The sequence below is a fragment of the Flavobacterium sp. YO12 genome (assembly GCF_004119495.1).
Taxonomy (GTDB): Bacteria; Bacteroidota; Bacteroidia; order Flavobacteriales; family Flavobacteriaceae; genus Flavobacterium.
This window is the reverse complement of the sequence record NZ_NRQU01000037.1, coordinates 1-47,707: the sequence shown is the minus strand read 5'-3', so window position 1 is coordinate 47,707 and position 47,707 is coordinate 1. Positions and strand designations below refer to the sequence as shown.

The 47,707-nt window shown below is 34.1% G+C and carries 45 protein-coding genes and 3 tRNA genes; 21 read left to right on the top strand and 27 right to left on the bottom strand.

Annotated elements, in window-relative coordinates; genetic code table 11:
* Nucleotides 1-73: 73 nt before the first annotated feature.
* The 7 genes from BOW55_RS13145 to BOW55_RS13115 form a co-directional block, all read right to left on the bottom strand.
* Nucleotides 74-949: an ABC transporter ATP-binding protein gene (locus BOW55_RS13145; protein WP_129024486.1), complete on the bottom strand. Its 876-nt coding sequence runs from the start codon at nt 947-949 to the stop codon at nt 74-76.
* Complete coding sequence (gene modB, locus BOW55_RS13140; protein WP_129024485.1) at nt 949-1,623, bottom strand: molybdate ABC transporter permease subunit; 675 nt, start codon at nt 1,621-1,623, stop codon at nt 949-951. Before modB ends, BOW55_RS13145 begins: the two co-directional genes overlap by 1 nt.
* Entirely contained in the window at nt 1,616-2,020 is a 405-nt protein-coding gene (locus BOW55_RS13135; protein ID WP_129024484.1) for a molybdopterin-binding protein, read from the bottom strand. Before BOW55_RS13135 ends, modB begins: the two co-directional genes overlap by 8 nt.
* On the bottom strand, nt 2,017-2,790 hold the full coding sequence (gene modA, locus BOW55_RS13130; protein ID WP_129024483.1) for a molybdate ABC transporter substrate-binding protein: 774 nt from the start codon (nt 2,788-2,790) through the stop codon (nt 2,017-2,019). Before modA ends, BOW55_RS13135 begins: the two co-directional genes overlap by 4 nt.
* Nucleotides 2,791-3,081: 291 nt before the next feature.
* A tRNA-Arg gene (locus tag BOW55_RS13125) sits at nt 3,082-3,155 on the bottom strand.
* A gap of 31 nt (nt 3,156-3,186) precedes the next feature.
* Nucleotides 3,187-3,261: transfer RNA gene (locus tag BOW55_RS13120), tRNA-Pro, on the bottom strand.
* A gap of 15 nt (nt 3,262-3,276) precedes the next feature.
* A tRNA-Ser gene (locus tag BOW55_RS13115) sits at nt 3,277-3,360 on the bottom strand.
* A gap of 238 nt (nt 3,361-3,598) precedes the next feature.
* Here BOW55_RS13115 and BOW55_RS13110 point away from each other — a divergent pair.
* Complete coding sequence (locus tag BOW55_RS13110) at nt 3,599-4,777, top strand: acetyl-CoA C-acyltransferase (protein WP_129024482.1); 1,179 nt, start codon at nt 3,599-3,601, stop codon at nt 4,775-4,777.
* A gap of 75 nt (nt 4,778-4,852) precedes the next feature.
* Nucleotides 4,853-5,614, top strand: coding sequence for a C40 family peptidase (locus BOW55_RS13105; protein ID WP_089052769.1), 762 nt, complete (start codon nt 4,853-4,855; stop codon nt 5,612-5,614).
* Nucleotides 5,615-5,708: 94 nt separating this feature from the next.
* On the opposite strand, the gene BOW55_RS13100 is transcribed toward BOW55_RS13105, so the two are convergent.
* The gene (locus BOW55_RS13100) at nt 5,709-6,554 is read right to left on the bottom strand and encodes an AraC family transcriptional regulator (protein WP_129024481.1); all 846 of its coding nucleotides are present in this window, start codon (nt 6,552-6,554) and stop codon (nt 5,709-5,711) included.
* 119 nt (nt 6,555-6,673) lie between these two features.
* Here BOW55_RS13100 and BOW55_RS13095 point away from each other — a divergent pair, with 119 nt between their 5' ends.
* From BOW55_RS13095 to BOW55_RS13085, 3 genes are all read left to right on the top strand, one after another.
* Nucleotides 6,674-7,660 (top strand): aldo/keto reductase, encoded by a 987-nt coding sequence (locus BOW55_RS13095; protein ID WP_129024480.1) that lies wholly within the window; start codon nt 6,674-6,676, stop codon nt 7,658-7,660.
* Nucleotides 7,661-8,075: 415 nt separating this feature from the next.
* On the top strand, nt 8,076-8,678 hold the full coding sequence (locus BOW55_RS13090) for an NAD(P)H-dependent oxidoreductase (RefSeq protein ID WP_129024479.1): 603 nt from the start codon (nt 8,076-8,078) through the stop codon (nt 8,676-8,678).
* 2 nt (nt 8,679-8,680) lie between these two features.
* A complete protein-coding gene (locus BOW55_RS13085; RefSeq protein WP_089052765.1) occupies nt 8,681-8,959 on the top strand; it encodes a putative quinol monooxygenase in 279 nt (92 codons plus the stop codon).
* A gap of 104 nt (nt 8,960-9,063) precedes the next feature.
* On the opposite strand, the gene BOW55_RS13080 is transcribed toward BOW55_RS13085, so the two are convergent.
* The gene (locus tag BOW55_RS13080; RefSeq protein ID WP_129024478.1) at nt 9,064-9,771 is read right to left on the bottom strand and encodes a class I SAM-dependent methyltransferase; all 708 of its coding nucleotides are present in this window, start codon (nt 9,769-9,771) and stop codon (nt 9,064-9,066) included.
* Nucleotides 9,772-10,031: 260 nt separating this feature from the next.
* Here BOW55_RS13080 and BOW55_RS13075 point away from each other — a divergent pair, with 260 nt between their 5' ends.
* Together BOW55_RS13075 and BOW55_RS13070 are read left to right on the top strand one after the other, a co-directional pair.
* Nucleotides 10,032-10,913, top strand: coding sequence for a LysR family transcriptional regulator (locus tag BOW55_RS13075; protein WP_129024477.1), 882 nt, complete (start codon nt 10,032-10,034; stop codon nt 10,911-10,913).
* Nucleotides 10,914-11,204: 291 nt separating this feature from the next.
* Nucleotides 11,205-12,491: a DUF2130 domain-containing protein gene (locus BOW55_RS13070; RefSeq protein ID WP_129024476.1), complete on the top strand. Its 1,287-nt coding sequence runs from the start codon at nt 11,205-11,207 to the stop codon at nt 12,489-12,491.
* Nucleotides 12,492-12,611: 120 nt separating this feature from the next.
* On the opposite strand, the gene BOW55_RS13065 is transcribed toward BOW55_RS13070, so the two are convergent.
* Entirely contained in the window at nt 12,612-13,397 is a 786-nt protein-coding gene (locus BOW55_RS13065; protein ID WP_129024475.1) for an META domain-containing protein, read from the bottom strand.
* A gap of 266 nt (nt 13,398-13,663) precedes the next feature.
* Between BOW55_RS13065 and nirB the strand changes: the two genes are divergently transcribed.
* From nirB to BOW55_RS13020, 10 genes are all read left to right on the top strand, one after another.
* Nucleotides 13,664-16,177 (top strand): nitrite reductase large subunit NirB, encoded by a 2,514-nt coding sequence (gene nirB, locus BOW55_RS13060; RefSeq protein WP_129024474.1) that lies wholly within the window; start codon nt 13,664-13,666, stop codon nt 16,175-16,177.
* Between the two features lie 365 nt (nt 16,178-16,542).
* Nucleotides 16,543-16,920: a nitrite reductase small subunit NirD gene (gene nirD / locus BOW55_RS13055; protein ID WP_129024473.1), complete on the top strand. Its 378-nt coding sequence runs from the start codon at nt 16,543-16,545 to the stop codon at nt 16,918-16,920.
* Between the two features lie 266 nt (nt 16,921-17,186).
* Complete coding sequence (locus BOW55_RS13050) at nt 17,187-17,771, top strand: DUF4202 domain-containing protein (RefSeq protein ID WP_129024472.1); 585 nt, start codon at nt 17,187-17,189, stop codon at nt 17,769-17,771.
* A 9-nt stretch (nt 17,772-17,780) separates the two neighbouring features.
* Nucleotides 17,781-18,104 (top strand): type IV pili methyl-accepting chemotaxis transducer N-terminal domain-containing protein, encoded by a 324-nt coding sequence (locus BOW55_RS21370; RefSeq protein ID WP_241686557.1) that lies wholly within the window; start codon nt 17,781-17,783, stop codon nt 18,102-18,104.
* Nucleotides 18,059-19,588, top strand: coding sequence for an ATP-binding protein (locus BOW55_RS13045; protein WP_241686556.1), 1,530 nt, complete (start codon nt 18,059-18,061; stop codon nt 19,586-19,588). The genes BOW55_RS21370 and BOW55_RS13045 overlap by 46 nt, the downstream gene beginning before the upstream one ends.
* A 668-nt stretch (nt 19,589-20,256) precedes the next feature.
* Nucleotides 20,257-20,916, top strand: coding sequence for a response regulator transcription factor (locus BOW55_RS13040; RefSeq protein WP_089052755.1), 660 nt, complete (start codon nt 20,257-20,259; stop codon nt 20,914-20,916).
* 97 nt (nt 20,917-21,013) lie between these two features.
* Nucleotides 21,014-22,492, top strand: a complete 1,479-nt coding sequence (locus BOW55_RS13035) for a nitrate/nitrite transporter (RefSeq protein ID WP_129024471.1) — start codon at nt 21,014-21,016, stop codon at nt 22,490-22,492.
* 99 nt (nt 22,493-22,591) lie between these two features.
* Entirely contained in the window at nt 22,592-23,851 is a 1,260-nt protein-coding gene (locus BOW55_RS13030; RefSeq protein ID WP_129024470.1) for an alginate export family protein, read from the top strand.
* Between the two features lie 153 nt (nt 23,852-24,004).
* Nucleotides 24,005-24,604, top strand: coding sequence for a hypothetical protein (locus BOW55_RS13025; protein ID WP_129024469.1), 600 nt, complete (start codon nt 24,005-24,007; stop codon nt 24,602-24,604).
* A gap of 15 nt (nt 24,605-24,619) precedes the next feature.
* Nucleotides 24,620-25,240, top strand: coding sequence for a bifunctional 2-polyprenyl-6-hydroxyphenol methylase/3-demethylubiquinol 3-O-methyltransferase UbiG (locus BOW55_RS13020; protein ID WP_129024468.1), 621 nt, complete (start codon nt 24,620-24,622; stop codon nt 25,238-25,240).
* Between the two features lie 164 nt (nt 25,241-25,404).
* Here BOW55_RS13020 and BOW55_RS13015 read toward each other — a convergent pair whose 3' ends face one another.
* Complete coding sequence (locus BOW55_RS13015) at nt 25,405-26,109, bottom strand: Crp/Fnr family transcriptional regulator (RefSeq protein ID WP_099719268.1); 705 nt, start codon at nt 26,107-26,109, stop codon at nt 25,405-25,407.
* A gap of 175 nt (nt 26,110-26,284) precedes the next feature.
* Here BOW55_RS13015 and BOW55_RS13010 point away from each other — a divergent pair, with 175 nt between their 5' ends.
* The 3 genes from BOW55_RS13010 (at nt 26,285) to BOW55_RS21670 (ending at nt 31,462) form a co-directional block, all read left to right on the top strand.
* Nucleotides 26,285-29,803, top strand: coding sequence for a nitrate reductase (locus tag BOW55_RS13010; protein WP_129024467.1), 3,519 nt, complete (start codon nt 26,285-26,287; stop codon nt 29,801-29,803).
* A gap of 229 nt (nt 29,804-30,032) precedes the next feature.
* On the top strand, nt 30,033-31,319 hold the full coding sequence (locus tag BOW55_RS13005) for a rubredoxin (protein ID WP_371414520.1): 1,287 nt from the start codon (nt 30,033-30,035) through the stop codon (nt 31,317-31,319).
* On the top strand, nt 31,289-31,462 hold the full coding sequence (locus BOW55_RS21670; protein ID WP_371414519.1) for a rubredoxin: 174 nt from the start codon (nt 31,289-31,291) through the stop codon (nt 31,460-31,462). Before BOW55_RS13005 ends, BOW55_RS21670 begins: the two co-directional genes overlap by 31 nt.
* A 360-nt stretch (nt 31,463-31,822) precedes the next feature.
* Here BOW55_RS21670 and BOW55_RS21365 read toward each other — a convergent pair whose 3' ends face one another.
* Entirely contained in the window at nt 31,823-32,356 is a 534-nt protein-coding gene (locus BOW55_RS21365; protein WP_241686555.1) for a hypothetical protein, read from the bottom strand.
* A gap of 4 nt (nt 32,357-32,360) precedes the next feature.
* On the opposite strand from BOW55_RS21365, the gene BOW55_RS21360 reads away from it, so the two are divergent.
* Nucleotides 32,361-32,582, top strand: a complete 222-nt coding sequence (locus BOW55_RS21360) for a hypothetical protein (RefSeq protein WP_233207029.1) — start codon at nt 32,361-32,363, stop codon at nt 32,580-32,582.
* Between the two features lie 266 nt (nt 32,583-32,848).
* On the opposite strand, the gene moaA is transcribed toward BOW55_RS21360, so the two are convergent.
* The 15 genes from moaA to BOW55_RS12925 all read right to left on the bottom strand — a co-directional run bounded on the left by moaA (nt 32,849) and on the right by BOW55_RS12925 (nt 47,552).
* On the bottom strand, nt 32,849-33,856 hold the full coding sequence (moaA, locus tag BOW55_RS12995) for a GTP 3',8-cyclase MoaA (protein ID WP_129024465.1): 1,008 nt from the start codon (nt 33,854-33,856) through the stop codon (nt 32,849-32,851).
* Entirely contained in the window at nt 33,843-34,757 is a 915-nt protein-coding gene (moaCB, locus tag BOW55_RS12990) for a bifunctional molybdenum cofactor biosynthesis protein MoaC/MoaB (RefSeq protein ID WP_129024464.1), read from the bottom strand. The genes moaA and moaCB overlap by 14 nt, the downstream gene beginning before the upstream one ends.
* The gene (locus tag BOW55_RS12985) at nt 34,757-35,188 is read right to left on the bottom strand and encodes a molybdenum cofactor biosynthesis protein MoaE (RefSeq protein ID WP_099719278.1); all 432 of its coding nucleotides are present in this window, start codon (nt 35,186-35,188) and stop codon (nt 34,757-34,759) included. The genes moaCB and BOW55_RS12985 overlap by 1 nt, the downstream gene beginning before the upstream one ends.
* A gap of 211 nt (nt 35,189-35,399) precedes the next feature.
* A complete protein-coding gene (gene moeB / locus BOW55_RS12980; protein WP_129024463.1) occupies nt 35,400-36,470 on the bottom strand; it encodes a HesA/MoeB/ThiF family protein in 1,071 nt (356 codons plus the stop codon).
* A 4-nt stretch (nt 36,471-36,474) separates the two neighbouring features.
* Nucleotides 36,475-36,711: a MoaD/ThiS family protein gene (locus BOW55_RS12975; RefSeq protein WP_129024462.1), complete on the bottom strand. Its 237-nt coding sequence runs from the start codon at nt 36,709-36,711 to the stop codon at nt 36,475-36,477.
* 2 nt (nt 36,712-36,713) lie between these two features.
* The gene (cobA, locus tag BOW55_RS12970; protein WP_129024461.1) at nt 36,714-37,502 is read right to left on the bottom strand and encodes a uroporphyrinogen-III C-methyltransferase; all 789 of its coding nucleotides are present in this window, start codon (nt 37,500-37,502) and stop codon (nt 36,714-36,716) included.
* Nucleotides 37,503-37,507: 5 nt separating this feature from the next.
* Nucleotides 37,508-38,080 carry a molybdenum cofactor guanylyltransferase gene (locus BOW55_RS12965; RefSeq protein WP_129024460.1) on the bottom strand — a complete coding sequence of 191 codons (573 nt, stop codon included), beginning with the start codon at nt 38,078-38,080 and terminating at the stop codon, nt 37,508-37,510.
* A 260-nt stretch (nt 38,081-38,340) separates the two neighbouring features.
* The gene (gene glp, locus BOW55_RS12960; protein WP_129024459.1) at nt 38,341-39,513 is read right to left on the bottom strand and encodes a gephyrin-like molybdotransferase Glp; all 1,173 of its coding nucleotides are present in this window, start codon (nt 39,511-39,513) and stop codon (nt 38,341-38,343) included.
* Between the two features lie 166 nt (nt 39,514-39,679).
* Nucleotides 39,680-39,928 carry a DUF6755 family protein gene (locus BOW55_RS12955; RefSeq protein WP_089059585.1) on the bottom strand — a complete coding sequence of 83 codons (249 nt, stop codon included), beginning with the start codon at nt 39,926-39,928 and terminating at the stop codon, nt 39,680-39,682.
* 24 nt (nt 39,929-39,952) lie between these two features.
* Entirely contained in the window at nt 39,953-40,465 is a 513-nt protein-coding gene (locus BOW55_RS12950; protein WP_089052736.1) for a Rieske (2Fe-2S) protein, read from the bottom strand.
* Nucleotides 40,466-40,474: 9 nt separating this feature from the next.
* Nucleotides 40,475-41,044 (bottom strand): 4Fe-4S dicluster domain-containing protein, encoded by a 570-nt coding sequence (locus BOW55_RS12945; protein WP_099719285.1) that lies wholly within the window; start codon nt 41,042-41,044, stop codon nt 40,475-40,477.
* A 17-nt stretch (nt 41,045-41,061) separates the two neighbouring features.
* Nucleotides 41,062-43,278, bottom strand: a complete 2,217-nt coding sequence (locus tag BOW55_RS12940) for a molybdopterin oxidoreductase family protein (RefSeq protein WP_129024458.1) — start codon at nt 43,276-43,278, stop codon at nt 41,062-41,064.
* Between the two features lie 98 nt (nt 43,279-43,376).
* Nucleotides 43,377-44,429, bottom strand: coding sequence for an MFS transporter (locus BOW55_RS12935; RefSeq protein ID WP_089059582.1), 1,053 nt, complete (start codon nt 44,427-44,429; stop codon nt 43,377-43,379).
* Between the two features lie 28 nt (nt 44,430-44,457).
* Complete coding sequence (locus tag BOW55_RS12930; protein ID WP_129024457.1) at nt 44,458-46,050, bottom strand: magnesium transporter MgtE N-terminal domain-containing protein; 1,593 nt, start codon at nt 46,048-46,050, stop codon at nt 44,458-44,460.
* 26 nt (nt 46,051-46,076) lie between these two features.
* On the bottom strand, nt 46,077-47,552 hold the full coding sequence (locus tag BOW55_RS12925; RefSeq protein ID WP_129024456.1) for a nitrate/nitrite transporter: 1,476 nt from the start codon (nt 47,550-47,552) through the stop codon (nt 46,077-46,079).
* Nucleotides 47,553-47,707 lie beyond the last annotated feature (155 nt).

Here is a 47,707-nt window from a genome sequence, read left to right as displayed (position 1 = left end):
TCAAATTGAGTGGCTTTTGTTATGAATTTAGAAAGAGTATTTTCACTCCAATTATTCAACTGCGCTTTTTGATTTAGGATAAAATCTGAATAATCGGATTAAAGGCTTTTGAAGCCACAAGCACTTTTTGTCCTATTTTATAATTTACAATTTCATCTTCTGTTGCAACGACTTTTATAATGTTATTTCCTGACGACACTTGTACAACATAAATAATATCACTTTTTACAATGCTGATTATTTCTCCCGTTATTTGAAATTTACTGCTTATTTTCTTTTCAGCGAATACCTGATTCGGCGTTCCTTGCTTGGTAATTTTACCTTTGTCGATAACAACTACCTTATCCGAAAGTTTAAAAATTTCGGCTGCCGAATGGCTTATCATCAAAGTAGTTAATTTATATTTTTGATGAATTTTTAAAATATAATCCTGAAGCTTAAATCGCATTTCGTCATCTAAGGCCGAAAGCGGCTCGTCTAACAATAAAATCTCAGGTTTACGCACAATCGCTCTTGCCAAAGCTACACGCTGTTTTTGCCCTCCTGATAAATTTTGCGGTTTACTATTTTGCAAAGACTGCAATTCCATAAGTTCGATTAATTCAGTAACAATTTCGTTTGAATCGTTTTTAGATAACGCAAACTCCAAATTTTCTTTAACCGTCAGATTCGGAAATAAAGCAAAATCCTGAAAAACGAATCCTATAGAACGTTTTTGAACTGGAAGATGAAACTTTTTTTGAGAATCATCCCAAACTTCGTCCCCTACTTTTATCTGTACTTTTTCTGCCTCAGTAAGTCCTGCTAATATTCTAAGAATAGTAGTTTTCCCAGCTCCAGAATTACCATAAATAGCAATAAATTGACCTTTTTCAAAAGTCAAAGAAACATCCAACGGCAGTTCGCCGTCAGCGGTTTGGAGCATTTTATAAGCATTAAACTGTATCATTAATAAAGTGTCGTTTTTCTTGATTTATTATTAATTAAATGAACAGTTAGCAAAATAAGAAAAGAGAACACAAACAAAATCCCTGCATAGACATTGGCGTTATAATAATTCATCGATTCTACTTCTTCGTAAATCGCAATCGAAACTACTTTGGTTTCTTCAGGAATACTTCCACCCACCATTAAAACTACACCAAACTCTCCTATTGTATGCGCAAAAGTCATTATAATTCCGGTAAGTAACGACGCTTGTATATTGGGCAGTAAAATTTTTGTAACCGTTACAAACCTTGATTTCCCAAGAGTAAAAGAAGCTTCCTGAAGTGCAGGCGGCAAATTTTTTAATCCAGACAAAATAGGATTTACCATAAAAGGTAAACTATATAAAACCGAAGCTAAAATTAATCCTTGAAAAGTAAACACCAATCGAAGATCAAAATAATCAGATAAAAATTTTCCAAAGGCATTTTCTGGACTAAAACCAATTAAAAGATAAAAACCTAATACCGAAGGCGGTAAAACCAAAGGCAGACTTATCAAGGCTTCAATAACCGCTTTGAAGCGAAATCTACTGTAAGACAACCAATAACAAAGAGGAATTGCCACAAAAAAAAGTATTATTGTGGTAATCAAAGCCAATTTTGCCGTAAGCCATATGGGTTCTAAATTAATCATGCGGAGACAAGCTTACTTCGTTTGTTTTTATTAAAGCCAATACCGTATCATTTTTCTTTAAATCTAATTCTTCACAAGCATTTCTTGTTATAATAGATTTTATAACCTCCTGCTCATAAACCAAATTAATCTGGCTCAAAATCACTCCTTTTTGAATAGATTCAATGCGGCATAACAGTTTATTCTGAGTACTGATATTTGGATTTAAATCTTTAGAAATCACTACTTCGGTTTCTTTAAAAATAATTTTAACAGTATTCTCTACTTTTAAGTAATCCGAAGTTTCTGGTGTATCGAGAACAATTGTAGAAAAAGTAACATCATTTGATTGTACTCTCACAAGCGAAATACCTTCATGAGATTGAATTTGCGATATGATTCCGTTTAATATGTTCATTGCGCTTTTGTATCATATCCATAATACTTTAAAATAGCAATTGCTTTTTTTGAAGATATGAAATTATAAAACTTGACTGCACCAGCCTTTCCTTTTGCATTTTTCAAAATTACACAGCCCTGCTCGAGCGGTGTATGGCTCTTTTGCGGAATAATATAGTACTTTCCTCCTTCTTTTTTCATGTTTGGAGTCAGCACAAGCGATAAAGCAGTGATTCCAATATCGGCATTTCCAGTCGTGATAAATTGAGTAGCTTGGGTAATATTTTCACCAAAAACCAGTTTGCTTTTTACTTTGTCATAAATTTTATAAAATTTTAAGCTTTCAACTGCTTTTTCTCCATAGGGTGCAGTTGCAGGATTTCCGATGGCTATTTTGCGAATATCTCTGTTTAGAAGACTGCTTATTTTACTTTTATTCGGATCTGTTTTTTTGCTCCAAATCACCAATTTTCCAGTTGCATACATTTTAATTTTAGAGCCGGTCAATTTTTTCTCTTCCAATTTTTTGGGATAATCCATATCTGCCGAGAAAAATAAATCAAACGGAGCACTATTGGAAATCTGCTCAAAGAACTTTCCTGAAGCGCCATAGGTGATCTGCGTATTTATTCCTGGATTCTGAATTTTAAAAACAGTATTTATGGAGTCCAGAGCAATTTTTAAATTGGCTGCCGCTACAATTGTAATTTTTTCCTGTCCTTGTACAGTTCCAAATGTCAATAATAAAAATGCTGTTACAATAAACAAATGTCTTTTTCTAGCTTTCATCCCTGTCTGTTCTGTTAGTATTGTAAAAGTAAGTATTCTAAGGCAGAGTAGAAAAACCTTATTTGTTTTAAAAGTAAAATTATCAGTACAAATAATTGAAATCTTCTTATAATTTTCAATAATCCCACTTTCTCCATTAGAAATGTAGACTATTTTCTTTTCAGACTAGCTAATGCTCATGCCTTAATTACGAAGTCGCAGCTTTTCGTGTTGATCTCTAAAAGAACAATTTTCAAGTTTTGAAAAATGCTGCAAAACAAAAAAGCCACTCAAATTGAGTGGCTTTTGTTGTGATCCCAGAAGGATTCGAACCTTCGACCTACGCATTAGAAGTGCGTTGCTCTATCCAGCTGAGCTATGGAACCATTTTTTTTAAAACTTAATGGTAAAGTTCTGTCGGGGTGGCAGGATTCGAACCTGCGGCCTCCTGCTCCCAAAGCAGGCGCGATAACCGGGCTACGCTACACCCCGAAGGCAAAATTTAAGCGGAGAGACAGGGACTCGAACCCTGGCGACGGTTACCCGTCGACAGATTAGCAATCTGCTCCATTACCGCTCTGGCACCTCTCCAAGCTCAAGAAACGTGTTCTGTTTTGCGGTTGCAAATGTAAGACAACATTCCATATCTCACAACTATTTTTGCGCTTTTTTTAAAGTTTTTTTAATCTTTTTTCTAAAACACTTCACAATCAAACGAATAGAATTAACAAAAATTTCATCTTAAATTTAAAATCCAATCGAATTCACGCAAAATTTGAATTTATTCAAATAAACAGTAAATTTGCTAGATAACTAATATTAACAGAAAATGAACAAAAGAGTTGTGATTGTTTCTGCCGTTAGAACACCTATCGGAAGTTTCATGGGTGGGTTATCTACCGTACCCGCACCAAAATTAGGCGCTGCCGCTATTAAAGGAGCGCTTTCAAAAATTAACCTAGACCCAAAATTAGTTGATGAAGTTTTCATGGGGAACGTAATCCAAGCTGGTGTTGGACAAGCTCCAGCTCGTCAAGCTGCCCTTTTTGCAGGATTATCAGAAGAAGTTGCTGCCACAACAGTTAACAAAGTCTGTGCTTCTGGAATGAAAGCAGTAATGTTTGGTGCCCAGGCTATCGCTTGCGGTGATGCCGAAATCGTAGTTGCTGGAGGAATGGAAAGCATGAGCTTGATTCCACATTATGTTCAAATGCGTGCTGGAAACAAATTTGGTCCCGCAACAATGCTGGACGGAATGCAAAAAGATGGTTTAACAGATGCATACGATAACAACGCAATGGGAGTTTGCGCTGACTTATGCGCATCTGAATACAAAATCAGCCGTGAAGAACAAGACAACTTTACTATTCAGTCTTATGAAAGAAGTGCAAAAGCTTGGGATGCAGGCAAATTTGATAATGAAGTTGTTCCCGTAGAAGTTCCACAAAGACGCGGCGAACCAATTATATTCTCTAAAGATGAAGAATACACTAATGTAAAATTAGATAAAATTCCATCTTTAAGCCCTGTTTTTACAAAAGACGGAACTGTAACTGCTGCAAACGCTTCAACGATAAACGATGGTGCCGCTGCTTTAGTTTTAATGTCTGAAGAAAAAGCAATTGCATTAGGTTTAAAACCTTTAGCTTATATAAAAGGCTATGCAGATGCAGCGCAAGAACCAAAATGGTTTACAACAAGTCCTGCAAAAGCATTACCAAAAGCTTTAGACAAAGCTGGAGTTTCAATTTCAGATGTTGATTATTTCGAATTCAACGAAGCCTTTTCTGTTGTTGGTTTAGCCAATGCAAAAATCTTAAATCTTGATAACGATAAAGTAAACGTAAACGGTGGCGCTGTTTCACTAGGACATCCGCTTGGCTGCTCTGGAGCACGTGTTATTGTAACTTTAATTAATGTTTTAGAACAAAACGATGCTAAAATCGGGGCTGCTGCAATTTGCAACGGCGGCGGCGGCGCATCAGCAATTGTTATCGAAAGAGCTTAAATAATAATACTTTAAATTAGGAGTTATTGACTACTTTTGACTCCTAATTTTTTTTAAACTTATAAATTACCCTAAATGTTCGGAATTTGCAATCTTGCCATAGTACCCGTTCGATCTGAGCCTAGCGACAGAAGTGAAATCGTTACACAACTTTTGTTTGGCGAACATATCGAAATTTTAGAACGCCAAAAGCAATGGGCGCGCATAAAAATTCAGTTCGATGATTATGAAGGCTGGGTAGATTCAAAACAATATCAGGTAATTTCTGAAGAAAACTACAATCAATTAAGCAAAGAAGCTATTATACTAAACGCTGATTTAATTGATTATATCACTTCTCCAAACAATTTATTACTCCCAATTCCGCTTGGTGCTTCGTTAACTTTTTTAAACAATAACGAAATCAACACTTCCAATTTTGATTTTGAAGGAACAAAAACCAGCGGTATAAAACCAAAAAGCGCACTTATAAATACTGCTTTTATGTATCTAAACGCACCTTATTTATGGGGCGGAAAAACACCTTTTGGAGTAGATTGTTCTGGTTTTACCCAAATGGTTTACAAACTAAACGGATACAAAATTCATCGCGACGCTTCTCAACAAGCACTAGAAGGCGAACCTCTAAGCTTTATTGAAGAAAGTGAACCTGGAGATTTAGCTTTTTTTGACAATGATGAAGGAAACATTACTCATGTGGGAATCATTATGGAGAACAACTATATCATTCACGCAAGTGGAAAAGTCCGTATCGATCGTTTAGATCATACCGGAATTTACAATCCCGAAATAAACAAACACACTCATAAACTTAGAGTAATCAAAAAAATCATTTAAAAACACGAATTGCACTAATTATCACAAATTAAAAATCCTTTTAATCAGTGTAATCGGTGGCAAAAAAAATAGTATAAATTCGTAAAATCCGTGTTTATGCACTCAATCGAATCGTCTTTCTAAACTCTGACGCACTATTGCCCTTTTGTTTTTTAAAGAATTTATTAAAGTGACTTTCGTCCGTAAAGCCAAATTCATATGCAATTTCGTTAATGCGCTTATCACTGAATTGCAAACGATGCTCTATCAGTTTTGTTTTATAATTACTAATATATTGCTGCATCGTTTCATCGGCATGTTTCTTAAAATAACGTCCTAAATACGTGTTCGAAATTCCGAAATAATCACTTATAGATTCTGCTTTTATTTTCTCAGGATAATAAATATTCGTTTGAATATATTGTAAAATATCCATTGCTTTAGCTTCAGTTCCCACATTCACCTGTTCCGGTAAATATTTCGCAATATTTCTGGCAACAATAATGATTAAGGTATTTACCAATTGTTGAATCAATTCCTGATTATAAACATCTTTGTCATTATGCTCTCGACAAATCGCTTCGATCATTACCTTAACCAAACACTTATCAGCATCATTCTTTAAAATACAACCCGGCTGATGATTTGCATTTTGCAGAATATATTCTAAACGCTGAATATTTTCATTTTGAAGACTCGAATTCTTCAAATAAATATCATTAAATCTCAAAAAGAAAAATTTCGTTTTCGTTTCAATAGTAAAATTATGACAATCCTCAGGCGTCAATAAAAACATATGTCCAGCATCATATTCAAAGATATTTTTATTGATACACTGCCTTCCCGTTCCGCTCAAGATGTAAACCAATTCAAAGAAATTATGGCGATCCCCAACATCTGGATATTCATCCAATGTTTCAAACGAAACCGTAAACGGTTCATATAAATTTTCTTTTTTCATAATCTTAAAGAATCTATTGAAGTTGCAAATGTACCTAAAAAAGACAAAATTATACAATTTTACACTCATAAAAATGGTATAATTTTGTCAAAAATTTGTAAAACGTAATATTTAATATCATGGAATATAGAAAATTAGGCAGCTCGGAACTAAAATTATCAACTATAACATACGGTGCATTTGCTATTGGCGGAAATATGTGGGGCGGAAACGAAAAGAAAGATTCAATCGACTCTGTTCGCGCTTCTATCGACCACGGCGTAACAACAATTGACACTGCTCCTTTTTACGGATTTGGCTTAAGCGAAGAAATGATTGGCGAAGCTATAAAATCTTACGATCGTTCAAAAGTACAATTGTTAACTAAATTCGGCTTAGTTTGGGACGGAAGCAATAACGGAAAAGGCGATTTCTTTTTTGATGCCGATGATAATGGCAAAAAAATTCCTGTCTACAAATATTCATCAAAAGAAAACGTCATAAAAGAAATTGAAGAAAGCCTAAAACGTCTTCAAACAGATTATATCGACTTATTGCAAATTCACTGGCCAGATTCAACAACACCAATTTCAGAAACAATGGAAGCCGTTGAAACCTTAATTCAGCAAGGAAAAATCAGAGCATTTGGAGTAAGTAATTATAATGTTTCTCAAATTCAGGAAGCACAAAAAACAGTTCAGATCGCATCCAATCAAGTTGCATACAGCATGTTGAACAAAAGCATTGAAACAGATTTACTTCCATTTACAATTACTGAAAATATTGGCATCATAGCATACAGCCCAATGGAAAGAGGTTTGCTTACAGGAAAATATTTTACAGACGGCAAATTAAAAGAAAACGATCATCGTAATGGTTATTTTGGAAAATTTGATCTTCAACAAGTAAAAACTTTAGTAGAAGAATTAAGCTCATTAGCCAATTCAAAACACATTTCGATCTCACAATTAGTTTTACGCTGGACTACTTTACAAAAAGGAATCTCAATTGTTTTGGCTGGCGCAAGAAATGCAGAACAAGCTATTTCAAATGCAAAAGCGATGGATTTTGATTTATCTGCTTCAGAATTAGAATTTATTAATCAGGCAATTGCTAAAATAAAATAATATTTAAACACATAGGAACATAGATTTCAGTGCGTATAAAAGACGTTTCACTTGCATTAACAAACATAGTCAATGTAGTATGTCATTCTGAGGAACGAGGAATCACACTCGTTGCCCGCCAAAGATTGATGACTTAGTTTGCGGAGTTTCTATTGTGATTCCTCGTTCCTCGGAATGACAAACTTTGAGAACTATATTTTAGAAACCAGTTTCTTTCTATTCTCTTTCCCAAAAAAGAAAAATCTATGTTTCTATGTGTTTCAAAATAAATCTCAAAAATTAAATAATAAGAATTTGGGTGTGTTCGCCGCCGCGAATCGGGCGTTCGGCTATATCTTTTATTCCGCTATCGCTTCATAAAAGGATACCGCCTCTATCCCTCACACATCACGAATTCATCAGAACAAAACGTAAAATGAAAAAAATATTTATTATCAACGGAAGTCAAAATTTCGCTCATTCAGGCGGAAAATTCAATGAAACCGTTACAGACTGGACAATTGAGTTTTTAAAAAGTAAAAACTACGAAATAAAAACAACTGACATCAAACAAGAAATCGACCTTGATGAAGAAGTAGAAAAATTTGTTTGGGCAGATGCAATCGTTTATCACACTCCTGTTTGGTGGTTTCAATTACCAAATCTTTTCAAAAAATACATCGACGATGTTTTCACTGCTGGACATAACAAAGGAATTTACAAAAGCGACGGAAGAACTAGAACAAATCCAGACATTAATTACGGAACTGGCGGACTTTTACACGGACGTAAATATATGCTGACTACAAGTTGGAATGCGCCTGCAACAGCTTTTACACTTCCAGGAGAATTTTTCGAAGAAACTTCGGTAGATGATGGTGCTATGTTTGGTTTTCATAAAATGAACAAATTTGTAGGAATGCAAAAACTCGACGGATTTCATTTTCATGATGTCGAAAAAGGTGCTACATCTGAAAATATTAGTATCTTTAAATCTGAATACACGAACCATTTATCACAAATTTTCAAAACCATATAACCATGATATCTATAACTGCCATTATAAAAAGCAAGAAAGAAAACACGCAGCAGCTTCACAGCTTATTGAATGATTTAGTTACCGAAACTAGAAAAGAAGCTGCATGCGTACGCTACGATCTTCATCATGCCGAAAATGTTTTTATTATTTGGGAAGAATGGAAAGATCAAACTGGCTTAGATCTTCATAACAACCAATCTCATTTACAAGATTTCATCACTAAAAGCGAAACTTTTGTTGCCGCTCCAATTCAAGTTTACAAAACAGCACAGGTTTTATAAGATATTTTTTCTGCCTCGAATTGCTTTGTGCATAAATTTTAAAGAATAAAAATTCGTGACTCGAGCGATAGCGAACAGGCGAAGCAATTCGTGGCTATAAAAAACTACTTAATCCCACCAAAAGCACCAAAACACATATTCTTGTGTAAAATTTCAACGCTTTTAAAACCTACTTTTTTCATCAAATCCAATTGATAATTCATTGATCTTGGCGTATCTTCTTTTGCGATATATTCAAATACATTTTTACGATATTCAGCCCCTCCTATTCCTTCCAAATATTCTCCATAGCGCTGCCAGGTATATTCATTCAACAATTCCGTGTCTTGCGTAATCAAATCCGAAATCATAAAACAGCCGCCCGGTTTTAATAATTTAAATATTTTAGTAAAAGTAGTTTCCCAATCCTGATCATCTCTTAAATGATGTAAAACAGCTCCTGCTAAAATAATATCAAAACAGTCTTCTTTTAAATCAACTTCGCGAATATCACCTTGTTTAATTTCGACTTTTCCTTTTGTTTCTAACGAAACTCTTTCAAAAGCTTTATCCAACATTGGCAAACTCAAATCGACCAAAGTGCAATTTAAATCTGATACTTTAGACAACATCATTAAAGTGTAATTTCCCGCACCGCAGCCAATATCCAAAACATGAGTGGCATTTGGAACAATTCTTTTAGAAGCTTCCGTAATTAATTCCAACGAAATTTTAGCATCAATTGTAGACAATTGTCCCGTTTCTAAATTCGAAAATCGTTCGACATCATTATCAAATCGTTCTTTGATTTCTGCAATAGTTGATTTTTTCATAGTCTATGTTTTTTAATCTCTAGCAGTCTCGATAGCTATCGCGAGCAGATTGAGCGAATCTTTTTGCTATTATTGATTGGAATATTGTAGTTAAGATGATTTTTTTCGAAACTAATAATCTGCTCAATCTGCAACCCAAGCGATAGCGAATCAGCAAAGTAAATCTGCGAGAGAGTTCTTTTTTTCTTTTCCAAAACTATCACTTTCATAAATACTTTAAAAATACTATTTTTATCAATTATCAATACTTTAAAAGTATCATGGAATTACGTCACTTAAAATACTTTTTGGCTGTAGCCGAAGAACTGAACTTTACCAAAGCTTCTGAGAAACTTTTTATTTCACAACCGCCATTAAGCCGTCAGATAATTGAACTGGAAGAAGAACTTCAGGCAAAACTTTTTATTCGGAACAATAAAAAAGTAGAACTAACGGAAGCTGGGAAATATTTCGAAAAGGAAGTGAATACAATCTTTCAGAATTTGGAACGCATTTCTGCAAAAACAAAAAAGATTGCCACAAATGTTTCGGGCGAATTCAGAATTGCCTACATCAGCTCGATTTACTCCTCTGTAATTTCAGAATTAATAAAACATTTAAAATTACAATTCCCTTATGTAAATTTCAAACTTTTTGAAGTATCCACAACCAAACAAATCGACGCTTTAGAACAAGGAAAAATCGAAATGGGAATTATTCGTTCACCAATAAAATCTCCAAAAATACAATCACATTTATGGTTTCAAGATGGATTTTCAATTGTCTTTAATAAAAATAACATTCAATTGAAATCTGAAAAAGAGATATTGAATTTAAAAGATGAGACTTTCGTATTCTTCAATAAAGATTATGCGCCACATTATCATGAAGTTTTACTAGAACTTTGCGCTTTTTACGGCTTTACACCAAAAATTATTCACGAAGCCAACAATATAAATTCTATAGTACAATTAGTCAAAAATGGCTTAGGAATTTCGATTGTTCCATCCAACATTGTAAAAAACAATCAAGATCCTGAAATTGGTTTTCTTGAATTAAAAAAAGTGAATCTTTTTACAAATGTTTCAATTATCACTTCAAAAGAAGATGATTCTGAGATCACGAGATCTGCTGTTGAATTTTTATTGGCACAAAATCGCTAAGACTCTAAGTTTTTTTTTAAACAGGAATGAAGCGCATCCAGTTTGTCATTTCGAGGAACGAGAAATGACAAAAATGAGAGGAAATCCACTTAATCTTTTTAATCTGTGGCTAAAAAAACTTTGCGTCTCTGTGACTTTGCGAGATTAATTCAAAAACAATTCGTGAAAATTAGTGCAATTCGTGGCTATAAAAAAAAATCGTTACAATTTAGTACAGAAATCCATATCATAAAAAGGGAACTTTTAAATACCTTAGCAAATTATAATTCTACCAAATAAAATCAATACAAAATGGCTGAGCAATCTTCAATTCAGTGCCCGAACTGCGGAGAAAATATCGACGTAAATGACATCTTAAAACATCAGTTAGAAGATAGTATCCGTAAAGAATTTCAGCAAAAAGCTGCTGCTCAGGCAAAAGAACTGGAATTAAAAAGCGAGCAATTCGAAAAAGCCAAAACCGAATTTGAAGCCAAAAAGAAACAAGAAAATGAACTTTTTGCCGAACGTTTGGAGCGCGAAAAAAAGACTGCTGAAAAAGAAATTTCTGAAAAACTAAAAGCCAAACTCGAAGAAGAAAACAAAGATCGTATGCTTTTGATGGAAAAAGAACTTTCTGAAAAATCTGAGAAACTTCGTGAATTGAATAAAATGACAGGCGAAATTGCAAAACTTCAGCGTGAAAAACTGGAAATGAAAGAAGCAATCGAAGCCGAAGCACAAAAACAATTAAACGCTACTTTAGTTCTGGAACGCGATAAAATTCGCAAACAAGAAGAAGAGAAAAACGAACTGAAGATAAAAGAATACCAAAAACAATCTGACGATCAAAAAAAGCTGATCGAGGAAATGAAACGCAAGCAAGAACAAGGTTCTATGCAATTGCAAGGTGAAGTAATGGAATTAGCGATTGAAGAATGGCTGGCAAATAATTTTCCGCTTGACACTATCGACGAAATTAAAAAAGGTGCAAACGGTGCCGATTGTCTTCAAATTGTCAATACACGTGAATTGCAAAACTGCGGTTCAATTTACTACGAAAGTAAAAGAACAAAAGCCTTTCAGCCTTCTTGGATTGAGAAATTCAAAAATGACATTAGAACCAAAAGAGCCAATATTGGTGTTTTGGTAACCGAAGTAATGCCAAACGGAATGGAAAGAATGGGAATGCGCGACGGAATCTGGATTTGTACTTATGAAGAATTTAAAGGTCTGACTGCTGTTTTACGTCAATCACTAATTCAGGTAAGTCAGGCAGTTCAGGCACAAGAAAACAAAGGAGATAAAATGTCGATGTTGTATGATTTCTTAACCAGCAACGAATTCCGTTTGCAAATTGAAGGCATTGTTGAAGGTTTTACACAAATGCAAAACGACTTAGATTCTGAAAAAAGAGCCATGCAGAGAATCTGGAAACAACGCGAAAAACAAATCGAAAAAGTAGTTCACAATACTTTAGGAATGTACGGTTCTATTCGTGGTATTGCAGGAAATGCAGTTCAAACTGTTAGAGCTTTAGAATTAGATTTTGTCAAAGGAGAAGACGAAGAGGAAGAAACTAAAGAATTGCTTGAGTAATTAAGTATAGTATTGTCATTTCGACCGAAGGGAGAAATCACACAAGAAACTCCACAAAGAATATCTACAATCTTTGTCGATTAGCGTGTGTGATTTCTCCCTTCGGTCGAAATGACAAAATTAATCTACCTTTCTAAAAACCAACAGCTTCGCAGAAGGATTTAACAACGTTAATCTGTTATTTTCAATAGAATAAGTAGTTGTGCTTTGCAATGCTTTAGTAAACTCACTTTCCTTATTTCCTTGAGGACAAGCCATAAGAGTCGAAAGAACTCTTGTAAATCGCAGTACATCCTTTTCATAAAAAATTTGTCCGCTTATAGCATTACAGCCGCCGTATCCCGAAAATCTATTTTCTGTTGAGTTAATTTCGATTCTAGGCATTTCTTTTTGAAAATCGGAAGCAAAAACTTTATAGCCATTCAGTTCTTCCAAAACCCAAATATCATGCAGACGATAATCGGTATTATACTTTCCGCAGCCTCCTAATTTTTCGGTTTGTAATTCCGTATTATTTTTAATTTCTATTGAAACTTTATAAGGAGAAATAACACCCGACATTGAGTCCTGACAATCTAACTGCTGAATTGTAATAGTCGCAGATGAAGTTTCATTACTAACTTTATACATCTTAACATTCGCATCCATAGCTTTTATAGCGTCGACAGGTGTAAAAACAAGTTTTTCTTTTCCTGGAATCAAAGAAGTAAATACAATATTGTCATTTCCTATTTTTAATCCCCAAAACGGCTCATTTCCCGTTGCTGTAAAATAGTACTTCATCTCATCTTCCTGAGATCCATATTCAGAAGTCGTTTGTTTATCAGAAGTTTTGCCAGCTGTAGATTTACAACTTATCATCAAAGAAAATAAAAGCAAGAGTGAAAGTGAAAGTATATTTTTCATAACGTTCTATTTAAAATATCATTTTTAACCAAATACAAGTAAATTTCTTATGAATTTACAATTTTTTTCTGAATTACTTATTTAGAATCTTTTCAAATTTAAAATAATTATAAGTATTCCAATTTACTCACACACCGCATTACGTAAAGGATTACGATAAAATACGTACTCAAAACAAACTTTTTTTACTTAAAAACAAACTACTTTACGTATTTACATAAGTATAAATACTTATATTTGCATAGTAATACTTAATTAAAGAAATCATGATTAGAGTAATAGTAGTTGGAAACGGCATGGTTGGTTATAAATTTTGTGAAAAGTTCATCGCAAAATCAGGACAAGAAAAGTATCAGATCACCGTATTTGGTGAAGAACCTCGACGCGCTTATGACCGCGTTCACTTAAGTGAATATTTTGGAGGAAAGACTGCAGATGATTTATCATTATCAACAAGCAACTGGTACTCAGAAAACAATATTATTCTCAATACATCAGAGTTAATTACAGATATTAATCGTACCGAAAAAACAATCCATACTCATTTAGAGAAAACCCATACGTACGACTACTTAGTTCTAGCTACAGGTTCATCAGCTTTTGTGCCTCCAATTGACGGAGTTGAAAAAGAAGGCGTTTTTGTATACAGAACCATCGAAGATCTTGATGCAATTATGGCTTATGCCAAAAAGATAAAAATTAAAGGCGCAACCGAAGCAGCAGTTTTAGGCGGAGGATTATTAGGACTTGAAGCGGCAAAAGCCGTTAGAGATCTAGGATTGAATCCGCATGTGGTGGAATTTGCTCCGCGTTTGATGCCAAGGCAATTAGATCAAGGTGCAAGCGATATGCTTCAAGCTAAAATTGAAGAATTAAACATTGGAATTCATCTTAACAAAGCAACGCAATATATTGATGGAAAAGAAAATATAACGGGAATGATGTTTGCCAACGATGAATTGTTAAAAGTAGATATGTTGGTTATATCTGCCGGAATTAAACCTCGCGACGAACTGGCAAGAGTTTCAGGACTTGAAGTTGGCGTAAGAGGCGGAATCGTGGTAAACAATCAAATGCAGACATCAGATCCTTCTATCTACGCGATTGGAGAAGCGGCACTTTACAACCAAAACATTTACGGACTTGTTGCTCCAGGTTACGAAATGGCTGATGTTGCCGCCGAGCAAATCTTAAATGGAGATAAAACCATGAGAGAAACCATCGATATGTCAACACAATTAAAACTAATTGGTGTTGAAGTTGCGAGTTTTGGTGATCCTTTTATCGAAAATGAAAATGTAACAGCCATTATTTATGAAAATAAATTAAGCGGTATTTACAAAAGAATCAACGTTACCAAAGATTCAAAAACACTTTTAGGCGGAATTTTAGTTGGAGATTCAAGTGATTACAATTCGCTTTTCCAGATTTACAGCAACGCAATGGCACTACCTAAAAATCCAGAAGATCTGATTTTAGGTTCTCGCGACGGTTCTGAAGGTTCAAGTTTAGGAAGTGTTATGGATTTACCGGACACAGCTGTAATTTGTTCTTGCGAAAATGTTACCAAAGGCGCGATCTGTTGTAAAATTTTAGACGAAAGCTGCGCTACCTTTTCAGATGTTGTAAAAGCAACCAAAGCAACTTCTGGCTGTGGAGGTTGTAAACCAATGGTTTCTGATTTGGTAAAAGCGACTCAAAAATCTTTAGGAAAAGAGGTAAAAGAAGTCATTTGCGAGCATTTCAATTATAACCGTCAGGAATTATTCGATTTAGTAAAAATCAATAAATATGAGAATTTTTACGATGTTTTAGATCATCATGGAAAAGGCGACGGCTGCGAAATCTGTAAACCAGTTGTCGCATCAATTTTTTCAAGTATTTACAACGACACAGCAAATAAACATGTTACAACGCAAGATACAAACGACAGATTTTTAGCCAACATTCAACGAAACGGAACGTATTCTGTAGTTCCTAGAGTTGCTGCAGGCGAAATTACAGCTGAAAAATTAATCGTAATTGGCGAAGTGGCTAAACAATTCGATTTATATACTAAAATTACCGGAGCGCAAAGAGTTGATTTATTCGGAGCACATTTGAGTGATTTGCCAAAAATCTGGAAAATCTTAATCGATAATGGTTTTGAAAGCGGTCATGCTTACGGAAAATCACTTCGTGCTGTAAAAAGCTGTGTTGGAAATGCTTGGTGTCGCTACGGAATGGACGACAGCGCCGGATTTGCCATAGAACTTGAAAACAGATATAAAGGAATACGCTCTCCACATAAATTAAAAGGCGGTGTTTCTGCCTGCATCCGCGAATGCGCCGAAGCACGCGGAAAAGATTTCGGATTAATTGCTGTTGAAGGCGGTTGGAATTTATACATCGCAGGAAATGGCGGAGCAAACCCAAAACATGCCGTTTTACTAGCCGAAAAAATCGACAAAGAAACAGTAATTAAATATATGGACAGATTTTTAATGTATTACATCCGCACCGCTGGTCCGCTGATTCGAACATCAACTTGGTTAGAAAAACTAGACGGTGGTTTAGAGTATTTGAAAGAAGTAATTATCGAAGACAGTTTAGGAATCTGTGAAACTTTAGAAACTGAAATGCAAACTTTAGTAAACACTTTTGAATGCGAATGGAAACAAGTTCTAGAAAAACCAAGATTATTAAAACGTTTCAATCACTTTATAAACTCAGACGAAAAAGACGAAAATGCTGTTTTTGTTCCGCTAAGAGATCAAAAAATGCCTAAAGCTTGGTCGTAAACATAATTTTTTAAACACATAGAAACATAGTCCCGAAGCTTCGGGATTGAACTCAAAAAAGGCGTTTCACTTGCATAAATACACATAGCTATGTGTTAGAAACTAGTTTCTTTTAATTCTCAATTTCTCAAATAAAAAAAAGTCTATGTTTCTATGTGTTTAAAATAAAAGCCACAGATTAAAGGATTAAAAAGATTAAAAAAATCTCCTAAATCTGCCAAATCTGCGGAAAAAAATAGCTCCAAAAAAAGAAAAAAAAATCATTAAACGTTTGCTGTCCTTCTTACCCTCTTTTTTACTGCGCCATCAAACTCTATTGATTGTAAAAAGAGGGCTAAGAAACAGTAAATCAAAACTAAATCAAAATGGAAGAAATCTTAAATCAATACGAAACGGTTCATGCGAGCGATGCAACAATTTGGTTCAAAGCAGGTAAAGTAGAAGATTTTCCAACCAATCGCGGCGGTTGTATTAAATACAAAAACAAACAAATTGCGATTTTTAATTTTGCCCGTCGAAACGAATGGTACGCTTGCCAAAATGCCTGCCCTCACAAAATGGAAATGGTTCTTTCAAGAGGAATGACAGGTTCTACTGATGATATTCCGAAAATCGCCTGCCCAATGCATAAAAAATCATTCTCATTAGTCGATGGTTCAAACTTAAACGGAGAAGATTTTAAAATTGCAACGTATCCTATTAAAGTAGTTGAAAACGAAGTATTTGTTGGTTTTATCGATTAATTTTACACAATCTTGTCATTTCGACGAAGGAGAAATCGCACGCGGGAGTCGACAAAGATTGGCGACATTCCATACGGAGTTTCTAGTGTGATTTCTCCTTCGTCGAAATGACAAACCTGACGTAATACTCTTGACGATAGAGATTAAATCCAAAAAATCCTCTAATCTGTGGCAAAAAACAAAACAATAATTCGTGCTAATTCGTGAAATTCGTGGCGAAAAAAAACTTAATTCCGTATCTTTGAAATCTATTATTAAACCAAAAAATGACTACACCTTTCCAAAAAGCAAGCGAATGGATTGATGCTGAAAACGCACAAGATCCAAACATCGAAACTGACCAAAACAAAGAATATCCAAAAGAATTATTGTATTCAAATAGGATGTACGAAAGATTGATGCAGTTTGAACCAAATGCATCTGAAGAAATTCAAATTGCGTCAAAAGCACAACACATCTGTCGATGGAAAGTTGCCCGTGAATCGTACCCAATGGATCGTGTTGGTTATTTGAAATGGAGAGAAGAATTAAAAAAATTCCATGCAAAAACAACTGCCGAAATTCTAATAAAAGCAGGCTACGATCAAACTTTTATAGATCGCGTTTCATTTTTAATAGAGAAAAAATTACTTAAAAAAGATCACGAAACACAATTATTAGAAGATGTTATCTGTCTTGTGTTTTTAGAATATTACCTAGATCCTTTTGTTCATAAACACGATGAAGAAAAACTAAAAAATATCATCAAAAAAACCTGGGATAAAATGTCAGATAAAGGACATCAGGAAGCCTTAAAAATAAACTATTCTGAAGAAAATCTGAATCTTATAAAAGCATCTTTAGGATTGTAAACTGACTTTATGAAGAAAAGCAATCAGGAAGAAGACAAAATCACTTTCAAAAATTTACGACGACTGTATTTTTTTGCGCTTCTTACTATTGCGGTAACTATAATTATCAGTCAGATTTTAGTTCAATACAATCTGAATCAACAGTTAAGCGATTCTAAAATCATAAACTTTTCAGGAAAACAACGAATGCTGAGTCAGAAAATCGTAAAAGAAGTTCTGATTCTGCAGTATGTTTCTGACAACGCTTCTGCAAAGCAAATTTCGCATTTAAATGACGTTTTATCACTTTGGAAAAAAACCAAAATGCACTCGAAAACGGCAGTGACAGCTTAGCCTTTCCAAAAGAAAAATCAGAAACACTTTCTAAATTATATCTTGAAATCAATCCAATTTTCAATAAAATTGCAAATACAACTGATTCTTTTTTATTGAATTTAAAGCAGAAAAAGCAAGCTGCAGAAAATCAAAAATTAGTAACCATAATTTTAGAAAACGAAGGTATTTTTCTTTCTAAAATGAATCAGATTGTAACCCAATACGATCTCGAAGCGCACGAAAAAGTAACCGAACAACGCCGAATTGAATACTGGATTTTCGGTTTTACACTTTTGGTATTGCTTTTAGAATTTCTTTTCATTTTTAGGCCGACCAATAAAAAAATTGAACGATTAATTGCCAAGCTTTTATCTTCTGAAAAGAAAGCGTTAAAGCTCGCATACGATACTGAAATACTAAGCGAAATCAAGGAAAATTCGGTTAAAGAATTAAAGTCGCTCAATTATGCAATGGAAAACACCTTGCTCTATTGCCGAATTGCACCTGATGGTTCGATCATTCATATTGGCGAAAAATTTGCTAAACTACTCAATTACACCAAGTTTTTATCTAACAAAAAGTTCTCTGAAGTCTTAACAGCAGACGAAAAAGAGCAAATCAACTTTGATCGACTGATATTCGAAAAACAACGAAGCGGCTGGCAAGGCGAAATTAAAATTGTTACCAAAGAAAATATTGAGATTTGGCTTGACCTCTCGATGGTTCCGGTTATGATTAAAAAAGACGAATTGGAACTTTTAATTGTATGCTTTAATATTACCGAACGCAAAAAAGCACAACGCGAAGTAGAACGTTTGAATCTTGAAAACAGTACTGAAAAAATCAATCAGCAAAAGATTATCTCAAGCAAAATTGTTGAAAATCAAGAAAATGAGCAAAACCGAATCGCAAAAGAAATTCATGACGGAATTGGTCAAATGCTTACCGGTTTAAAATTTAGTTTAGAAAGCATCAATCTAGATGACAGAGAAAAATCAGAACAAAAAATTGAGTATCTAAAAAAACTCTCACTAGACATTATAAAAGGCGTCCGTACGGCAACTTTTAACTTAATGCCGCCCGAATTAAGCGATCACGGCATTGTTTCCTCTTTGGCAAAACTTACGCAGGAACTTTCAAAACTAACAGGAAAAGAAATTCTTTTCTACAACAAAACCGATTTCAATCAGCGATTAGATTCCTTAATCGAAATCAATATTTATCGCCTAACTCAGGAAGCCATAAACAACGCCATAAAATATGCCGAATCGTCGCATATTATTGTGCAGCTTTCACACAGCGAAACTTTATTAAGTATTATAATTGACGATAACGGAAAAGGTTTTGACATCAATGCTGTCGACAAAAAACGAAACAGCGAATCTGGAATGGGCTTATTGTTTATGAAAGAAAGAATTCAATACATTAATGGCCGTGTTTTCATCAAATCAATTCCTGGCGAAGGAACAAGAATTACTTTTAATATTCCGATTCTCAAATGAGAAAATTAGTCAATTAGATAATTTGATAATTACTTAAACGTCGAACTTCCATTTGTCAGGCTGAGCGAAGTCGAAGCCCACTCAAAGTAAATCGACAAAATGATCATCACATTTTTCTAATTGACACAATGGCTAATTATCTAATTTATCATCTCGACAAAGGAGACCCGGGCGATAGCAAATAGGCGGAGCAGATCACCAGAAAGCTCCACAATCAAATTCGCCAATCTTTTACAAAGTTTCCCACAATCTTGTCATCTCGACGAAGGAGAGATCACACTAGAAACTCCATAATCTAAAGTGCCAATCTTTGTCGAATCCTGCGTGTGATTCTTCGTTCCTCAGAATGACAAACTTTACACTTAGAAAACTTTGACAAAGTTACCCGCAAAAATACCCCATTGTCATTTCAAAGAACGAAACTCGTGCGATAGCGAAAAGGTGAAGCAAATCTTCGCAAATAGCTCTACAAAGAGCCCCGCTTTAGATTATGGAGCTGCTTTGCGCGGACTTCGACTCCGCTCAGCCTGACAATTCTATATTCAATTTAGAATTTCCAACATTAGAAATTTTAATGTTAGAATTTAAAATCTAAAAAATTACGTATATTAGCGTCTTCTTTATAGATGAATATACGTAAAAAATCAAGAATCTAATTTAAGTAAACTATGAGTAATATCATTCGTGTAGTGCTGGCAGACGACCATGTTTTTGTAAGAGATGGAATTAAATCTTTACTTGAAAATGAAGCAAACATTGAAGTCGTTGGCGAAGCAATTGATGGAGCCGATGCACTTGATGTTGTTGCCGAAAGCAAACCAGATTTACTTATAGTAGATATTCGTATGCCAAATTTAACGGGCATCGAGGTAGTAGAAAAACTTAGAAGCGAAAATAACAATGTAAAAATTATTATGCTTTCTATGCATGAATCTGAAGAATATGTATTAAAATCTATAAAAGCTGGTGCTGATGGTTATTTGCTAAAAGGTTCAAGTAAAGAAGAATTCTTGAAAGCCTTGCACACAGTGGCTGCCGGCGGAAAATATTTTAGCGGAGATATTTCTTCAATTCTAATAAGCCAGCTTACAAATTCGTCAACATCATTGGAACCTAAACAAAATCTAAGTGAAGAAATGATGATTACTAAAAGAGAAAAGGAAATTCTGACTCTTTTATTATCTGGAAAAGGAAACAAAGAAATTGCTGAGGCACTTGACATCAGTAAACGTACTGCTGAAGTGCACCGTTTTAATCTGATGAAAAAGTTGAAAGTTAAAAACTTAATGGAACTTTCTAACAAAGCTGCTGAATATTCACTGATTTAAAAAATACGTATTAATACGTAATTATTTTTCAAAAACTGCGTTTTAGCATCTTTTAACTAAGTTATAGTACTTATTTTTACATAAAAATATAAGTGCTATGAAAACTACAAACTCATTATCTCAATCACACAAAATTTTATTTTTGAACACATTGGCTTTTACAGTGTGTTTTGCCTGCTGGACATTAAACGGGGTTTTAGTAACCTTTTTGGTCGATAACGGAATTTTTCATTGGAGCGTTGTTCAAGTTGGATGGCTCTTAGGAATTCCTATTTTAACAGGATCGATTATGCGCTTACCAATTGGTATGCTCACTGATAAATTTGGAGGAAAATATGTCTTTTCACTTTTACTGCTGCTCAGCTCAATTCCGCTGTTCCTCCTTCCCTATGCCGACAGTTTTTTTATGTTTGCTCTACTTAGTTTCTTCTTCGGAATGGTAGGAACTAGTTTTGCCGTTGGAATTGGTTATACTTCAATCTGGTATCCAAAAGAATGGCAGGGACGCGCTTTAGGAATCTTCGGAATGGGAAATGCAGGAGCTGCGATTACCACTTTTTTAGCGCCTTCATTATTAAATCATTTCTCTTTAGAAGATCCACAAAATGGCTGGAAAATACTTCCAATTATCTATGCCGTTTCCCTTGTTTTAATTGGAATTGCTTTCTTAATTTTTGCTAAAAATAAAAAAATTGAAAACCATACAAAAAGTGTTCGTCAAATGCTTGGTTCACTAAAATCGGCTAGAGTTTGGCGATTCGGAGCCTATTACTTTTTAGTTTTTGGTTGTTTTGTTGCGTACTCTCAATGGCTCCTGCCTAATTTTATGAACGTTTATCAAACCAGCTTAGTTATGGGCGGATTATTTGCTACAATGTTCAGTCTTCCTTCTGGTGTAATCAGAGCTTTTGGAGGTTATTTATCAGATAAATTTGGTGCTCGAAAAGTTATGTATTGGGTTTTGAGTTCTTCTGTTATTTTAAGTGCACTATTAATGGTTCCGAAAATGGAAATTACGACTACAGGTCCCGGAGTTCTTGCAACAAAAAAAGGAACAGTAACTTCTATTGCAAAAGACAATATTAAAATAGGCGAAACAGAATTTAACATTACACAAAAACATGAAAACAATTCTGAAAATGCAATTCTCCCAACTCGAACATCTTGGCAGCAAGTTGTTGTAGCACAGAACCAAACTGTAAAGAAAAAAGAACTGCTGGCAAAAGGAATTACTGTAATAAAATTCGATGCTAATATGTGGGTATTCTTAATTTTAGTAATTTTAATCGGAATTTCTTGGGGAATTGGTAAAGCAGCAGTTTACAAACATATTCCAGAATATTTCCCAACAGAGGTTGGTGTTGTTGGAGGTATGGTTGGAATGATTGGCGGCTTGGGTGGCTTTTTAGGTCCAATCATTTTTGGATACTTGCTTACCGCAACAGGAATTTGGTCAAGTTCATGGATTTTTATTTTACTATTCTCGACCATTTGTCTCGTTTGGATGCATTATACGGTAACTAAAATCATGAACGAAAAACAACTGGCTTTGGCAAAAGTAATAGACAGAAAATAAGCATATTAAAAGTTTAAAAATAATTATCAAATATGATTAATATCACTAAAAGTAAAATCATTATAAGATAAATTTGTCTTTTATTAAACCATCATAGATATGAAAAAAACTAGAATAATTCTATCCTTACTTTTTCTAGGATTTGGTGCTGCCATGCAAGCACAAGAATTTGATGCCAACTTACAATTAAGACCACGTTTTGAATATCGAAACGGATACAAAACTTTGCTTCCCGAAGGTCAAGAAGGAACTTCACAAATCTCACAGCGTTCTCGTTTAAATTTAAATTTTAAGCAAGATGATTTGATTGTTAAATTAACTTTTCAAAACATTAGAACCTGGGGTGATGTACCAACCACAACCACCGCAGATAAAAATGGAGTTGCCGTTTTTGAAGCTTGGGCACAATACAATTTCACCGAAAAATGGAGCGCAAGAGTTGGGCGCCAAGTACTCTCTTATGACAATCAGCGTATAATGGGTGAAATCGATTGGTTACAACAAGGACAAAGTCATGATGCAGTACTGGTTACTTTTCGTCCAAAAAACCAGCAGCTTGATATGGGATTTGCTTTCAACTCAAATGCCGAAAATATAGTGCAAACTCCATACACTGTCGCCAACTACAAAGCTATGCAATATGCTTGGTACCACACATCCTTCAGTAATTTAGGAATGAGCTTATTAGCCCTAAATACTGGATATGAATATGCTAATGCCGACGCAAAATTATTGGTAGATTACAAACAGACTTTTGGAACCTATTTAACCTATAAAACAGGTAAATTAGATACTAATTTCTGGTTATATGGACAAACTGGTAAAAGCACAGACAAACAGGTAAGTGCATGGAATGCCGCTGGTTATTTAGGGTACAACGTTTCTGATGCCTTTAAAGCTGGTTTAGGTTATGAATTTTTATCGGGAAAAGATACTAATGACGGCAGTACAGTAATTAAATCATTCAATCCAATATTTGGAACCAATCATGCTTTTAATGGTTATATGGATTATTTTTATGTTGGAAATCATCAAAACAGCGTTGGTTTGCAAGATGCCTACTTAAAACTAAGTTATAATGTCAAAAAATGGCAGTTTGCGTTAATGCCGCACGTATTTTTATCTGCCGCAGATGTTGTGACTCCAACAAATGAAAAACTTGATTCTTACTTAGGAACTGAGGTCGATTTTACTGCAGGCTACAATTTCAAAAAAGATATTACGCTAACTGGAGGTTATTCTCAAATGTTTGGTTCAAAAACTTTAGAGTTCTTGAAAAACGGAGATGCCGGTCATACTAATAATTGGGCTTGGTTAATGATTTCCGTAAATCCAAGGATTTTTACTTGGAAGAAATAAGAGATTTTTAGTAAATCTAAATTTTACAAACTACCCTTTTTCGATTTTGAGAAAGGGTTAGTTTTTTTTATTAAGCCCTATTTTTTTCACTACATTTGAATTGAAAGTTTTTATTTACAAATATTTTCTCCAAACTTTATAAACTATAAAATTATGTATAAAGCCAAAATCTTATTTGTTCTGCTTTTTATAAATAGCATTATCTATTCTCAAGAAGAATTAAAATTGTACAAAAACATTTATACTACTTCTGATGCTTTAAAAAAAAGCGGGCATATTTTAGATTTAAATAAAGAAATTTTTAATAAAGCAAAGGAATTAGATCAACAACATCCTTCAAAATACTTTGAAACTGCAGCAAATTATTTAAATAAATCAAAATTCAATGAAGCATCATTTTTATATTACACTGGTTTAATGCGTTTTAAATATTACAATTCTTCAAATCCAGATTATCAAGAGAGCAACGATGGCGCATTATTAGGCTCACTAAAATATGCTATTGGTGAACCAATAAATATGTATTTGAAAACTGATATTAATAATTATATTTCTATCTTAGAAAAAGCTGTGGAATATTGCAAAAACAATGATTTTAAGTTTTATCCGAAATCAAAAAGTCCAGAGAAATACAATAATCAGTTAACTTCCTGCTTAAAACTTAAAACTGACTTAGAAAATAATAAAGTAAAATATTCAGACCTTTGGGATGAAGAGACAAAAAAAATCAAGATTTCTTTAAAAATAAAATAATCAAATTTATAAATAATGAACAACTGGACCCAAAGATGGGATGACCGCTACAGCAACGAAGAATTTGCATATGGCGAAGAACCCAACAATTACTTAAAAGAACAAATTCAAAAATTAAAACCCAGCGCTATTCTTTTTCCTGCCGAAGGCGAAGGACGAAATGCCATTTTTGCTGCAAAATTGGGTTGGAACGTTTCCGCTTTTGATATTAGTGAAGAAGGAAAAAATAAAGCTTTAAAACTTGCTGAAGCCAACAATGTTTCAATTGATTATCAAGTTGGCGAATTAGAAACGCTGAATTTCAAAGAAGAACAATTTGATGTAATTGCCTTGATTTATGCTCATTTCCCTGCAGAAATTAAGTCCGAAATTCACAAACAGCTTGATAAATTATTACGCAGAGGCGGTGTTATTATTTTTGAAGCTTTCAGCAAAAAACATTTAGAATATCTTGCAATAAATGATAAAGTTGGCGGACCAAAAGATATTGAATCTCTATTTTCTATAGAAGAAATAAAAAGTGATTTCTCAAACTATGAAATCATCGAATTAGAAGAAAAAGAAATCGAATTAAACGAAGGTTTATTCCATAACGGAACGGGTTCTGTAATTCGATTTATTGGCAGAAAAAAATAAGTATTTGTACGTAATCATTTTAACACATAGAAACATAGTTTAATCGTTCTTAAAAAAGGTATTCCATTTGACAAAAAGAACATAGCTATGCGTAAAAATTTAGATTTTTAAAACTCTCTTTTCTACAGATTTAAAAATCCTATGTTTCTATGTGTTAGAAAGTTTCAAAAATATTTATGTTCCATAATTTCAGAGCGTAATTTTGAAACTTCCAAAATCCCAATACGTTTTCCAACCGTTTTTATTAGAGCTTCTTTTTTAAGACTTGAAATAACTCGAATTGCTTGCTCTTCGGTTGTTCCTGCAAAATCCGCGATTTCTTTTCGAGAAAGATCAATATCAATTAAATCATTGATTTGTCCAAATTTACGATGAATATAAAGCAATAAATCAACTACACGTTCACGAACATTCATATGCGCAATTTTGCGAATGTTATTTTCACTTTTATTCAATTCATCAGCATAAAAAAGCATTAAAGCATAAGTAAGTTCTGGAATATGCTGTAAAATTTCCAGCATCGTTTCATTACTAAAATTGCACAAAACGGTATCTTCCAAGGCATAAGCACCAATTAAATACTTTTTCCCTGTCCCAAATCCTCGAAAACCAATAATATCACCACTTTTCGTTAAGCGTACAATTTGCTCACGTCCGTTAATTCCCGTTTTTACCGTTTTCGCTTTTCCTTTGCAAATAAAATATAACCCTTGCAAAGAAGAACCTTCCACAATAAACTGATCCGATTTTTTGCAGACTATATTCTGTTTCTTAGAAACATAGGTATTCATTTGCTCTAAATGCAGGTGTTTCTTGATAAAACAATTTTCATTGGCACAAGAATAACAAAGGGTTTGCTCCTCTTTCATGAGTCCTAATTTTTATCGGATTAAAAACTAATTTGTTGCTGCTCATTTTATTGCATCAAAAATAAAAAATAAATTCGAAAAATAAGTATTTATACGTAAAAATACTTATTTTTGTATAAGTGATTTATCTAAATCGCTGCAGATTCAAGAAATAGTATCTAAAAAAAGAACTGTAATGCAAAATACCAAAATCAAAACTACCTGTTCTTATTGCGGCGTTGGCTGCGGCATAATCGTAACCAACGATGCTAAAAACGGCGTTATGGTTGAAGGAGACAAAGATCATCCGGTAAATAAAGGAATGTTATGTTCTAAAGGAATGAATCTGCATTATGTAGTCAACGATACTTCTGACCGAATTTTATATCCTGAAATGCGAGGCAGCAAATCCTATCCGCTGGAGCGCGTAAGCTGGGATACTGCTCTAGACCGAGCTGCGGCAGTTTTTTCTTCTATTATAAAAAAACATGGTCCAGACAGTGTTGGATTTTATATTTCGGGACAATGCTTAACCGAGGAATATTATTTGGTAAATAAACTTGTAAAAGGTTTCTTGAAAACCAATAATATCGATACCAATTCGAGACTCTGCATGAGTTCTGCCGTTGTGGGTTATAAAAAGACTTTTGGAGAAGATTCTGTACCAATTGCGTATGATGATATCGAATTGGCAGATACTTTTTTAATCACAGGCGCAAATCCTGCTTGGTGTCACCCTATTCTATTTAGACGACTTGAAAAACATAAAGAGAAAAACCCAAAAACGAAGATAATAGTAATTGATCCTAGGCGCACTGATACAGCCGCTTTCGCCGATTTGCATTTACAAATTCTTCCGGGATCTGACATTATTTTGTATCATGCTATTGCAAGACGCATAATTGAAAAAGGTCATGTTGACCATGATTTTGTCAAAAACAATGCTGAAAATTTCAAACAATATAAAGATTTAGTACTAAGTACGTCGCTTGAAAAAGCATCAAAACTATGCGGAATATCAGTAAACGATATTAAACTTGCTGCAGATATTATCGGAAAGGCAAAAGGATTTATTTCACTTTGGGCAATGGGATTAAACCAAAGCGCCGTTGGAGTTGATAAAAATACGGCTTTGCTGAATTTATCTCTTTTAACAGGACAAGTCGGAAAGCCAGGTTCTGGACCATTTTCATTAACGGGTCAGCCGAATGCTATGGGCGGACGTGAAGTGGGCGGAATGGCGACACTTTTGGCAGCGCATAAAGACATTGCAAATCCTACACATCGCAAAGAAGTGGCTGACTTTTGGGGTGTTGACGAGATTTCAGATAAACCAGGTTTAACGGCAACAGAAATGTTTGAAGCTTTAGAATCAGGAAAAATGAAGGCTGTTTGGATTATTTGTACAAATCCTTTAGTTAGTTTGCCAGATTCACGTCGAATCGAAAAAGCACTTCAAAACGCCAAGTTTGTAGTAGTTCAGGATATTTCGCATAATGCTGATACAGCCAAATTTGCCGATTTGCTTTTGCCTGCTGCCGGCTGGTTAGAGAAAGATGGAACGATGACTAATTCTGAACGTCGCATTTCTTATCTGCCAAAAGGAATTAATGCGCCGGGAGAAGCACTTCCTGATATTGAAATTTTAATTCGTTTTGCTAAAAAAATGAATTTTCATGGTTTCGATTTCAATAATGCCGAAGAAATTTACAAAGAGCATTGTGCACTTACCAAAGGCACTAATATTGACATTTCATTTTTAAATTATAATCGCTTAAAAACCGAAGGCACTTTTCAATGGCCGGTTCCAGATTACGGACATCCGGGAACACCTAGATTATTTACCGACAAAAAATTCTATACGCCTTCTGGGAAGGCGATTTTTAACCTGCCTGTTTCAATCGAAAATACATCAGTACAGCCCAATGCCGAATTTCCTTTTATTTTAACTACTGGACGAATTCGCGATCAATGGCACACGATGACCAAAACGGGAAAAGTTTCCAGATTATTAACTCATATTCCAAGTCCAGTTTTAGAGATAAATCCAATTGATGCCTTTAAAAATGAAATTAAAAACGGTGATATTATTACCGTTACTAGCAAAAATGGAGAAGTTCGCGTAAAAGCAAAAGTGACTGATTCTATTAAAGAAAAGGTACTTTTTCTGCCAATGCATTGGGGAAAACAACTTGAAAATGATTTGAATAGAACAAACAATTTAACGAATACTGTTGTAGATCCTATTTCAAAAGAACCTGATTTTAAATACACGACGGTTTCGATTAAAAAATATGTAAAACCCTTTCAGAAAATTGCCATTGTTGGCGCCGGCGCAGCTTCATTCCGATTCATTCAAAATTATCGTGAATTTAATACTACAGATGAAATTATTGTTTTTTCGAATGAAATAAATCCGTTTTACAATCGCGTTTTATTACCCGAATATATGACGGGAGAATTTACTTGGGAACAGCTTTTAAAGGTTAAAGACGGCGAAGCATTAAACAAGCTGAATATTACCATGAAAGCGGGAATTTCTATTGAAAAAATAGACTCCAATACAAAAACTATAAAAGATAGTTTGGGCGAAATACACACTTTCGATTCATTGATTTTAGCAACGGGAAGTCGCCCTTTTATTCCAGAAAACGCGCAACTGCATCTTCCAGGTCGATTTACCGTAAGACGAAAAGAAGATGCCGACCGTTTAAAAAAACATCTTGACAGCACTAATCTTCCGCCGGAAGAACAACATGTTGTTATTATTGGCGGAGGTTTATTAGGGTTGGAATTGGCTGCTGCTTTAAAACATAAAAAAGTAAAAACTACTATAATTCAGAGAGCTTCGCGTTTAATGGAACGTCAGCTGGATCGAATTTCAAGTAAATTATTGGCCGAAGAAGTACAGCTTCGTGATATTCAGATTTATTTTGATAATGAAGTCAGCACCGTTTTTGAAACGGATAATGAAAACGAAATTGAAATTGCCTTAAAAAGCGGTAAAATTATAACTGCAAATGCAATTGTTTATACGATTGGAACAATTCCGAATATCGAAATTGCGAGAGAAAGCGGTTTGGCTTGCGGGCGCGGCGTAAAAGTCAATCAATATTTACAAACTTCAAATCCTGATATTTTTGCAATTGGAGAAATAGCAGAATTCAATAATAAATTATTCGGAATTACTTCTGCTGCAGAAGAACAAGCGGATATTTTGGCAAACTTTTTAGCAGGCGATATCAGCAGTTATTACAAAGGTTCGATTTTAATGAATATTTTAAAATTAGAAGACATAAATCTGTGCAGTATTGGAGATATTACAATTCCAGAAAACGATGATTCGTATGAGGAAATTGTTTTTACTGATTTGAAAAAACGTTATTACAAAAAATGCATTGTAAAAGATGATCTCTTAGTTGGTGCAATTTTAATGGGCGATAAGAACGAATTTGCCGAATTCAAAACGATGATTGAAAGCAAAATCGAATTATCAGATAAGCGAAATATGCTTTTAAGAGGAAGTTCAACCGCAAAACCTGTTTTAGGAAAACTAGTTTGTTCCTGCAGTCAGGTTGGCGCAGGAAACATCGAAGAAACCATTAAAAGCGGTGTGAACGATTTTACCGATTTATGCAAAAACACTGGTGCAGGATTAGGATGTGGAAGCTGTAAAACGGAGGTTAAAGAGATATTGGCGAAGTGCAAAGTTTAAAAAAATGTTTCAAGTTTTCTTTGTTTCAAGTTTCAAGTTGCTCACCGTTTGTCATTTCGAGGAACGAGAAATCACACAAAAAACTTCGCAAAGTACAAAACAATCTTTGTCGAAATACGAGTATGATTTCTCGTTCCTCGAAATGACAAGATTGCGGTTAAACCTAAACTTGAAACCTAAAACTTGAAACCTAAAACCTGAGACAAAAAAACCTGAAACAAATAAACAAATGGAATTGACAAGATTAATAGTAAAAGGAGGCGTTATTTCGCCGGGAGAACTACTAGAAGTAGTAAACATTGCTTTAGACGAAGGTCTGGATTCTATTTCTTTTGGTTCGAGACAGGATATTATTTTTCCAAAAGGTTTTAAATCTTTAGACAAAACCACTTTGGGAAAACATCATTTTGTTTATCCAGATCAAAAAAGCGGGAACAATATTGTTTCTTCTTATGTTTCGACGGATATTTTTAGAAATACCAATTGGCTGACAGGAAATCGATTTTTGTATGTTTTAGAAGAATTTAAAGAACAGCCCAAACTAAAAGTAAACATTACAGATCCAAAACAACAGTTGGTTCCTTTATTTACAGGACATTTAAACTTTATAGCTTCAGAACATGAAGATTATTGGTATTTATATATCAGACTTCCAAAATGGGAAAAGATGGAAGTTTATCCGGTCTTAATTTATACTTGGGATTTAGCGAAGACTTATTACGAAATTGAGAAAATTACAGACGAAACCACTCTTGATATCGAAATGCTTTTTACGCTGATAAGCGAAGCTTTAGACACTAATAATCGAACAATCGACAAGCCTTTAAATATTCCGTTTTATCCTTTTCCTTACTACGAAGGAATGAACAGAATGGGAATCGATCAATACTGGCTTGGCCTTTATTGGCGAAATAATTTATACGATTTAGATTTCCTAAAAGAAATGTGCGATTTGTGTTTTGAATGCAAAATTGGAAAAATATGTATCACGCCTTGGAAATCTTTCATCATAAAAGGAATTCCGAAAGACCGAAAACTAGAATGGGAAAAGTTCTTAGGTAAACGCGGAATTAATGTTCGTCATTCTTTATTAGAATTAAATTGGCATCTGCCTGTTGCTATGGAATGGGCATTGAACTTGAAAACATTTTTAGTTCGTACTCTTGATCAATTTGATATAAGTACTTATGGACTGAATTTTGGTATTTCGGAATACAATCGGGACGGACATTACTTTACTTCGATTGTTATCGAAAAAAATGAACTTCCAGCAGCTTTAGAATCCATTAAAATCAGAGATACTTACAATGTTTTGTTTGCGAAGAATTTTGATCCAAATACACGAGAATATATCGTTCATTCTCAGGATATCGACAAACTTGAGCTGCCAACTATTCTAATCGAATTAAGCCGAAAATATTTTGATGAACTCGGAAATGCAACAACTGAAACTACAGAAAACCTACAGAAAAAAGAAAACCACAATTGGATATTTACCAATGTCAAGAATGTTTAACACTTTATAAACCTGAATATGGAGATGAAAGTCAAGGCATTCCAAAAGGAATTTTGTTTACAGATTTAGGCGAAGATTATTGCTGTTCTTTGTGTGAATCACCAAAAAGCAATTTTAAAATTTTAGAGATTATTACAAATTAATATCTTCACCATCATTATTAGTATCTATATAATTTCGTTAGTTATTTAGTGCTTGTGTCCAGCGATCGAGAATATCTTTTTTAAATTCTAATTACTAATGGAATCAATACAAAAGGATATCGCTTTCGTTAGGGCTGGAGCATTTGTTTTCACTTGGATTTATTAGAAATATTTTAAGCTTCCCAATTCACAATGACCATTCGCAATTCATAATTGCACCTCATTTTTTCATGTAGAATTGTTAAGAGATTCTGGTTAAAAATTCCGATCAAAAAAACAAACAATTCACTTTCAACTACTTAATATTATTTTTTATAAGAAAACTTAACATTGAGTAACTTGTTTTATAATTATCTTTACTTAACTGTGAATTAACAATTTAGTTACATTGCTAACAATAACTTTACCTAAAAGCGCATTTAATATGGAAAACAAACCCGAAGAAAGTACCCCGGAAAAAATCGATTCTGTAAAACCTGAAGCTGTTAAACCAGTTGCAGAAAACGCAAAACCAGAAAATACTCCTGTTAAGAAAGCTCCAGTTCGCAAAGCTGCACCTGCAAAAACAACAGCAGCAAAACCAACTGCGACAAAAGCAACTGTGGCAAAACCAGCTGCATCAAAGCCTACAACTACCAAGGCTCCTGCTGCTTCTGTTACAAAAGCTGCCGCAACACCTACAGCAAAAGCGCCTGCTAAAGCAGTTGTAAAATCTGCAGCAACGACTACGCCAAAACCAGCTGTACGAAAAGCTCCAGCAAAAAAAGTATTAACTCCTGCAGCAAAGTCAGAAGAAAAAACGACAGTTGCTGCAACACCAATTACTGAACCTAAAAAAGAAAATACTAACCAAGCAGTTAAAACTGAAAAAGATAAAGCTGCTAAAAAAGCCAAAAAAGTGAAAGATAAAGAAAAGGAAAAAGAGAAAAAGAAAGCAGCTAAGAAAAAAGAAAAAGCTAAGAAAGATAAAAAGAAAGAGAAAGCTAAAAAAGCAAAACTAAAAGCGAAAGCCAAGAAAAAAGAAAAAGCTAAAAAAGCTAAAGAAAAAGCTAAAGCTAAAAAAATCGCAAAAAAGAAAGCAAAGTCTCAAAAAAAGGCAAAAGCTAAAAAGAAGAAATAATTATTGAGAAAGGTTTAACTTTAAAAAGTTGAACCTTTTTTTATTTCTGAGCTCTTACACTTAGTTTGTCATTTCGACCAAGGAGAAATCTTCGCAAGTAGCTCCATAAAGAAGATCGCTAATCTTTGTCGATTTACAAGTGTGATTTCTTTCCCGAAGCTTCGGGATCGAAATGACAAGATTGTGTAAAAAAGTTTCGACTTCGCTCAGCCTGACAATTTCACATTTCACATTTCACAATTAACAATTAACAATTAACGATTAAACTATCCGCCAATTGCAATCATACTGCGGTTGTCAAAATGTTTAGCAGGATCGTTCATTTCGTCGATCGTCGCCATTCCTGCTCTGACTTTCTTTTTACTTTGAATAGCTGTTTCAATTAAATTCATAATTGATTCTCCTTTTCTAAAAGGAGTCAATAAATCAGTTTCAGAATTTGAAAAAAGACAATTTTTTATTTTTCCGTCAGCAGTTAAACGAATTCGGTTACAGCTGTCGCAAAACGGATTTGTAATCGAGCTTATGATTCCAAAATCACCTTGAAAATCTTTTATTTTATAATTTCTGGAAGTAAAGTTTTTCTCGTCTTCTAATTTTTGAATTTGATCTAAAGAAAAAGTATTTCCAACCAGAGATAATATCTCATTTTGGGAAACCATTTTGCTTCTGTCCCACTCGTTTCCCGCAAAAGGCATAAACTCAATAAAGCGCACAGAAATGGGCAGAAACTGTGTTAGTTTTACAAAATCAACAATTTCATTATCATTAAAACCTTTCATTAAAACCACATTTACTTTTACCTGAAAATCATTATTTAAAAGTAAATGAAGGTTATCAATAACTTTCTCAAACTGATTTCTGAGCGTTACAGCATGAAATTTAGACGAAATCAAAGTATCTAAACTCAAATTGATCTTTTTGATTTTAAATTGCTTTAAAACGGCAATATGACGGTCAATTAAAATTCCATTTGTCGTAATAGAAAGCGAAATATCTAAAGATGCCAATTTTGAAACAATTTCTGGAAAATCTTTTCGAAGAAGTGGTTCTCCTCCAGTTAATCTAATTTTATCAACACCATTTTTTACGAAAGTTTCGGCGATACTAAAAATCTCTTCAGCAGTCATTAAACTCGCTTTTGGAGAAAGCGCAATTCCATCGGCTGGCATACAGTATGTACAACGCAGATTGCATTTTTCCAACAGCGAAATGCGCAGATAATTGTGTCTGCGTCCAAAACCATCCGTCAAAATAGTGTTAGAGGCTGTCATGGTTTTTTCCTTTTAAAATATGAAAAACGTGCATTACATGCGGAAACACCGCATCCATCGATTCTCTCGCTCCGTTTGTAGAGCCGGGTAAAGCTAAAACTAAGCTTTTGCCCAAAGTTCCTGCAACGGTTCTAGACAACATTGCATAAGGCATTCTTTGTTGTCCGTAATCGCGAATGGCTTCCTCAATTCCAGGAATTCTGCTTTCTAATATTGGCGACAAAGCTTCTGGTGTTACATCTCTCGGTGATAATCCCGTTCCGCCCGTAAAAATTACCAGCTGATTTTCTTTTGCGAGAGCTTTTGTTCTTTCCTGAATAATATCTAATTCGTCAGGAATAATTTCATAATGCGAAGTTTCAACTCCGTATGAATCTAATTTTTCTACAATTATTTTTCCAGATCGATCTTCTTTATCTCCTGCAAAAATGGAATCAGAACAAACAAAAACTGCCGCTTTTATAGCGTTTGGAAATTTATTTTTGAAAGAGGATTTTCCGCCTTCTTTATAAATTAATTTGATAGTTGAAATCTCGATTTCTTTATCAATTGGTTTCAGCATATCGTACATCGTCAATGCTACGATTGATGCGCCGTGCATGGCTTCAACCTCAACTCCGGTTTTATAAACGGTTTTTACATTAAAAATAATCTGAATTTCTAATCCTTCAATTTTATATTCTACGGAAGTAAATTCAATTGGAATCGGATGACAATCGGGAATGGATAAATGCGTGTTTTTTACCGCAAATAATCCAGCTGTTTTTGCCATTTCGAGAACATTTCCTTTTGGCACAAGATTATTTACCACAGCATCAATTGTTTCTTGTTTGCTGACTTTTACAATTGCCGTTGCTGTTGCTTTTCGTAATGTGCTTATTTTATGCGTAATATCTACCATTAACTATTTTGTTTCCAAGTGAATGTATCGTTTTCAAACATTTCTTTACCAAAAATTGGCACGTCAGTTTTTATCCAGTTTACTATGGTTTCTGTGGCTTCATAAACTTGTTTGCGTCGTGTTGCTGAAACAAACACAAACAAACAGATTTCGCCTGCTTTTACAACCCCTAAACTGTGATAAATGTGCATGCAGGTTAAGTCGAATTTAGCAAAAGCTTTCTCGCGAATTGTGTGCAACGCCTCATTTGCCATATCGGTATAAGCGGAATAATCAATTGCAACAACTGTATTATCGTGAATTACATCGGCACGAACTTGTCCTAAAAAAATATTGTGTGCGCCAATTGTATGTTTCGATTGGTGTTTGGCGATTGACTCAGCAATAAATTCAGGAGAAATTGGTCCTTCTACAAATACATTTTTACTCATTTTTTATATGTTTTTTTTATAGCCGCGAATTACACTAATTTTCACTAATTAAATTCTATAATAAAAAAAGTTAACCGCAATATTGTCATTTCGACGGAGGAGAAATCTTCACAAGTGACTCCATAACTAGACCCCAATCTTTGTCGAGTCACCTACGAAGATTTCTCCTCCGTCGAAATGACAAACTATGCGTAAATCTTTGAATCTTTGGCTAAATTTTTATTTCTTCTTTCAATAAATTCTTCATTGCTAAAGCGCCTCCCGCGATACTTTTCGTATTCTTAAATTGATGTTTTTGAAGTATCTCAACTGCCATTTTACTTCTGATTCCGGATTGACAGAAAACATAGATCATTTGTTTTTTGTCCAGTTTTTCGATTTCATTTTCTAAATGCAGTAATGGAATCTGAACTTGATTTTTTAAACTGATTTTTGGCAATTCATCACTATTTCTAACATCTAAAAACAAAATGGAATCATTGTTTACTTCCTCTAAAACGGAACCAAAACTTATTTCTGCAACCTCAAATTTATTATATTTTTCTTCGAATAATTCTCTGCTTATTGACTGAATATCATTTCTGTCAAAACCATATTTTTGTTGTTCGTTGTTCAAAATATTGTAAACCAATATTTTTCCGTTCAAAACTTCTCCAATTCCGAGAATCATTTTTAAAACTTCATTTGCTTGAAGCATACCGATAATTCCAACTGAAATTCCAATTACTCCGGCATCTTCACAATTCAAAGCATTGTTATTTTCATCGGGATACAAACATCTGTACGTTGGTCCGTTTTGATAATTAAAAACCGAAACTTGTCCCTGAAATCTAAAAATAGATCCATAAACCATTGGTTTATTAACGACAAGACAAGCATCATTTATTAAATATTTTATTGCAATATTATCTGTTGCGTCAACAATAATATCATATTTTTCAAATAATGAAATAGCATTTTTTCCTGATAACTTTTCAGAAACTGTATTAACTTTTACTTCAGAATTCAATTCAGAAATCATCAATTTAGCTTCTTCTGCTTTTGATTTTCCAACTGCTGAAGTTTTATAAATAACTTGTCGATGCAGATTTGAAATTTCAATTGTATCATCATCTACAATCCCAATTTCACCAACTCCTGCAGAAGCCAAATACGGTAAAATTGCTGCGCCCAAACCACCGGCACCAACAACCAAAACTTTTGATTTCAGCAATTTGTACTGACCTTCGTCTCCAATTTCTGGAAGAATTATTTGTCTGTTATATCGGTTTGATGTACTCATTGTTTTATCCTCCTGCAAATGGCGGCAATAAAGCCACAACATCACTTGTCTGTAATGTAAAATCTGTTGTTTTTGAAACTATTTTTTGGTTTACGGCAACGCTGAAAGTCAGTGCTTCGAACTCATATTTTTCGTTTAAGTCCTGCAATAGTTTTTGCAGTGAAACTTCGGGAAAAGATAACTTTTCGAATTCACATTTTGTCTTTTCGGCTACAGCTCCAAAATATTTAACTTCAATCATTCTTATAAATTTAAATTCTGAAAAATAAATTCATCATCAAAATGTTCCTGAAAATACGCAATCCAGCTTGAAGTATTTCGTACTACTTCGCCAATCACAATAATTGCAGGCGATGATATGTTTTTTTCAGATACCAATTTAGTAATTGTATCAATAGTTCCTATTACTTTTTGCTCTGAATTTTTAGTTCCGTTTTGAATGATGGCAATTGGCAGATTGTCATTTCTATTTTCTTGATAAATAGAAATAATTTCGTCCAGTTTATGCATTCCCATTAAAATAACTACCGTTGCAGCTGATTTTGAAGCTAACTGTACATCTTTTGACAATTTATGATCTGAAGTTGTTCCAGTAATTACCCAAAAACTTTCGGCAACTTTTCGTTGTGTCAAACTAATTCCTACTGAAGCAGGAACACCTAAAGCTGATGAAATTCCTGGTACAATTGCAGTTTCAATTTCAAATCGCTCAGCAAATTCAATTTCCTCACTTCCACGTCCAAAAATAAAAGGATCGCCGCCTTTTAAACGAACAACATGTCCGTGTTTTTTTGCCATTGAAACAATCAAATCATTAATCTGATCTTGTGTGTAAGCGTGACAACCCAATCGTTTTCCAACAAAAACTATTTCGGCATTCGATGCATATTCCAATAATTCCTCGTTAACCAAAGCATCATACAAAACAACATCGGCACTTTTTAAAGCTTTAATAGCTTTCATCGTAATCAATTCAACGTCGCCAGGACCTGCGCCTACAATCGTTAATTTTGGTGTTTTTAAGCTTTGCATAATCTTTAACTTAAATTGATATTCAGATCATTTAATTCGTCTGCGGAATTAATATTGGTTAAATGAAAGTTTTCACTTTCTTCTATATTTACAATTTGATGCGGCACTTTCGCAAGCAAATCCATCATTTTTAACTCATTAGAATCGACTGCATCTTTAATTATTGAAATAACTTTTTTTGAGTAAATTCCAATTAATGGGTGTATTCGGCTCTCTGAAGCAAAAACCGTAATTCCGGCTTCTTCTGTATGCTTTGAAATTAATTCTTGTAATAATTCAGTTGAAATTAACGGAATATCGCAGCTTAAAATCAAATTAAATTCAGTTTCAGAATGTGATAATGCAGTATAAATTCCACCTAATGGACCTTTTTCTGCAATAATATCAGGTATTTTTTGGTACGGCAGATAATCATATTCTTTTGAAGCCGTAATCAATTTTATCTGATCTGTGATGGGTAAAATCGCCCGAATTATATGTTCAATAAATGGTTTTTCCTGAAACAGCACTAATCCTTTTTCAGACTGCATTCTGGAGCTTTTTCCGCCGCAAAGAATAAATACTGTTGGTGTTTCCATGATTAATTTTGTTTCAGGTTATTTTACCGCAAAGAGCGCTAAGAATTTTTATTCATTATTGTCTTTAAAATTAAGTTCGCAAAGCTGAAAATTTACAAAGTCCCAATGGTTGAAACCATTGGTTATATTTTTGACATTCTTTACATTAACATTTTCCATAGTTTCAAACTTTAGCTATGTGTTTTTATTTATACAGCGACCATTATCATTATAACTCAAAAATCTTTTTCTATCCTCTTTCTATTTTCTTATTCTTAGAATTAATCTATCGGTAATAACGTAACTAATTGTCCTTTTTTATATTCTTCAATACCTTCGGGAACGATTAGTAAACTGTTTGCAACAGCAAAGGTGTTAAGCATTGCAGAACTTTGGCTGTTTAAAACTTCAACATGTGTTTCGTTGTATTTTGCCTTTAAAAACAATGTTTTCCCTGTATTATTTTTAAGATCTGAGTTTAATTTCCGAATTACTTTTGTTTTGTGAATCTCCAAAAATCCTATTCTGCTTTTTATTGCCGGAGCAACATAAATGTAAAAATTAGTCAGCGATGAAGCGGGATTTCCAGGTAAAGCAAAAACTAAAGTTTCATCTTTAGAACCAAAAAACATTGGTTTTCCAGGCTTTTGATTGATTTTATAGAACAGTTCTTTTACATCATTCTGCAACAATGCTTCTTTTACAAAATCATAATCTCCAACAGAAATTCCGCCAGAAATTAAAACTATATCATACTTTTTTAAAATACTTTTTAATGCTTTTTTCGTAGCTTTTAAATTATCTTTTACACTGTAAACTTTCGTTTTTTTAATACCAATAGTTTCAAGAGCAGCTTGAAGCATTACAGAATTACTTTCGTAAATTTTTCCTTTTTTCAGTTTTTCACCGGGTTTTACTAATTCGTTTCCTGTAACTAAAATAGCAACTTTAGGTTTCTTGTGTACTTTAATTTCTGTGATTCCTAAACTGGCTAAAAAACCAATTGCGGCTGGAGTTATTAAAGTCCCTGCTTCAAAAACAATATCGTCTTTAGCAATCTGCTCTCCTTTTTCGCGAATATTTGCATTTTTTGCGGGCATTGCTGCTATAAGTATCGAATTTTTATTTGCAATTACATGCTCTTGCATTACAACAGTATCAGCATCATCAGGCACAAATGCGCCTGTAAATATTCTAACGGCTTCATTTGTATTCAATTTTAAATTTAAATGATCACCTGCTTGTGATGTACTTACTATATCATATTGATGCTTGATGCTGTGAATAAAAGCATATCCATCCATAGCCGATTGACGAAACGGCGGCATATGAATTGGAGAAATAACTTTCTCTGCCAAAACGTAACCTAATGCTTTACTTACGGCTATTTGCTGTTTAGGCATCTTGGCACTGTTTGCTTCAATTATTGTTAATGCTTCTTCAACTTTTATCATAAAATGCTATCCTTTATAAGCAAAAAAATACTTATTACAAATATAAGTATTTTTACTTAGTTAAAATCATTAGTACCTATTTTTTTTGAATATAAATTTAGGGTAATTCTTTTGAATACTCTCAGAAAAAATCTACCAGCATTTTTTTATGGCAGAAAATCTTGCTTTATTTATTTCTAAAATTACCTTTTGGCAGATAATACAACCATGCAAAACCAATTAAAAATAGAATTGCTGATGCTATGAATGCAGGAATCAATATTTCTTTATTATTGTCTAATGCGTTATTTAATGAGGCATACAAAAGCCAAATTTGAATGCTGACATTTAATATTAAAATAAAAATAAGTGTCGAAAGTATATTATTCAGCTTATTAGGGTTTGCGCGATTCTGGCTGCGTCTAAAAGTACTCATACTTATAAAATTAAATTATACAAATTAGCTTTCTTTTTTTTCGATATAGGCTTTTACAAAAACGGCATTCTCTTTAAACACAACTTCTAGCTGCGGTAAAGCTCTTGGCGGTGGTCCAGCAATTACATCTCCAGTTTTAGCATCAAATGATCCTTCGTGGCAAGGGCAATGTATAATTCCTGTTCCTGGTTTATAAAATACTGAGCACGATAAATGTGTACATTTTTGCTCGTAAGCTTTAAATTCACCACTTTCTAGATGTATTAAAATATACGGAATTGTACTTCCTTCTAATACAAATCCTCTTGTTCCGCCCACAGGAACATCTTCTTTATTACAAATAAAATGTTCGCCCTGCACTTCTTCTTTTGGCAGTAAAAATGCTTTTGCGGTTACAAATCCGCTTCCTACCATTAATCCGCCGGAAACAAAAGTCAGGAATTTTGCAAAATCGCGTCGGCTGACTTGAGTTGATTCCTGTTTTTTTATGGGGAAATCCTTTTTCCAGTTTTGATTTAAATTATCTTCTTTTGACATGATCTGGATTTAATATATTCTTAATTCATTAGCGCCTTTTGGCATCATAATATTGACTTTTGTAGTAACTCTTTCTTGTCCAAAAATAAAATTATTGATTGGTGTACTATTTGGTCTCATTTCTTCGATTTGTTCTCTTGTTCCGTAAAATAATGCTCCGCTTGGGCAGACTGTTGCACACATTGGTTTTTTTCCAACGCTGGTACGGTCATAGCACATTGTACATTTCATCATTAAATCGTATTCTTCCATTTTTTTAGGTACTCCAAACGGACAAGCCATTACGCAGTTTGAGCAACCTATACATCTTTCTGTACTTGCTGTATGAACTACGCCAAATTCATCTTGTGAAATAGCATCTGCTGGACATACGTTAGCACAAACTGGATCTTCGCAATGCATACAAACTTGCACAGTAGTTTGGATTGTCGAGGAACGTTCTACATAATTAACACTTATCAGAGATTCCTGTCCGTTTGTTTCGCATTCTGCACAAGCCATTTCACAGGCTTTACATCCAATACAGCGTTGCAGATCTACAAAAAACTCTTCGTTTCTATTAAAATTGGTTAAATTCATAAGTCTTCTTTTATAGATTAAACACTTGCAAAAGCATCAGATCCAGCAGAGGATGGTGCAATTTCGCCAAGCGGATTTAATGAACAGGCACAAACTTTAAATTCTGGCATTTTAGAAATAGGATCTAAAGTCCCAATTGTTAATTGATTAGCCGATTTAATTCCCGGCCAATGATATGGTATAAATACAGTATCTTTTCGGATGGTTTCAACTATGTTTGCAGGAAAAACGCCTTCTCCTCTTCGGGTTAAAACTTTTACCAATTCGCGTTGCTTAATACCATATTTCAGAGCCAGCTCAGGATGAATTTCTAACAGGGGTTCAGGAAACTGATCTACCAGCTTACCTATTCGGCGGGTTTGTGTTCCGCTCAAATATTGAGAAACCACACGACCTGTAGTTAGTGTTATTGGAAATTCTTCATCAGTAACTTCTCCTGGAAGTTTATATGGAGCAGGATTAAAATGAGCTCTTTTATCTGGAGTTGCAAACACTTTGTCTTCCCACAATCTAGGTGTTCCGGGATGATCATCTGTTGGGCAAGGCCAGAAAACACCCATATTATCTTCTATTTTTTTATATGATATTCCGAAATAATTTGCAGTTCCTCCATTAGAGGCAACACGCAATTCATTAAATATAGCTTCACTATTTTCATAAGTAAACTTATCTTCTACTCCCAATCTTTTTGCTAATTCTAAAAATATTGAAGTATCTGTTCTAGCATCTCCAGGAGGTGTCACAGCTTGACGAATTCGGATAACTCTTCCTTCTGCCGATGTTGTAGTTCCTTCTTCTTCTTCTTGCAATGATCCAGCTAAAACAATATCTGCATGACGAGCAGTTTCATTTAAAAAGAAATCAATACAAGCGTAAAACTCTAATTTTTCAAGTGCTTCTCGTACATAATTATTATTAGGCAATGATACTAGAGGATTAAAACAAATAGAAAGTAAACCTTTTATTTCTCCTCTGTGTATAGCATCAATAATTTCATAAGCCGATAAACCTTTTCCTGGCATATCTTTTTCATCGATTCCCCAAACTTGTGATATGTATTTACGATGTTCTGGGTTTTCAATATCTCTATTTCCAGGTAATTGATCACATTTATGGCCATGCTCTCTTCCTCCCTGTCCATTTCCTTGTCCCGTAATTGTTGCATATCCGCAGTAAGGTCTTCCTAATCTTCCTGTTGCCAAAACTAAATTGATACAGCCTACTACATTATCAACACCTTTAGAGTGCTGCTCTATCCCGCGTGCGTGAAGTAAAAAGCTCGTTTTTGCTTTTCCCCATAACTCAGCAGCAGCTTTTATCTTTTCTTTGTCAATTCCAGTAACTTCTTCGGCCCATTCTAAAGTATAATCTTTTACTGCATCAATTGTTTCTTGAAATCCTGAAGTATGATTGTCGATAAAATCGTGATCTAACATATCATGATCTACCAGATATTTTAGCATCGCTCCATATAAAGCAGAATCTGTTCCGGGCTTTACATCTAAATGAATCTCTGCAGTCCTTGCTAACGGAATCATTCTTGGGTCGATTACAATTAACTTAGCGCCGCGATCACGAGCTTTCCAAATCCAGTGGGTTAAAGTTGGAAATGTTTCACTGATATTTGCACCAGCAACAATAATTACTTCTGCATATTCAAGGTCAGAATAGTTATTTGAGCCTCGATCTAAACCAAAGGCTTTTTTATTTCCAGCTCCTGCACTTACCATACAAAGTCTTCCGTTGTAGTCTAGATTTTTTGTTTTTAAGGCTACACGAGCAAACTTACCTACTAAATAACTTTTTTCATTTGATAATGATACGCCGGATAACATTGAAAAAGCATCTTTACCATACTTTTCCTGAATTCTTTTAATTTCAGATACGGTTTTATCCATCGCTTCATCCCAAGTCGCCTTTTCAAAACCTTTTCCTTCTACTCTCTTCAAAGGATGTAATAAACGATCTGGGTGATTGTTTTGTAAATAACGTTGTACTCCTTTTGGACATAAACGCCCTTCGTTGAAAGGAAACTCCATCCAAGGTTCGAAGCCCACTACTTGATTATCTTTTACAGATAATTGAATACCGCATTGCATGCCGCAAAAGCAGCAATGTGTTTTTACCAATTTATCTGGTTCGTCTCTACCTTCATAACCATCTTTAGGCGCATAATTTAAATGCGGACCGAACTCTTCAATAATTTTTTCAGCTGATACAGGTAATTTTGCCATTGTCTTTTTTTGTTTGTTTTGTTTCCGGTTTCAAGCTTCAGGTTTAACGTTCTTTGCGGAACTTGAAACCTGAAGCTTGAAACTTGAAACTATATTCTTTATCCAAATAAGCTTCCTCCGCTTTCTATTCTGGCTTTTAAATGTGCTTGTGCTAATCGTGATCTTTTTCCTTCTGGACTTAAATCCAGGTGAGAAGTTCCATCTTCATGTGTAAAATCAAAACCCAATTGTTTGGTTACAATTTTTAAATCATTGATATGAAGTTTTGTTGCAAATTCTTCTCCAGTGTGCGGGCAAACTGCCATTCCTTGTTTGATTCCTTCTTGTTTATAAATATGAGCTCCAATTTGTGCGGGACGCTGAATGATATGAAAGAATTTTCCAAACGGAATCCATATTAAAAACATGATTACGGTTACGGCATGAATTACGGCTAAGAAATCATATGCAAATCCTTTCATGAATTGATACGAATAGGTTAAGCATAAACCAGTAACCGATATTGCAATTAATAATATCAACGGCAATAAATCTCCTTCAAAGGTTTGAGTAGCAATTAATCCCGGGTTTGTTAATCTTCGTCTTAAATAATATACAGACCCAATTATTACAAGCCATGATGACCAGTTTAGGGCATGAAAAATTAAAAAGGCAAGAAAAGATCCTATTTCGAAATCCATCATTTTAAATCCGAAGAAATGCGCTTCGTAAATAGAAATAGAATTAGGTGCCAATGAAAAATGAATCCATCCAAATGTCAACGGAATAGTAATCGCAAAAGCAGACAAGCAGCCTAATGCGATACAGAAATGGGCAAACCAGCGCCATTTACTTCTTGGATAAATAAACTTTTGAACAACAATATTTTGTACTGATTCTTTTCCTAAAAACCACAAATGCGAAAATATTTTTCCTGTAAAAAGAAATTTTATACTTCTTTTAAAATACATCCATGTCGGCGGACGCTGCAGCCAAACGGTATATCGATAAACGATTCCGAAGAAAGCAAATACGGTTCCGAATAAATAAGTAATTAATGCTGCATCGAAATTCTGCAATTGTCTGGAACCATAAAACACAAGTACGATAGTGAGTATAGAAACCAGCGAAGCAACAAGCAGGGCTTTGGTATTAAATGTTTTATCTTTCATCCTTAATTTAAATTTTAATGATTACTTATTAACTTGGTTTCTCGCATCCTTTACGATTGTAGAACCACCAATTGATACCTGTAGCTAATATAGTGAAAATAGCAACACCAATAAAGAATTGATCTACAGTACCATTAGCTGAAAGATTATTTCCTATTAATTTTGAAAAAATAAATGGTCCAAATGCAGCGATTGCAGCTGTCCAACCAATTACTCCCGCTGCCTGACGTTGGTTTTCGGCAAAAATAATAGGGTATTGTCTAAAGGTACCTGCATTTCCAATTCCTGTAAAAAAGAACATTGCTAAAATTACGGTTACAAAAAGAGGAAACTGCTCCATACTTGTTGGTGCTACTAATCCTTCTGTAACTAAAATAATTGATCCTGCCAAAATTCCTAAACCAGTAATTGTAGTAAGTATAGCTCCTCCTACTTTATCGGCTACGAAACCAAAAGCAATTCGGCTTGCAGAACCTATAAGCGGCCCGTAAAAAGCATAAACTAATGGATCTGGTGCGTTTGGAAAATCACCGTACAAGAACTTAATCATTAAAGGAAAAGCAGCAGATAAACCTGCAAATGTTCCAAAAGTCATGATGTAAGTAATGGTACAATACCAAGTATGTTTATTAGAAAAAATATCTAATTGCTCTTTAATTGATGCTTTCATTGGAATACTTTTTAAGTAAAACCAACTTATAATAGATAATAATATTAGGAACGGAGCGTACCAAAATGCAGCTGATTGCAAATAAATTTCGGTGTTTTTGACTGCTGTATTTTTAGGACTGATATCATTTAATATTTTCTCAGCCATCTTTGGATTTGCATTTGCAATAGCCTTAGCTTTTGCTTTTAAAGGCAACGCCGTAAAAAGAGCTACTTTATCATCTGATTGGATTGATGCACTTACTGAATCAGTAACTGTTTTCTTTACGTTAGTCAATATTCTAGCTTGTACGTCAGGATCTAAAGCAGAAAAAACCTCTTTTTGTTTTTCTATACTAGCATTCTGAAAAACAACAATTGCTTCTTTATGATCAATACTTGTAAATACCTGTGCAGCACCAAAAATACTAACGCTTATAATAAGCGGCGTAACAAATTGCGCTACCGAAACACCAAAATTTCCAATTCCTGCCTGAATTCCAAGAGCTGTTCCTTTAAGTCTTTTAGGAAAAAACAAACTTGTACTTGGCATATAAGAGGAGAAGTCTCCACCTCCAAAACCTGTAGTAAAAGCTAAAAGTGCAAATACCCAAAATGGTGTATTTACATCCATCACTGCAAAACCAATTCCGATTACGGGGATTAATTTAATAAGTGTAGCAAATGACACTATATGTCTTGTTCCAAAAATGGGTAATATAAAAGTATGTATAATTCTCAAAAATCCTGCTGCAAGTCCAGGAATTGCAGTCAGCCAAAAAAGTTGATCCTTAGTAAATCGAAATCCCAATCCTGGCAATTTTACGGCAATAACACTCATCATAAACCATGATGCGAATGATAATACTAAAGTGATCGTTGTTATTGTTAACGTTCTCCAAGCGATTTTACTTCCGGTAGAATTCCAAAATACTTCATCTTCTGGATCCCATTTATCTAACCAAGTTTTCATATATCTATTATTAAGTTATTTAATTTTTAATGATTGCTTTCAATATCTCTGGTGAAATCTGGAAGCTTAGATCGAGTTGCATTAATAATTGTTCGATGCATCCAAAGAAGACAAAGCACAGAAACTATAAAAATAAAAATCCATGAACTAGTCCAAAGTCCCGTATAATTAAGAAGATAACCAAAGATTATTGGGCCGGCAAAACCGCCAAGTCCGCCAATTAAACCAACCATTCCTCCCACTACTCCAACTTCATTTGGAAAATATTCTGGAATATGTTTATAAACGGCAGCCTTTCCAATTCCCCAAGAAATACCAATAAGAATTACCAAAACCACATATACCCAAAGATTAGCACTAAACTTAATTTGTGTAACTCCTTGCGCTAATAATTCTTTCTTTTTTACTTCTTGATTTTGTTTGACAAGGATTTCCTGCCAAGAATTTTTTACTGGAAAAATGGCAGCTTCATCATCATTTTGAACTTGTTTGGTATGTATGTTATGTACTTTTCCATCTACTACTACTTTATCGGCAGTAATTTCTGTAACGGTACCGTTATTCATTGCCATAACTCCAGGCCCTGCAGTAAAAATCTCCATTTTTGGAAACATCAATAAAAAACTGATTACGATTGAAGATCCTAATACCCAATACATTACTTTTCTAGCTCCAAATTTATCTGATAAGTAACCTCCAAAAGCTCTAATAACTCCAGATGGCAGACTAAACATAGTAGCAAACATCCCTCCCATTACGAGTGTAGTGTGATAAACATTCATAAAATTGGGAAGCAGCCATTGTGAATACGCCACGAAAAAGCCGAATACTAAAAAGTAATACGCACCAAAACGCCAAACTCGAACGTTTTTAAGAGGCGACATCAATTGCCCCATTGTTTTTGAAACTACTTTATTTGTTTTATTTTTTGCGAAAACAATAAAAAGAATTCCAATGATTACAAGTGTCACTGCATAAATAACCGGAAGTGCCTTCCAACCATTTACTGGATCATTTTCAGATAAATTATTTAATAAAGTAGGCGCAACAAAAGTGGTAATTGCCGCTCCTGCATTTCCCATTCCAAAAATTCCCAAAGCACGTCCCTGCCATTCTTTTGGATACCAGATTGAAGTATAACCTATCCCAACCGCAAAGCTTGTTCCTACTAATCCGAAAAGAAAACTCAATACTGCAAAACTCCAAAATGAACTTGCAAATGGCAATAAAAATAAGGGGATTGAGCACAATAAAAGTAATGCCGAAAATATAATTTTTCCTCCGTATTTATCTGTCAAAATACCTATAGGTAAACGAAAAACAGAACCTGAAAGTATAGGAATTCCTAATAACCACCCAGTCTCAACAACTGTAAAATTAAATATTCCTTTATCAACTAGATAAGTTACCAAAACGCCATTTAATGTCCAACAAGCAAAGCAAATGGTAAAGGCAAGTGTATTTAAAAATAAAATTCGGTGGGATTGAGACAGATTACTCATATAATAATTATTAAAATATTAGTGAACTATTATCAGTACTTAATATGACAACAAAATTAAAACAGTTAACCTCTGCAAAAAATGACATATGTCATATTAAAGATAATCTTGTCTTTAATATGACATAAATCGAATATAGATAAATCACATTTTAC

Coding starts and splice junctions, on each gene's coding strand:
- BOW55_RS13145 (WP_129024486.1), bottom strand. CDS start 949: ATGATACAGTTTAATGCTTATAAAATGCTCCAAACCGCTGACGGCGAA.
- modB (WP_129024485.1), bottom strand. CDS start 1,623: ATGATTAATTTAGAACCCATATGGCTTACGGCAAAATTGGCTTTGATT.
- BOW55_RS13135 (WP_129024484.1), bottom strand. CDS start 2,020: ATGAACATATTAAACGGAATCATATCGCAAATTCAATCTCATGAAGGT.
- modA (WP_129024483.1), bottom strand. CDS start 2,790: ATGAAAGCTAGAAAAAGACATTTGTTTATTGTAACAGCATTTTTATTA.
- BOW55_RS13110 (WP_129024482.1), top strand. CDS start 3,599: ATGAACAAAAGAGTTGTGATTGTTTCTGCCGTTAGAACACCTATCGGA.
- BOW55_RS13105 (WP_089052769.1), top strand. CDS start 4,853: ATGTTCGGAATTTGCAATCTTGCCATAGTACCCGTTCGATCTGAGCCT.
- BOW55_RS13100 (WP_129024481.1), bottom strand. CDS start 6,554: ATGAAAAAAGAAAATTTATATGAACCGTTTACGGTTTCGTTTGAAACA.
- BOW55_RS13095 (WP_129024480.1), top strand. CDS start 6,674: ATGGAATATAGAAAATTAGGCAGCTCGGAACTAAAATTATCAACTATA.
- BOW55_RS13090 (WP_129024479.1), top strand. CDS start 8,076: ATGAAAAAAATATTTATTATCAACGGAAGTCAAAATTTCGCTCATTCA.
- BOW55_RS13085 (WP_089052765.1), top strand. CDS start 8,681: ATGATATCTATAACTGCCATTATAAAAAGCAAGAAAGAAAACACGCAG.
- BOW55_RS13080 (WP_129024478.1), bottom strand. CDS start 9,771: ATGAAAAAATCAACTATTGCAGAAATCAAAGAACGATTTGATAATGAT.
- BOW55_RS13075 (WP_129024477.1), top strand. CDS start 10,032: ATGGAATTACGTCACTTAAAATACTTTTTGGCTGTAGCCGAAGAACTG.
- BOW55_RS13070 (WP_129024476.1), top strand. CDS start 11,205: ATGGCTGAGCAATCTTCAATTCAGTGCCCGAACTGCGGAGAAAATATC.
- BOW55_RS13065 (WP_129024475.1), bottom strand. CDS start 13,397: ATGAAAAATATACTTTCACTTTCACTCTTGCTTTTATTTTCTTTGATG.
- nirB (WP_129024474.1), top strand. CDS start 13,664: ATGATTAGAGTAATAGTAGTTGGAAACGGCATGGTTGGTTATAAATTT.
- nirD (WP_129024473.1), top strand. CDS start 16,543: ATGGAAGAAATCTTAAATCAATACGAAACGGTTCATGCGAGCGATGCA.
- BOW55_RS13050 (WP_129024472.1), top strand. CDS start 17,187: ATGACTACACCTTTCCAAAAAGCAAGCGAATGGATTGATGCTGAAAAC.
- BOW55_RS21370 (WP_241686557.1), top strand. CDS start 17,781: ATGAAGAAAAGCAATCAGGAAGAAGACAAAATCACTTTCAAAAATTTA.
- BOW55_RS13040 (WP_089052755.1), top strand. CDS start 20,257: ATGAGTAATATCATTCGTGTAGTGCTGGCAGACGACCATGTTTTTGTA.
- BOW55_RS13035 (WP_129024471.1), top strand. CDS start 21,014: ATGAAAACTACAAACTCATTATCTCAATCACACAAAATTTTATTTTTG.
- BOW55_RS13030 (WP_129024470.1), top strand. CDS start 22,592: ATGAAAAAAACTAGAATAATTCTATCCTTACTTTTTCTAGGATTTGGT.
- BOW55_RS13025 (WP_129024469.1), top strand. CDS start 24,005: ATGTATAAAGCCAAAATCTTATTTGTTCTGCTTTTTATAAATAGCATT.
- BOW55_RS13020 (WP_129024468.1), top strand. CDS start 24,620: ATGAACAACTGGACCCAAAGATGGGATGACCGCTACAGCAACGAAGAA.
- BOW55_RS13015 (WP_099719268.1), bottom strand. CDS start 26,109: ATGAAAGAGGAGCAAACCCTTTGTTATTCTTGTGCCAATGAAAATTGT.
- BOW55_RS13010 (WP_129024467.1), top strand. CDS start 26,285: ATGCAAAATACCAAAATCAAAACTACCTGTTCTTATTGCGGCGTTGGC.
- BOW55_RS13005 (WP_371414520.1), top strand. CDS start 30,033: ATGGAATTGACAAGATTAATAGTAAAAGGAGGCGTTATTTCGCCGGGA.
- moaA (WP_129024465.1), bottom strand. CDS start 33,856: ATGACAGCCTCTAACACTATTTTGACGGATGGTTTTGGACGCAGACAC.
- moaCB (WP_129024464.1), bottom strand. CDS start 34,757: ATGGTAGATATTACGCATAAAATAAGCACATTACGAAAAGCAACAGCA.
- BOW55_RS12985 (WP_099719278.1), bottom strand. CDS start 35,188: ATGAGTAAAAATGTATTTGTAGAAGGACCAATTTCTCCTGAATTTATT.
- moeB (WP_129024463.1), bottom strand. CDS start 36,470: ATGAGTACATCAAACCGATATAACAGACAAATAATTCTTCCAGAAATT.
- BOW55_RS12975 (WP_129024462.1), bottom strand. CDS start 36,711: ATGATTGAAGTTAAATATTTTGGAGCTGTAGCCGAAAAGACAAAATGT.
- cobA (WP_129024461.1), bottom strand. CDS start 37,502: ATGCAAAGCTTAAAAACACCAAAATTAACGATTGTAGGCGCAGGTCCT.
- BOW55_RS12965 (WP_129024460.1), bottom strand. CDS start 38,080: ATGGAAACACCAACAGTATTTATTCTTTGCGGCGGAAAAAGCTCCAGA.
- glp (WP_129024459.1), bottom strand. CDS start 39,513: ATGATAAAAGTTGAAGAAGCATTAACAATAATTGAAGCAAACAGTGCC.
- BOW55_RS12955 (WP_089059585.1), bottom strand. CDS start 39,928: ATGAGTACTTTTAGACGCAGCCAGAATCGCGCAAACCCTAATAAGCTG.
- BOW55_RS12950 (WP_089052736.1), bottom strand. CDS start 40,465: ATGTCAAAAGAAGATAATTTAAATCAAAACTGGAAAAAGGATTTCCCC.
- BOW55_RS12945 (WP_099719285.1), bottom strand. CDS start 41,044: ATGAATTTAACCAATTTTAATAGAAACGAAGAGTTTTTTGTAGATCTG.
- BOW55_RS12940 (WP_129024458.1), bottom strand. CDS start 43,278: ATGGCAAAATTACCTGTATCAGCTGAAAAAATTATTGAAGAGTTCGGT.
- BOW55_RS12935 (WP_089059582.1), bottom strand. CDS start 44,429: ATGAAAGATAAAACATTTAATACCAAAGCCCTGCTTGTTGCTTCGCTG.
- BOW55_RS12930 (WP_129024457.1), bottom strand. CDS start 46,050: ATGAAAACTTGGTTAGATAAATGGGATCCAGAAGATGAAGTATTTTGG.
- BOW55_RS12925 (WP_129024456.1), bottom strand. CDS start 47,552: ATGAGTAATCTGTCTCAATCCCACCGAATTTTATTTTTAAATACACTT.